Below are 57,671 nucleotides of genomic sequence, written 5' to 3' on the forward strand. Positions count from 1 at the left end.
GGTGCCGACTATCCGAGTTGAACGGATGACCTACTGATTACAAGTCAGTTGCTCTACCAACTGAGCTAAGTCGGCACACTAAATCTGTGTGCTTGACACGATACTGATGTTTAAATAATAAGTTAAACACCAATATATAAATAATGGTGCCCAGAGGCGGAATCGAACCACCGACACGAGGATTTTCAATCCTCTGCTCTACCGACTGAGCTATCTGGGCAATATTAAATTTTTATGCAGAATATCCACAAGGATTTTCAATGCAATTCCCAATTGCTCTATCGACTGGAGCTACTTGGGCAAATTTCAAACGCATTTATGAGCAACAAATTTGGTTGTCGCTGTCTGGGCGTGCGGCGTATTAAACGGGTTTTGCCTTCTCAAGTCAACTTTTTTTTGAGGATTCTAACTGTTTGCACAGTTTTCAATCAAGATTGCTGTTTTCAATAGTTTTTAGCTTATTTAACCAACAACTTTTATGCTTTTAAATTGACTCTCATCATAAAAGAGTTACCTCTGTTAAAAACGTGATGAATTTTTCTTCACAGATGGTAGGATTGTCTAAATATCAAGGAAATGTACCTAGCTGTAAAATTGTTGGATAAGAACCATGCCAAGTAAATCGAATTCACCTGTAAAAGGCTTATTACCGCTTTTTATAATTACGAATCTCGTCATCACCCTGTTAGCGGTCGTTGCTTTTTCGTTTTATCCAACTAATGATGAAGCACCAGTAAAAGAGTTGCAGCCAAATTTAACGGCCATTCAAGTTTCAAATCAATTGCGTGCCCCCCTTGTTAGTGCTTTAACAATGCCTGGGCAAGATAAAGCAAAAGAAGTACTGGATTTAAGCTTACTTCTTAATACTGGCTTTGATTACTATTTATATAGATACGAGTTTAACGGTGATGTTTCTTTAGTTTATGCAAACAACAAAGAGCTTATTCAACCCACTAAAGTCAATCAACAACTAGCTGAAAAAACACTAATACATACTGTTCTTGAATTTAATGACCAGCCTGTTGGCGAGTTAATTGTGAAACAACACCCTATTGAGCAGCCTATTACACAATCTTCTGTGCTTTCAATCGGTCTTGCTGGCTTAACGCTTCTAGCTTTAATTATATTATCTTTTGCGCTGAGTATTTTTATCAATAAGCGTTTTAGTAAAAGTAGTTCATCGTTAAATAAAGAGCTAAAAGCTATTACTGACAATGCGGACTACCAAGGGCAAGTAACTGAAACCCTTGACTTTGGCCTAGACTCTGTCGCAAAGCATGTAAATCAATTACTTAAAAAAGTTGAATCAGCAATTACCGAGAATAAAGCAGCACAAGCTGATTTACAAAAATTACAAAACAGCCTAGAGACAGAGGTACAAAACCGTACTCTCGCTCTTGAGCAAGCAACTCTAAAAGCTGAACAAGCAAACGAAACTAAAACCACTTTCTTGGCTACCATGAGCCATGAGATTCGCACCCCAATGAACGGTGTTATTGGCACAATTGATTTACTTCGCCAAACAGAGCTTGATGGGGCGCAACATAGACTAAGTACAATTATTCGTGATTCTGCATTTTCGTTATTAGGGATATTAGATGACATTCTCGATTTCTCGAAAATCGAAGCGGGTAAATTAAATATCGATAACATTCCTTTTTCAGTATCTGACACGATTGAAGAAGTTGCCCGTGTTTTATCATCGGTTGCCAAAAAGCGTGACCTTGAACTAGAGCTCGCTATTGCGCCCGATATCCCAACAAACCTAATTGGCGACACGGTACGAGTTCGCCAAGTACTTTACAATCTATGTAGTAATGCAATTAAGTTCACCAGCACAGACGACAAGCAAAAAGGTCATGTAAAAATTTCGGTGGAGGTTGCACAAAACACCACTGATCACTACACATTACGCTTTAGTGTATTAGATAACGGTAAAGGGATGACGCAAGCGCAGCTTCGCGAAATATTTAATCCATTTATTCAAGCTGAAGGATCAATAACCCGCGAATACGGTGGCACAGGGTTAGGTTTATCGATTTGTAAAAGCTTAACCGAACTAATGTTGGGTACAATTTCTGTAACCAGTGACTTAGGTATTGGCAGTGAGTTTGTCGTTGAATTACCTTTTAGTACACAAGGTAAAGTTGATTATGCTCACAAACAAGTCATGAAAGATCAAAGAGTTGTTGTGGTCTCTAATCATGACGGTCGAAAAAAACTACTGACACGTTATTTATCATTTATGGGGGCAACACCAGTTATCGCCCAAAACAATGAGCAAATTGAAGTTGAGCAGGACCGAAAAGAGCTGATTTGGATCCTTGATGGGATCGAAACCATGGAAGATATTAACTATATCTTACGTCGCTTACTTTACACTTTAGAAGATAATAATCAGCAAGTTATCGTCTTAAGTAGATTAGATGAAGCTGCCGTAAATCATAAGAATATTTTTTATCTAAATGCAGTACCATTATGTAAGTCAAACTTTATGATGTCACTTCTCGTGGCAGCTGGATTACATAAGCCTAAACAAATTTCTTCTACCAAATCATTTAACGACTACCTAAGTGTTGATAAGGCTCGTGAAGAAAACAAGTTAGTACTTCTTGTTGAAGATAACGTGCTAAATCAGCAAGTGCTGACCGATCAGCTACATCTACTAGGCTATGGTGTTGAAATGGCTGAAAATGGTGAGAAAGGTTTAGAAGCATGGCGTGAAGGTAAGCACTCTATTATCTTAACTGATTTACACATGCCAAAAATGTCTGGTTACGATATGGTAGAAAAAATACGCCATGAAGCATCGCAACTTGAAGATATCAACGCCCAGCCTTATGTAATTGCTATAACAGCTAATGCGCTTAAAGGTGAAAAAGAGCGTTGCTTAAGCATAGGCATGAACGATTACATTACAAAACCTGTTGAGCTAAATGTGCTTGAAGGAACACTTCATAAATGTGCTTATAAAGCAAACCCAGAAGCTGCAAAATTGGAAAGTAAAAAACTTACAACACCAATTGATATGGATGTGCTAGGTAAATATGTCAATGATGAAGCGAAGAAGCTACGTTTCTTTAAGATGTATTTAGAACAGAGTAATCAACTCAGTAAAGAGGTAAACGCTGGGGTTATAGAATATGATTTAGATAAAATTATCACTTCTTGCCATCAGCTAAAGTCAATTTCGAAAACCATAGGAGCAATGAAGGTTGCTGAGCTTGCCGCTGGATTTGAACAAACCTGCAAAGAAGGCGAGCCTACAAGCGACGAATTAATTGCACTTAGAGATAGTTTCGAAATTGAATACTCTAAGGTGGCTCAGTTCTTAAAAGAACAAATTAACAAAGCCGAACAAGAAGCTGAATAATACAGATCAAAAAGGGCCATTACGGCCCTTTTTACTTTTGATTATGCGCTTATTTTTCTGGTGGACGGTAGCCTTCTATTTCTACGTCTTTACCTTCAAATAAGAAACCCACCATTTGCTCTTCTAAAAAAGCACGGTGCTCTGGGTCCATCATGTTCAGGTGTTTTTCGTTGATCAGCATTGTTTGCTTGTGTTGCCATTGGCCCCACGCTTCTTTACTGATGTTGTTGAAAATCTTTTCACCAAGCTCACCTGGGTATAGTTGGAAGCCTAAGCCTTCAGCTTCTTTTTGTAACTTTTGACAAAATACTGTACGTGCCATAATTGCTCTCTACTCTTATTGCGTGATGCTATTGTAATCTATTGCGCTTAAATGTTTAACCAGCTTTTTCGTTGGTGCAGCAAGACCAACCTCAACAGACTCATCAAGCGGATACCAAACCAGTTGTCGTTCATTAATGAGATCTGGAATGCTCGGCAAGGTTAAAACATGTGGATTGATGGTTAGCTCAAAATGTGAAAATACATGGGTAAAGGCTTCAAGTGCCTGCGTATTGCTTGATAGACCATGCTGAGCTAAAAATGATTCGAGCGCAGCTTGCTCGCTAAACTCAAAAAAGCCAAACAATCCACCCCATATCCCTGAGCTTGGGCGCTTTTCCATAAGTACTTTATTGTCGCAGGCTAGAATGAGCTGATGGCATGACTTCTTCGGTACAGCCTTTTTTGGTTTTGAATGCGGGAACTCTTTTACTTTACCTTCTTTAAAAGCAAGGCATTTACTATTTAAAGGACAAGGCTCACAGTCAAACTTACTACGTGAACAAAGGCTTGCACCTAAATCCATCATTGCCTGATTAAACTCAGTAACCGACTCTTTAGGCGTTAATTGCGATGATAATGACCAAAGTTGATTTTCGACCTTTTTCACTCCGTACCAGCCTTCAACCATAAAAAAGCGTGCTAGCACTCGTTTAACATTGCCATCTAAAATTGGATGATGTTGACCAAGCGATAAAGACAAGATAGCCCCTGCCGTTGAACGACCAATACCCGGCAAGTCCATTACTTCTTCAAGCGTAGTTGGAAACTCACCTTGGTAGTTATCACGGACTATTTTTGCCGTTTTATGTAAGTTACGCGCCCGGGCGTAGTAGCCAAGGCCAGTCCAATGGTGTAACACCTGATCTTCATCGGCATTAGCAAGCGCAATAATGTCAGGAAAGCTTTGCATAAACTTTTCAAAGTATGGAATAACAGTCACCACTTGAGTCTGCTGTAGCATGACCTCAGAGATCCATACCTTATAAGGGGTTTTATTTAACTGCCAAGGGAGAGTTTTACGGCCGTGAAGGTGGTACCAGTCAACCACTTGGTTTGCAAACCAAGTTGACTCCTTATTGCTTAAATTCAAAATAACATCTTTACTTGCTGAAGCTCATTGCGGCCAAGTCTATTGCAGTTGGTTAGGCCAAGCAAGTCGAACAGCCCCTACTTTGCCTAAATAGCTAGCATATGGCTGCAATATTAATCTCATAAGATAAACAAGCCCAGACTATTGTACTCAAGGCGCAGGTCAGGGATAATACGCACCCTTTTTCTATCGTCAGTATTTTTATCAGGCCAAAATATATGAGTGACTCAAGTAACCCAAACCTCGAGCAAGCAAAGCAAGAGGGTAAATATATCCGCACGATTCGTAGTTTCGTAAAGCGCGAAGGTCGCCTCACAAAAGGCCAAGCGGCAGCCATCGAGAAGTGTTGGCCAACGATGGGCCTTAAGCATAAAAATGGCATGCTAAACCTAAAAGAAGTGTTTGGTAACGATAACGATGTGGTACTAGAAATCGGTTTTGGTATGGGTAAATCGCTAGTCGAAATGGCTAAAAACGCACCTGAGCTTAACTTCATCGGTATTGAAGTTCACCGCCCAGGTGTAGGTGCCTGTTTAATGGATGCCGACGAAGCAGGTGTAACAAACTTACGCGTATTCGAGCACGATGCAGTTGAAGTTCTAGCTGATTGTATTGCCGATGAAAGCTTATCTAAGCTGCAATTATTCTTCCCTGATCCATGGCATAAAAAACGTCACCATAAGCGTCGTATCGTACAACCAGAGTTTGCACAAAAGTTACGTAGCAAATTAAAAATTGGCGGTGTTTTCCATATGGCGACTGACTGGGAAAATTATGCTGAGCATATGCTTGAAGTAATGCAAGTTGCTGAAGGTTACAAAAACCAGTCAGAAACTAACGATTACGTTCCTCGCCCAGATTCACGTCCACTGACAAAATTTGAGCAGCGCGGCCACCGTTTAGGTCACGGCGTATGGGATCTAATGTTTGAGCGTACTAAGTAACAAAAGGTAAAGCAGCATGAGTAAGTTAACCAACCCAAGTTTATTATTGCTTCGAAATGAAGACGAACTTGTTGGACAATCGATTTTAGTGGTTAACTTTGAGCAAGATGGCTTCTTACGCGAACTTAAAACGCTAAACCCTGACGCAAAAATTACTGCGTTCAGTTATAACCACGCAAATGCCATGTATGCTAGCAAAATTGCCGGTATACATGCTGTGGTTAGCCACACTATTCCAGATAATAACTACGATTTAGTTATCTATTATTACCCAAAAGCTAAGCCCGAAGCACAAATGTGCCTCGATAACATTCGTGCTGTTTGTCATCAAGACGCGCAACTATTTGTGGTAGGTGAAAATAAAAGCGGTGTTAAATCAGCAGAGAAACAACTAAAAGATCACTGTGGTTTTAGTAACAAAATCGATAGTGCCAAGCACTGTATTTTGTATTTATTCTCTGAGCTTACGCTAAACGATAACTTTGCTATCGGTCGTTATCATAAGCAATTTCAAGTGAAAGCCGGCGATATTGAATTTACGGCGATTAGTGTGCCGGGCGTATTTAACCACGGTGCGCTTGATGTAGGTACCGCGGTACTTCTAAATAATGCGCCAAGTATTAGCAAGGGTAAAGTGCTAGACTTTGCATGTGGCGCAGGCATTATTGCAACTTATTTAGGAAAAAAGCAGCCTGAGCTTGAGTTTGTATGTAGCGATGTAAGTGCTCTTGCTACTTACGCCACAGAGCAAACACTTGCATTAAATAACCTTAAAGGCCAAGCAGTATTAAGTGATGGCTTATCTGATATTAATGGTAAATTTGACTTAATCATCAGTAACCCACCTTTCCACACCGGTATTGCCACTGATTACACCATTGCCGAGGCATTTCTTAGCTCTGCAAAGCAACACTTGAGTAAGCAAGGTAAACTGACCATAGTTGCAAACAGCTTCTTAAAATACCCACCTATTTTAGAAGCGCAATTTGGCCAATACAGTACCGATTTCAAAAATACAAAATTTGCAGTTTACTCAGCTAAATAAAAGTTGAGTAAATAGCTTATTCGTAGCAAAAATATTTTTTTAAATATTTTTTTAAATATTTAGTTACTTTTAAATGTCTTTGCTAGACTAAACTCTTACTAATAAAATAAAAATTTAGGCTTTCTATAGCGCATGTCAATTTTATCGGCACAAACAAGTATTCGTAAGGCATTAACTAATGCGGTTATGCTTGTTACTGCGTTGTGCTTGTCTTTGTCTATCTCTATTTCGACCTACCTAGATGTAAAAGAACAAAAAGCCTTAATTGTCGATAAAATAACTATTCTATCTGAAATTATTGCATATAACGCCCAGGTCACAGTGTTATTTGATGATAACGAAACTGAAACAGAGCGCCTAAAATCTTTCGAGACAGTGCCGCTCATTAAAAACATTCACATATACGCAATTGACGAATTATCGAATGAGCCTGTTTTTTTCAGCAGCTTTAACGCCAATAGAACTCCGCCAGTTCCTATCAAAGTAAACAGTATCAGCGAGCTGTCTGAGCCAAAGTTTAAAGATGATGTAATAGAATTAATAAAACCAATCAAATATGAAGGAGAAGTGATTGGCTATGCCTATGTTCGTGGTGGCTTAGATAGGCTCAATCAGTATATTAACCGTAAAATCTTTATTGATATTTTACTAACCCTATTTGTTTTAGTGTTGGTGTATTTTGTTGCTCTGCGTATTCAAAAACGTATTGCGAACCCAATTGATGAACTGAGTAACTTGCTTCAAGATGTGTCAAAAAACCATAACTATGACACTCGCGCACAAAAAACTAATGTCGATGAAATTAATCAGCTTTCTAGCAGCTTAAATATCATGCTTGCCCGAACCCAAAAGCAAATCGAGCGCCACGAAAAAGACAAACAAGAAATAAAACAGCTTAACCAAAGCCTTGAAGAGAAAGTAAATCAACGTACTATTGCCTTGCGTGAGGCTAACCAAGAACTACTCAATACACTTGAGCGTATGCATCAATACCAAAATCAAATAGTAGAAAATGAAAAAATGGCCTCTTTAGGGCAAATGGTTGCAGGTGTAGCCCATGAGGTAAATACACCTATCGGCTTAGGTATTACGGGTTCAACCTTGCTGCGTGACAAGCTGGCAGAAATCAACGCGCAGTTTGAGCAAAAAACACTCACCTCAGCACATTTAAAACGCTTTATAACTGATGGCATTGAAAATCTAGATCTTATCTATCGCAACTTAAACCGAGCCGCAGAGCTAGTCTCAAGCTTTAAGAAAGTGGCAGTTAATCAAGATGTCGAAATAACCACTAACGTAAACTTATATAATTTATTAAATGATGTGATTATGTCGATGCGCTCAGAAATACAATATCGCAATCCTAAAATCACGATTAACTGCAATAATGACTTTAGTATTGAGACTAAATCGGGACCCTTACAGCAGGTGTTACAGCAGTTATTGAGTAACTCTGTGATCCATGGTTTTAGCGACGAGCTTGATAACGAGATCACCTTTAACGTTGAGCGCAATGAAAGCAGCTTTATTATTCACTATTTCGATAATGGCGTTGGTGTTGAAAAGACGATTCGAAAACGTATTTTCGACCCATTTGTGACAACCAAACGAGGCGAAGGTGGAAGTGGACTAGGTATGCATTTAGTTTATAACCTGGTAACCCAAGCCTTAGGCGGTACAATAATTCACGATGAGTTAAATACCGAGGGTGCTCATTTTATTATTACTCTCCCCTTATCTGAAGGTAATGCATGATGAAAATCATATGTTGCCTTTTTGCTTTTGTTATTTACGCCACCCCGAGTTTTGCAAAATCACCAGAACAAGTAAAATCTGCGTTTTTATATCAAATTGCTAAGTTCACTAAGTTTACTGAAAGCATGGATCCTCCACCTATTTCTTTCTGTTTTTATAATGTAGAAACAGGGCCTGGGTCGTTCCTAAAGGACAAAAGTGAACTGCAAATTAACAAAAAACCTATCAACGTTATTTTAGTGAAAAAAACTCAGCAAATTTCTGAACTTTCTCAGATTTGTGATATCACATACATTGATGAAACATTAGAAAATGATATACTTCCACTTTGGACCGATACAATTTCATTAAATACTTTAACGATAGGTGAAAGTATTCGCTTTTTAGAGAAAGGCGGAATAGCCTCTCTGGTTCAAGAAGGAAATAAAATCCGACTGTATATCAATAAGCAGCACGTATTGCAGCATAACTTTAAAGTGCAATCTCGATTGTTAGCTATGGCTAAGTTTTATCCAAATTGATTTTACTTGTTAACAATTGGATCTAATCCTATAATCTCTAGTATTCGGTTTTGCTTGATAATACCGAATTTTTGTAAATAAAATTTCCGAAAAGGTTAATATACAATGCAAACGCCAGTCATTCTGATCGTAGAGGATGAAGACGTAACTCGACTAAACCTCGTTAGTTTATTTGAAGCCGAAGGTTACAAAGTTATTGAAGCCATTGATGGCGATGATATGCATGACAAGCTTACAAATAATGATGATGTGAACCTTGTAGTTATGGATATCAACCTACCAGGTAAAAACGGGCTTATTTTAGCGCGTGAATTACGTCAAAAACGTAATGTTGGTTTAATTTTCTTAACAGGTCGTGACAACGACGTTGATCGCATTTTAGGTCTTGAAATTGGTGCTGATGATTACATCACAAAACCATTCAACCCTCGCGAATTAACTATTCGTGCTCGTAACCTTATTTCGCGCACAGCATTAGGTGGCGAAGAAGCGAATATCGAAACAAATGGTGTTATTACATTTAACGGTTGGGAACTTGATGAAAACAGCCGTTGTTTAACATCTCCAAGTGGCGACGCTAAGCGTTTACCTAAAGGTGAATACCGCGCACTTCGTTTAATGCTCGATTCACCGGGCCGTATTTTCAGCCGTGAGCAATTAATTAAGCACATGACTGGCCGTGAGCTTCGCGCAAATGACCGCACTGTAGACGTAACCATTCGTCGTATCAGAAAACACTTTGAAAGCGATAACAGCACCTCTGAGCTGATCAGCACCATCCATGGTGAAGGCTATCGTTTCATTGGTAAAATCGACAGCTAATTAGAATTAATCTTCTAACTGCTGTAAGAATAATTGGAGGGCGTCACGCCCTTCATTTATTTTAACTGCAAGTTCATCAAGCCACTGTTGTAACTCTTCACTACTTTCTTCAAGCGCGCCGTGTTCCATCTTCTTAGCATGTAACTGCACATCGTTTAAGCCTACAGAGCCAGCTGCACCTTTCAATTTATGCGCCACCGATTTGTATTCTTCTCTATCATCTTCAGCTAACGCATCTGCTAGCTCAGTTTGATACTGAGGGTTTAACTTATTAAATAACTCACAGCTACGATTAAAAATAACCAGCCCCATTGAGCCTACAAAGTCTTCGATGGTTTCTATATCGAGAAGCTCAACACGTATACCCGATAAGTCTTTTTCCGTCATGGCTTTAATTGGCTCAGGCTGACAATTTTGTTGCTGTTTTATATCAAATAGCTCGCCGAGCATTTTATCGAGTTTAGTGGTGTTGATAGGCTTAGCGAGTGCACCTTGAATATTAATACCCGCAAGTTCTTCTTCGGCACTACGCACGTTGGCAGTCAAGGCAACGATTGGCAGCTTATCAAAGTGCTCATCATCACGAATTTGACGAGCAACTTCATCACCATTGATGTCTGGTAATTGCATATCAAGTAAAACGAGGTCTAAGTCATCTTCTGTGTAGACAAACGACAGCGCATCTTCACCAGTTTCAGCCCAAATAACTTCGTGGCCACGCTGCTCAAGTAGGTTGGTAGCAATCTCAGCATTTAGCGGCACATCTTCAACTAAAAGAATATTTAAGCTGCGTACCGCATAACTTTGCTCAGCTGGCGCAATACAAAGCTTAAGGGGAATTTCGACAACAAAAACACTGCCCTCACCTTCAGTACTGCTGACATTGATTTCACCTTTCATCGCAGTAACAAGTGCTTTAGTTACTGCAAGACCAATCCCTGAACCAATTGCATTGGTGCCTTTGATATCAGGTGCCTTATAGTACATGTCAAAAATACGGTGCAGCTGCTCTTGAGGAATGCCTTGACCGGTGTCGCTTACACGCATCACTAACCAAGGCCCATCAGCGCGATTCTCACGGCGACATTCAAGCTCAACATGACCCTGTTGAGTGAACTTAACCGCATTATTGATAAGATTCCAAACAACTTGACGTAAACGAGTCGGATCAAGTGACGCATAAACGTCTAACGTACCTTTGCGTTTAATATTGAACTCAAGTCCCTTTTGCTCAGCAATTAAGCCTGCAAAGTTCACCACATCATTTATAAAGTCGGCCACATTGACTGAGTCAGCAACAATATCAAGCTGCTCACGATCAATTTTATCCAAGTCGATAATATCGTTAAATATATTGCCAAGGGTTTCGGCACTTGAGAATACAGTGTTACACCAACTACGTTGTTGTTTATCAAGTTCTGTATCTAGCAACATGCGGGTTAAACCCACTATACCGTTAAGCGGTGTTCTTAGTTCATGACTTAGAGTCGCAATGAATTTACCTTTATCTTTGTAAGCCGCTTCAAGGGCCTGAGCCGCCTCTTTACGACTGGTGATATCACGGCCAAAGGCAAGTAAACCAATGTACTCACCTTTTTCATTAATAAAGGGTAACTTACGCATCTCAAACCAACGCTTTTCACCATTAACAGGGTATTCAACGTCAAGTGTAAGAGCTTGGTGAGTTTGAGATACTTTTTTGTCGGTGCGAAGTACCTCCGGTAAATAATCACTTGGATAGATTTCTTCGACACTCTTGCCGATTAACTCATCGCTGCTTTTACCAATCACTTGTTCGAACATTTTATTACAGCCAGCAAACACACCATTGTTGTCGCGGTAATAAAACAAATCGGGAGATGAGTCGACAATAGAGCGTAATAACATGCCTTGTTGAGCTAGTTCTTGTTGAGTTTTCTTACGCTCAGCAATTTCGCGTCTTAGTTCTTCTATTGCTCTGTGCTTAGCATGAAACGCCATTTTACGTTCATCAATCTCTTCGTTTAAGCGACTGATATTATCTTTTAGCGTTTGATTGAGCAGTTTTTCTTGTTTGGTTGCGCTATCTAGATAACTATAAGATGCTTCTAACTGGCGAATAGAATTGAGCAGCACTGTTATTAATATCGGCGATACTACTGCGGTAAAAAACAACACAGCTAAAACATCAACTAAAGTTACCGTACCGACTGCTACATAATAAAACATGCACGATAAAATCAGCGACATGACCAGTAATAAGGCATAACAGGCAGCGGCAGTTTTAAACTCACCGTACTTAGAAATAAAGCTTGAGAGTGTGCGAGCCCAGGGACTCAAAGAAGAATCAATCATATATTAAAGCTTAGGCACATAATCGAAAAAAACAGCATAGTTAATTTTATCACTATTCCTTTAGAAATATTCATATTGTGCGATAAACATAGAATTTTTTCATCAACGCCGCTTTTTTATATTTTTTCATGTAAAATACCGCGCTTTAATAATTGCAAAGAATGAGTATTACCATGCAAACCACAATGCCAGATATTGCTGATACGGCTCCCGCCTTACAAACAGGTAAATTAGACTGGGTTGGCATGGGCGAAATTGAACTTCCTTTCATTTTTGAAACTCGCAATATTGCCCCTGTAAACGTAATTGCCAAGGCACGCGCTTTTGTAAACTTGCATAAAGAAGACGCCAAAGGCATTCATATGTCGCGTTTATTTTTAGCCCTTGATACCTTATCAACCGAGCAGCAAGTTAATCCACAAACTCTCAAGCAAGCACTTGATGCCTTTATTAGCAGCCATGATGATTTAAGTGACCAAGCACAAATCGAATTTAAGTTTGAGCTACCACTGCGCCGAAAATCTTTATTAAGTGGCAAAATAGGTTGGAAAAACTACCCGATTCATCTGATCGCTAAGATCAACCAAGGCATTGTAAGCTTTGAGTTAATGGTTGATGTCACTTACTCGTCAACATGCCCATGTTCAGCGGCTCTTGCTCGTCAATTAATTCAAAATGCCTTTAGCGAAAAGTTTGCAGAGCAAAATGTTGATAAGCAAACTGTTTTAGAATGGCTAGGCACAACTGACGGGATTGTAGCTACACCACACTCACAGCGTTCAATCGCCAACGTGAAAGTAAAACTCGACAGCCAAATTGACAGCTTTGATGTGGTTGGCTTAATTGATGCTTTAGAAGCTGAGCTAAAAACGCCAGTACAAGCAGCGGTTAAACGTGAAGATGAGCAAGAGTTTGCCCGCTTAAATGGTCAAAACCTCATGTTCTGCGAAGATGCTGCACGTAAAATTAAAGGCTTACTTGAACAGCATAACTACGCAGATTACTGGCTACAAATAAACCACTACGAATCACTTCATGCCCATGACGCGGTAGCAATCGCTGTTAAAGGGGTTGCTGGCGGATACACGGCTTAAAAATTTCGGGTAGCTCCATACAGTTAGGCACGCTAATTGCTATTAGTTTTCAGTGTCAATTTGTTGTTGTGGAGTTACCGTATGGAATTCGCTTTATTATCAATTTTAGTATTAGTCGTCGTAGCCTCTGTTGTTGCGTCAAAGTTTACCGATGAAGGCGGAAACCCTTACCCTTTCACTCGTAAGCAAACTGTTTTTACGCAAGTTGAGAGTGCTTTTTTACACCTGCTAGAACGTGCGGTAGGCGACCAGTACAAAATCGTCAGCCGTGTTAAACTGATTGATTTAATCGACTGTAAGCAAGGCTTATCTGTCAAAGCTAAACGTGCTGCAATGGCTAAAGCCAAAAACAAACAGTTAGATTACGTGCTTATCGACAAGGACAAACTTAGCATTGTTGCCGCTGTTGATTTAGTAAATAACACCAACCGCGACGGCCATAAAGCACAACGTGACTGGTTTGTCAGTGGCGCGTTAGAAGCGGCAGGCATTCCGCATATTCGTATGAAAGTAAAATCAGGCTATCAACCAAGAGAAGTACGTGACGCTATCATGTTTAAACTTGGTAAACCTGCAGCAGCACCGGCAAGACCTGCACGCAATCGAGTAACTAAACCAGCAGTACTATCACCATCACAAGCAAAAGCACACTCAACGGCGCTTGCAGAAATATAGTCCGTCATAATATTGGCAAAAGCAGACTTTAAGGTCTGCTTTTTTGTTTGTTTTAGACATTTTTAGGTATAATCATCCTATTCAATCTAAGGAATCAAATATTATGCACGTTGGTATTATTGGCGCGATGGAGCCAGAAGTAAAAATCTTACGCGAAGCAATGGTAAACCCAAGCATCATGACTAAAGCTGGTTTTACCTTTTACACCGGTGAATTAGCGGGTAACACTGTTACTTTAGTTCAATCTGGTATTGGTAAAGTAGCTTCTGCAGTAGCAACGACACTACTAATCGACAACTTCAGCCCAGATTGTGTGATCAACACAGGTTCTGCAGGTGGTTTTGAGCCATCGCTAAATGTAGGTGATGTCGTTATTTCTTCAGAAGTTCGTCACCACGATGTAGACGTGACTGCATTCGGTTACGAAATCGGCCAAGTACCACAAATGCCAGCGGGCTTTGCTGCGCACCCTAAATTGATTGAAGCGGCAGAGCAAAGCGTAAGCCAAATCAGCGATGTCAAAACCATGATTGGCCTAATTTGTACTGGTGATTCATTCATGTGTGACCCGGTACGAATTGAAAAAACACGCGCAGAATTTCCAACTATGCTTGCAGTAGAAATGGAAGGTGCAGCAATTGCACAAGCTTGTCACGTGCTAGAAACACCATTTGTTGTTATTCGTTCAATGTCTGACATTGCTGGCAAAGAATCGCCGCAATCATTTGAAGAGTATATCGAAACTGCATCTATCAACTCATCTAAAATGGTTGTTGCTCTTTTAGAGAAGCTAACATCGGTGAGTTTATAAGGTGATTGCAAATATTGTTCAAAACCATTTGGACATTATTGTATTTTTTGTAGCGCTCTTAGCTGAGCGCTTCTTTCCTTTGGTTAGTTGGTATCATCCTAATACCTTTTTAACCGTTATTTTCTCTGCCCTCAGCGATCGTTTATACAACCCAACGAATCCTAAAAGCTATCAATATTTAGCCTCAACTTTGGCTTTTACACTCACCATTTTAGTGATAGTGACATTAGTTGTGCTGTTTTTAGAGTTTGCTTTTTACCCTGAGTTATTAAGTGGCTTAGTTTTATATTTGTTACTCAGTAGCCGCGCGCAAGAGAAGAAATCATTACGTATTGCCAGATTGCTCAAGCTCAACCAAAAAGCGACTGCTAGAGAGCTACTCTCGAGCCTTGTTGCCCGTGATGTATCACGTTTATCGGCTTCTGGAATTTGTAAAGCAACCATGGAGTCACTGGTGTTACAAAGTGCGCGGCATTATTTTGCCGTTATCTTCTTTTACCTACTTGGCGGCGCTATCCTTGCTTTAGTTTATCGTTTACTGACATTAATTCATCAAGCATGGCGAAAAAACCAAAAACCCAACAACCCGTTTTTGGCTCCCATTGCTAAGTTACTATTTGTATTGGAGTGGTTACCCACTCGATTAGTTGCATTAACCATTGCAGCAACCAATGCCAGTAGACAGAGCATTCATTACATTAAGCACTATGGCAGACATTTTTATCAAACCAATACGGGTTGGCTGTTAAGTGTTACATCGGCTGCTTTGCAAGTACAGTTAGGCGGCCCTGCCCTTTACCAAGGTGAGCGCTTTAATAAAATGCGTGTTGGTACTGATCGCTTGCCAGATGCCGATGATATTCCCGCTTTAGTGAATCGTTTAAATCAAGCGAAAGCATTTTGGTTACTACTTATCATCGCCATTGAAGTGGCTACGCTGTTTATTAACTAAAAAAAGGCACAAAAAAACCAGCCGCAGCTGGTTTTTATTCTGTTAGCTTATTTAAGCTAAGGTGATTTTAGCAAACTTACGTTTACCTACTTGGTAAATCTGTGTAGTGCCTTTAGCAACTTCAAGCTTAGTATCCGTTACTTTTTCTTCACCATTAATCTTTACAGCGCCTTGTTTAATCATACGCATTGCTTCTGACGTACTTGCAACAAGGTTCGCTTCTTTTAATAGATTAGTGATAAACACAGTGTCTTCAGCAATTGTTACTGTTACTTCAGGGATCTCATCTGGTAATGCATTCTTTTGGAAACGCTTGATGAAATCTTGATGAGCACCTTCGGCTGCTTCTCCGCTGTGGAAACGTGCAATCATTTCTTTGGCAAGCTCAATCTTAATGTCGCGCGGGTTTGCACCATCTGCAACACGTTGTTTAAGCGCTGCAATCTCTTCGATAGATAACGCACTTAATAAGTCATAGTAACGCCACATTAGCTCATCACTAATAGACATCACTTTACCAAACATGTCGTTAGGCTCATCAGTAATACCAATGTAATTACCTAATGACTTAGACATTTTCTGAACGCCATCAGTACCTTCAAGCAGTGGCATCATAAGTACTGTTTGTGGCTTTTGACCTTCGTCTTTTTGTAATTCACGACCCATTAATAGGTTAAAGCGTTGGTCTGTACCACCAAGTTCAACATCAGCTTCTAATGCAACTGAGTCCCAACCTTGTACCAGTGGATATAAAAATTCGTGGATAGCAATTGATTGACCGCTGGCATAACGCTTTTTAAAGTCATCACGTTCTAGCATACGTGCTACTGTTTGACGCGCAGCCAGTTTAATCATACCTGCTGCACCTAAGTTCTCCATCCAAGTAGAGTTGAATGCAACTGTAGTTTTAGCAGGATCAAGAATCTTAAATACTTGCTCTTTATAGGTTTCAGCATTAGCTAATACATCTTCACGGGTTAACGGTTTACGCGTTACGTTTTTACCCGTCGGATCACCAATCATACCGGTGAAGTCACCGATCAAGAAAATCACTTCATGACCTAGGTCTTGGAAGGTTTTCATTTTGTTGATAAGAACTGTGTGACCTAAATGCAGATCAGGCGCAGTTGGATCGAAACCCGCTTTGATCTTAAGTTTCTTACCAGACTTTAGCTTTTCGACTAATTCGTCTTCAATTAATATCTCTTCTGCACCGCGTTTTATCTCAGCTAGAGCGGTTTGTAAATCCACTGTGTATTACTCCAAAAATTCAGCTACCGGGGCGTGGTGGCCTGTCAGGGTTATAAATATAGAGCTAAAAACTTTAAAATTTAGCTAGTTAGCACCAAAAAGCGACACTAGAAAAAAGCCTAACTTAAATAGTTTAAGAAACAGCCCTGAAGGCAGCGCGCATGATTGTTCTTTATACCGCGTTATTGCAATTTAATGAAGGGACTTTAGTTAACTAATGTAGATTTAGTTTAACCATAGACATCTGCTGCAATTTTAAACAAAAAAGTTTAACGCGCAGGCCAATTCTAGCGTAAAATAGCGCCAGTTTAAATCTACAAAACACTGGTATTTGCTCTATTTTAGGTATATCCTGCGATATTAGTATTTAAATTTCTTGACAGCAGAAAAGGCACGATATGGTTCACGTAGTGCACAAACTTCCCAAAAAACACAAACTGCTTATTCTCGGTTTGGTTTCTGCTATTGTCGGCTTGGCGTTATTGCCTTCTGAAAAAGCCACCGCATCAAAGGACAACAGTGCAAACGCACTTGAAATTGGCAAACGCTACGAATTACAAGTTAAAGTTGATGATAACGAAAAACTAACTGAGCTTAATTCGGAGCAAGCAGCAGCAAAACTTCCAGAATACGAGCTTATCGACCATGAAGTACGTAATGGCGATAATTTAGCACTTATCTTTAAACGTGCGGGTTTCTCAGCGCAAACATTACACAAACTAGTTAATACCAACGCTGAAACTCGTAAGTTAACAAAAATTCACCCAGGCGAAATCTTAAGCTTTGCAACAGCTGAAGATGGTTCTCTAGCTCAGCTGCGTTATGTGATCTCAAAAACAGATACCTTATACGTTACATTAAATGACGAAGGTAACTACGACACCTCTATTGATAGCAAAGAAATCGAAACGCTAAGTAAATCTGCTGGCGGCGAGATCTCAAATAGCTTTTGGACATCAGGCATTGCCGCTGGCTTAAGCGAGCGTCAAATTATGAATTTTGCTGACATCTTTGGTTGGGATGTCGACTTTGCTAATGACATTCGTAAAGGTGACCAATTTGGTCTAATTTATGAAGCTCACTATGTTGATGGTGAGTACATTGGTGATGGTAAAATTATTGCCGCAGAATTTATTAACCAAGGTGAGCGTTATACCGCTATTCGCCATACTGATGGTAACTTCTACACACCTGAAGGCCGTAGCATGAAAAAAGCCTTCTTACGCGCACCTGTTAACTTTAAGTATATTAGCTCGAGCTTTAACCCGCGCCGCTTACACCCTGTGACCAAAACGGTAAAACCACATAATGGTATCGATTACGCAGCACGTACCGGTACGCCAGTTGTATCATCGGGTAATGGTAAAGTGATTAAAGCAGGATACAGTAAATACAACGGTAATTATGTATTTATTAGCCATGGCACTCAGTATGTAACTAAGTACTTACACTTAAACAAAAAGATGGTTAGAACTGGTCAGAAAGTGAAGCAAGGCCAGAAGATTGGTACGGTTGGTGCGACAGGTCGTGTAACGGGCCCACACTTACACTATGAATTCTTAGTAAACGGTGTACACCGTAACCCTAAAACGGTCAAACTACCTAAATCAGAGCCTTTACCGCGCGATGAGTTAGCTAAGTTTAAACCGATTGCTGATAACTTCTTAGCACAATTACAGCGTAACCGTGAGTTACAATTGGCGTTAAATAAGTAGTTAAGTAAACATAAAAAAGCCGCTTCAAATTGAAGCGGCTTTTTTGTGCCAAATAAACCCGGCTAAAACTATTATAGACTTTACTAAAATGAGTACTGATGGCACTGCGGTTTAATACAACTATTACCTTAAAAGAACATAGATAAGTTGAATAATCAGCGAAATCATCACCAGTGGCCAAATGTACTTTGCATACTTTGTCGCGCCATCAAGCCCCATTCTAGACTGATACTTTTCAAGTAGCGGTATCAGGATAACCAAGGCAACAAAAAGGCATAATAAGATAATAAAAACATTCATGGCGGCTTCCTTACACAACTATCATTTAACTACAATTTCTTTAGGGTGACCCTAGTCTATAGGCAAAAAAAAGCGCAGTAAAATTACTGCGCCAGTCGGTTGGAAGTAAATCGACTTAGCCAACAATCGCTAACAAAATACCTGCTGCAACGGCACTTCCTAATACCCCTGCAACGTTTGGTCCCATAGCATGCATTAACAAGAAGTTATGCGGGTTGCTCTCAAGGCCTACCTTATTAACCACCCGTGCTGCCATTGGTACCGCTGACACACCTGCTGCGCCTACTAATGGGTTGATTGGCGATTTAGAGATCTTATTCAGACCTTTTGCCATAAACACCCCTGACGCTGTACCAATTGCAAAGGCCAATGCACCTAACACCAAAATACCGATTGTTTCTACGGTTAAGAACTTATCTGCCGCAAGCTTTGAGCCTACCGCTAAGCCTAAGAAAATGGTGGTAATGTTGATGATTTCGTTTTGTGCACTATTGCTTAAACGATCAACCACGCCCGATTCACGCATCAAGTTACCTAGGCAGAACATACCTACCAGCGGTGTTGCCGCAGGTAAAAACAAGATAGTTAAACTAAGCACCATTAATGGAAAAACAATTTTCTCTTTTTTCGATACTGTACGAAGTTGCGGCATTTGAATTTCGCGCTCTTCTTGCGTTGTTAATGCACGCATAATTGGCGGCTGAATAATTGGCACTAGCGCCATATAAGAATAAGCCGCTACAGCAATCGCCCCCAGTAAATCAGGTGCTAGCTTAGATGCTAAGAAAATAGCTGTTGGACCATCTGCTCCACCAATAATGGCAATGGCCGATGCATCTTGAAGTGTAAACTCAAAACCAGGAATAAAGTTAAGTAGAATTGCACCAAATAAAGTAGCAAAAATACCAAACTGCGCAGCCGCGCCTAACAGCAACATACGCGGATTTGCTATCAAGGCACTAAAGTCTGTAAGCGCCCCCACGCCCATAAAGATCAAAAGTGGGAACACCCCAGAATCAATCCCGATATCGTACACGTAATAAAGCAAACCACCCGGTTCAGATAACCCGGCTACAGGAATATTAGTTAAAATAGCCCCAAAGCCGATAGGTAATAACAATAATGGCTCAAATTTACGGGCGATTGCGAGATATAATAACCCGCAACCTACCGCAATCATTATTAATGCAGGAAAGGTAAAATTAGCAATACCTGTCGCATGCCAGAGGTTTAAAACACCATCCATCCTCTGTCTCCTATGCTAGCGCGATTAGCGCATCGCCAGTGGCAACAGAGTCGCCCTCTGCTACTAATACTTCAGCTATTGTACCTGAGTGTGCGGCGCGAACTTCTGTTTCCATTTTCATTGCTTCCATTATGATAACCACATCACCTTCATTTACTGTTTGGCCAGCTTTTACTTTCACTTTGAAAATATTGCCTGCTAACGGCGCGTTTAAGGTTTCGCTAACAGACGCTGAGGCAGATTGAGGAATTAACTCACTGTCTTTTAGAGTTACTTCTTTTAGTTCACCACCTTGCGCTACAACGACATCGTAAACTTTACCGTCAACTTTAACGCTGTATTGCTCTGCTTTTGCAGGACTTGAAGCGGCTGGTTTACTTTCAGACTTAGCAACTTCACCCGTTGGAATTGCTTCAAACGCATCAGGGTTGTTACGGTTTTTAATAAACTTAAGGCCAATTTGAGGGAATAATGCGTAAGTAAGTACATCATCAATCACGTCATCAGCAAGCTCTAAACCTTGCTCTTTAGCTTCACTTAATAACTCTGCTTCAAGCTTCTCAAGTTCAGGCTCAAGCTTATCAGCAGGACGGCAAGTGATTGCTTCAGCGCCATCTAGTACACGTTCTTGCAGCTCTTTATTCATTGGCGCTGGTGTTGCACCATACTCGCCTTTAAGCACACCCGCAGTTTCTTTCGTGATGGTTTTATATCGCTCGCCAGTCAACACATTAAGTACCGCTTGAGTACCAACAATTTGCGAGGTTGGTGTAACGAGTGGAATGTAACCTAAGTCTTCGCGAACACGCGGGATCTCGAGTAATACTTGATCAAGTTTGTCAGCAGCACCTTGCTCTTTAAGCTGATTTTCCATATTAGTTAACATGCCGCCCGGCACTTGCGCTAATAAGATACGTCCATCAACGCCTTTAAGGCTGCCTTCAAATGCAGCATATTTCTTGCGTACGTCACGGAAGTAAGCAGCAATTTCTTCTAATTGGTTTAAATCAAGGCCTGTGTCTCGCTCAGTGCCTTCTACAATTGAAACGATGGTTTCTGTGGCGCTATGACCATAGGTCATACTCATTGACGAAATAGCCGTATCAAGCATATCGATACCTGCATCGATCGCTTTTTGGTAAGTTGCAGTGCTTAAACCTGTGGTTGCGTGGCATTGCATCGCAATAGGAATAGACACAGTTTCTTTTAAACCTTTGATCAACTGTTCACAATCATAAGGCTTTAATAAACCTGCCATATCTTTGATACAAATTGAATGACAACCAAGATCTTCTAGTTGTTTTGCAAGCTCAAGCCACATATCAAGCGTATGGACTGGGCTTACTGTGTACGAAATAGTACCTTGGGCATGAGCACCTACTTTAACAGCAGCTTTAATGGCAGTTTCAAGGTTACGCACATCGTTCATCGCATCGAAAATGCGGAAAACATCAACACCGTTTTTGTGGGCACGCTCAACAAACTTTTCGACTACATCATCAGCATAATGACGGTAGCCTAAAAGATTTTGTCCACGCAGTAGCATTTGCTGCTTAGTGTTTGGCATTGCCGCTTTTAGCTCGCGAATACGTTGCCAAGGATCTTCACCTAAATAACGGATACACGAGTCAAACGTCGCACCCCCCCATGATTCAATTGACCAATAACCCGCATTATCGAGTTTTTCTGCCATGGGTAGCATGTCGTCTAAGCGCATACGCGTTGCCAAAAGAGACTGGTGTGCGTCGCGCAATACTAGTTCGGTTAGTTTTAATTTAGCCATGTTTAAGCTGCCCCGTTATTTTTGTTTATTTCGAAATTGAGCAATTGCAGCGCTGATTGCTGCAATATGTGCCTGTGGCACACCCTGTTGAGGTTGAATTTTTGCTGTACGCGTAGGTTCTGCAGTTGCAGGATCATCAAATCGACCCACCAGCTTTGACATTAAAGTGACTGCTGAAATCAAAATAGTCAGAAAAACAAACACGCCTACCATGCCTGTCACCATCAAACTGGCCGCAGTGGTGAGTAATCCACCTATATCCATACGACTCCCCTCGCTTACTTAAAATAAAAAGTTATTTTTGTTAAATAATTATGCACCAATAATAACAAACGAAATTCATTTGTATAGCACCATTGTAAATTGGTAAAACCAATTAAATTTAAAATAACATGACGTACATATAATTAACACCCCACTATTTATGCATTTAAAGCCCCGCTATAGATGATATAAATAATCAATATAGCCAGTCGTTATATGCTGAACTATTAATTAATAGCAACAAAATGGCTAAAAACCACGCACAACAAGGTGTTAGAGCTATCCACTCAAAATAAAGTTAAATTGGTCTTACCAATAATAACGGCAATTCTCTTTTTCCTCATTCATCTCAATATGAAAAAATATCACTATGAATAAGTTACATGCTTACTCGTAAAAGTTACCAAATGATGAGCTATCTAAAGAACAACAAAAACACACAAGCCATTGAAATATATAAATTAAAACTTCTGGCATAGAACTCGCTTCAGTTACATCGAACTTAAGAAAATTTAAATAGCCAAGGAGACCACTATGTTACGCTGGACAATTACTTTTCTAGTTATCGCGTTAATCGCAGCAGTGTTAGGTTTTGGCGGTATCGCAGGAGCCGCTGCAGGCATCGCTAAGATTATCTTTTTTATATTTTTAGTATTACTTGTTATTTCGCTGGTATCAGGAGCACTTAGAGGCAGCGTCCCTAAGTAGTTAAAAGCAGATAACCACTTACTTTATTTTTAAATTTACAAGGAATTTCATTATGAAAAATTCAACTTTAAAAGCCGCAACTATCGCCCTATTTTCAGGTCTTTTCATCATGGGTTGTGAAGACAACTCTGCTGAAGACGCAGGTGAGCGTATTGACGAAGCAATTACTGATACACAAAATGCAGTTGAAGATGCATGTGAAGAAGTAAAAGAAGGTGTTAACGCAGAAGAAACTAACTGCTAATCACTCACCTTACTTAAGAAAAGCGGCCAAGTGCCGCTTTTTTGTTTTTTAAATGATGCATGAGATCTGAGATAATCGTAGGAATGGTTTTAACCGTGAACTTTTGGCTATAGCGTGAGTTTTTCGGCGTTAAAACGCCTCCTACAAGTCTTAACTTGGGTTTAAAGTCTGATGACTTTATAAACCACCGCGCGAAATAAATTTCACGCCTACGTGAGCCTCAAACTCGATAACTTGTTGGGTTCAGCTCCGCTCTAACCTACGTCACGTAGGTCGTCATTTATGGCGACACATGTTTTATCACTCATACTTGACGGGCTAAAGCCCGACCTACAGCCGCTTTAATTGAGAAAATCGCGCGAAATAAATTTCACGCCTACGTGAGCCTCAAACTCGCTAACTTGTTGGGTTTTAATCTGATAGCTGACGGCTGAAAGCTGATGGCTCTGAGTGCGTCTCCGTTCTACCCAACGTTATCACTCACAAACCTTAGTGAGGGGCTCGTTTGTCGTTACACTCGCTATATGCCACTGACCATCAATAAAAGTCACCTTAGCTACATCGCTAGCGGCAAAATCTCCGGGGACATTTAAACGCGTTAAGTTACTCGCTAACGGCTGCTGACAATATGGGCCGGTATCACCATGCATTACAAGTACAGGCTTATTGGTGTGCTTTGCGAAGTCGCTGATGGCATCTCGGTATAGTTTAAATGCATCACAATTAGAGCGCTGTGATTCACTACAGGCGGGTTTACTGCTTGGGTGGTAAATATCAGCCTGAAAGCCAAACACATAGGCCTTAGCATCTTGTTGAACAAGTGCTTGTTTTAACCAAATTAAGTTGTACTTATCACGTTTGTCAGCGGCATCAAGTGCTGCGTTTTTGTCACTTTTTAAAATTTGCGAGCGGCCATTAAAAGTGCCCGGTATATGCAAAGTACGAAACTCAATACCATCAAACTGCCAACGGGCATTCTCTAGCATTTCAGCTTGTGTGGCATAACCCTGTAATTGCTTCGCTTTTTGTGTATAAGCCTCGTCGAACATCAAGCCTTTAACAAAGCTTAGCCGTTCAAGTTCATCAAAACGCACCGATAGCTTTTCTCGGTCGCAATCGGTCCATTCATTATCACCGGGGGTATAAATAAAAGGCTGTTTGGTCGACGACGTCAATAACGCTTTATTTGTTTGCAAAAGCTTGTTCGTGCAAGCAAGCGCCCCGGATTTCATATCACCAAGATGTATTAAAAAGCCATGAGGTGTTGCTTCGATTGCCTTGGTAATTTTTCCGCCTTTGGCGAGATTAATTTCATCAATCGGGGTGTATGGCATATCGCCCATAACTAAAAAAGTATTTGTGGTCATTGCAAGTGCTAATGACATTGAACTAACAAACATACAACTTACACCTTTAAAATACACATACCTTAAGCTCTCACAATGACAACTAAATGAAAACCAACTACGGCAGATTTTTTCTATCAATGTTAAACTGCTGTCAGCAAATTAAGTGAGCCCACGAATGACATTAAGTACAACTTACACATTAGATAAACCGTATTATTACGAATGCTTTGATGAGTCTTTGCCTTATTCATCTCAAGCCAAGCCTAAATACCCGCTGTTGATATTGTTAATAACCTTAGGCTTATTGGCGTTTTATCAATTAGAGAATCATTACCTTGGTAGCTTTATGATTATGCTTGCCGTCGTTGAGTGCTTATCGTTTTATTACAAGCGCCCATGGTGGGTCGCAAGACAAATGATGAGCCGTGCATCAGGCAGCGAAGTGACTATCGTATTTGATGATGATGGGGTGAAAGCCGAAAACCCGCATAAAAGCTACCAATTAAGCTGGCAACAGATTAGTGAGATTATTGAAACTGAGCGAGGTTATATTTTAAAGGCACAGCGCGGTATGCAATATATTTCTAAACAAGCGCTAAATGATGAAATGACAGCCGAACTAAATAAAAGAGCCACTCAGTGAGTGGCTCTTAAAATATCTGTCGCTGATTAAACGTTGCCCGGATTTGGGTTAGATTTCTCTGCTTGAATTCGCATGTAGATTTCTTCACGATGTACAGATACATCTTTCGGTGCGTTTACACCAATGCGAACTTGATTTCCTTTAACACCAAGAACAGTAACTGTTACTTCGTCACCGATCATTAGGGTTTCACCTACTCTACGAGTTAGTATTAGCATTCTCTTGCTCCCATGTTCCAAAAAATTAAAAGATTCCGCGTCAAAAACATTCTAATGAAATCTAGACTTAAAAGTAAGTAAAAACTCTAGATCTTATTCATTTTCGGTTAAAAAAACTTTGTGTAGCGCACGTACAGCCAGTTCTAAATACTTTTCGTCAATTAAAACTGATATCTTTATTTCTGATGTCGATACAAGCATCACTTTGATGTTTTCATCGGCAAGGGCATTAAAAAATAAACTTGCCACACCAGAGTGAGATTTCATCCCTACACCTACTGCAGACACCTTGGCAACATTGCTGATCCCTTTAATAGATTCTGCGCTGATACCATCTTGGTTACTGGTCAAAATTTCAAGGGCTTGCTCAAAATCATTCGTGTGCACAGTAAAAGCATAGTCTATTTTTTCAAAGTTATGATTAACTTGGTTAATCATATCTATTTCGATGCCAAATTCTGCAAAAAGTTTCAAAATTTTTGCAAGGTTTTCCGTTCCTTGGTGTACGCCATTGACGTAAATCAAGCTTTCGTCACGATTAAAGGCGATACCCGACACAATGTTTGCTTGCACATCCGGCTCCTCAAAACTGATCAAGGTCCCTTGATCCGGGTTAAAACTCGATAACACTCTGAGCGGTATATTATATTTTCCTGCGGCTTCGACACTACGAATATGCAGTACCTTAGCCCCAAGACTAGCCATTTCGAGCATTTCTTCGAAGGTGACATGGCTCATACGTCGCGCATTAGGCTCAATACGTGGGTCGGTGGTGTATACCCCATCAACATCGGTGTAAATTTGACATTCATCGGCATTGATAGCGCCTGCAATCTCAACCGCAGAGGTATCAGTACCACCGCGACCAAGCGTGGTGATATTGCCTTCAATATCGCGGCCCTGAAAGCCCGCTATTATAGCAATCCGGTTATGTTCAAGTTCATGCTTTAGACGAGTCGCCGCAATCTCTTCAATCCGCGCTTTACCAAACATGTTATCGGTGCGAATGTTGACCTGATCAGCAAGTAAGCTTACCGCTGAGTGACCACGTTTAATAATAGCCATAGCGAGTAAAGAGACCGACACTTGCTCACCGGTGGTTAGCAATACATCAAGCTCACGAGCACTGGGTCGAGAATCGATTTGTTTAGCGAGTTCAATCAGACGGTTAGTTTCTCCCGACATCGCCGAGAGCACCACCACAACTTGATGGCCTTGTTGTTTGGTTTTTACAACAAGGTCGGCGACGGCCTCAATTCGCTCTATTGAGCCAACTGAGGTGCCACCGAATTTTTGGACGATAAGTGCCACTAGTGATTAAGAACGCTCAGTTAACCAAGCTGTTACACTTTCTAAGGCTGCAGCTAGGTTCTCTGGCTGAGTACCACCTGCTTGCGCCATATCAGGACGACCACCGCCCTTACCGCCTACTTGTGCAGCCATGTGATTTACAAGCTCACCGGCTTTCACTTTACCTGTTAGGTCTTTAGTTACACCGGCAATTAGGCTTACTTTGTCGCCATTAGCAACACCAAGGGCAATAACACCTGAGCCAATCTTCGTTTTCAGGTCATCAACCATGCCGCGTAGTGCTTTAGACTCAGTACCTGCAACATCAGCAACCAGTAGCTTAATACCGTTCACTTCAACAACAGAGTCAAGTAACGATGCACCTGCCGCACTTGCTAGCTTGTCGTTAAGCTGTGCAATTTGCTTCTCAAGGCCTTTTGATTTCTCAAGTAACGCAGTTACTTTTTCAAGTACTGTGCTGCTATCACCTTTAACTAGTGCTGCAACATCGTTTAGTTGTTGCTCTTGCTCACTTACATAAGCAACCGCTTCAGCACCTGTTACCGCTTCAATACGGCGGATACCGGCCGCGATACCGCTTTCTGATACGATTTTAAATAAACCGATATCACCTGCACGCTTAACGTGAGTACCACCACATAGCTCGATTGAGTAATCACCAATGGTTACTACGCGCACTTCGTCATCGTATTTTTCACCGAATAATGCCATCGCACCTTTTGCTTTAGCATCTTCGATAGCCATTAGCTCAGTTTCAAGCGCAAAGTTACGACGGATTTCATCGTTTACTGCGCGCTCGATTTGGCGTAATTCGTCTTTTGTTACCGCTTCAAAGTGAGAGAAGTCAAAACGTAAACGCTCTGGGTCAACAAGTGAACCTTTTTGATTTACGTGCTCACCTAAAATTTGGCGTAACGTTTCATGTAAGATATGCGTTGCAGTGTGGTTTTTCTTGATGCTATCGCGACGTGCCGCATCAATTGTTGCCTCTGCTTTATCGTTTGTACCAATACGACCTTGTACACGACCATGGTGTGCAAATGCATTACCAAGTTTTGTGGTGTTAGTCACTACAAACTCACCACCAGCAACTTTTAACACACCCGTGTCACCAACCTGACCACCTGATTCAGCGTAGAACGGTGTACGGTCTAAGATTGCGATACCTTCTTGACCATCTTCAAGTACAGAAACCGATTGACCTTCAGAGAAAAGTTCAACCACAGTACCGGTGTAATGTTCTGCATCGTAACCTTTAAAGTCTGTGTGTTTTTCAGACTTAAGTTGTTGGTTGTAATCAGCACCAAACTTACCCGCTTGCTGTGCTTGCTTACGCTGAACAGCCATACACTCTTGGAAGCCGTGCTCATCAATCGTCATGAAACGCTCACGCGCCACGTCTGCCGTTAAGTCAGCTGGGAAACCGTAAGTATCGTAAAGTTTGAATACTAAGTCACCTGGGATCACATCGCCTTCGATGTCAGTTAGGCTTTCTTCTAAAATAGCCAGACCACGCTCAAGTGTTTTACCAAACTGCTCTTCTTCAATACGCAGTACTTTTTCAATAATTTCCTGTTGCTTAGCAAGCTCTGGGTACGCTTGACCCATTTGCTCAATTAGCGCAGCAACTAGCTTGTAGAAGAAAGCACCTTTTGCGCCTAGCTTGTTACCGTGACGAACAGCACGACGAATGATACGACGTAATACATAACCACGGCCTTCGTTTGATGGCATAACGCCGTCAGACACTAAAAACGCACACGAACGAATGTGGTCTGCCACAACGCGTAACGATTTATCATCTAAATCTTGTGCGTTTGTTACTTTAGCCGCAGCAGCAATAAGAGCTTGGAATAAATCGATTTCGTAGTTTGAGTGCACGCCTTGTAAAATTGCAGAGATACGCTCAAGACCCATACCTGTATCAACAGACTGCTTAGGAAGCGGCTCCATTGTACCGTCGGCATGGCGGTTATACTGCATAAATACTAGGTTCCAGATCTCGATGAAACGGTCACCGTCTTCTTCAGGTGAACCTGGAGGACCACCCCAAATTTCTTCACCGTGATCGTAAAAGATTTCAGAACATGGACCACAAGGACCTGTATCACCCATTGACCAGAAGTTATCGCTGGTTGCAATGCGAATAATACGATCTTCACTTAGACCCACTTCTTTATGCCAAATGTTGAAGGCTTCTTCATCATCATGATAAATAGTAACAAGGAGCTTTTCTTGCGGTAGTTTTACAACATCAGTTAAAAACTCCCACGCAAACTTGATTGCGTCTTGCTTGAAGTAATCACCAAAGCTAAAGTTACCTAGCATTTCAAAGAATGTATGGTGACGTGCAGTGTAGCCTACGTTTTCAAGGTCGTTATGTTTACCACCTGCGCGTACACAACGTTGAGAGCTGGTTGCACGTGAATAAGGGCGGCTTTCCGCACCTAAAAATACATCTTTAAATTGCACCATACCGGCGTTATTGAATAATAACGTGGCATCGTTACCCGGGATCAGCGAGCTTGAAGGAACAATTTGGTGTTGTTTAGAGGCAAAAAAGTCTAAGAACTGTTGCCTGATCTGTGCGGTAGTCATATGCTGCATGTGAAAATCTCACCCGTTTATTGCTGTGCTTGCATTGCAAAATCAATTTGTTCGTAATTAAAGCCTCGATACATCAAGTAGCGTACACGTTTCGCTCTTTCTTTCTGGTCGAGTTCTTTACCTGAATTTGAAAACTTCTTTAAATATGCGTCCTTTGCGAGTTCAAACCAATCGATTTCGAACTCCTCGAGCGTCTTGTCTAGTAGTGCTCGATCTATCCCTTTTGCCATTGCTTCGCTCTGAATGCGTTTTACACCATGATACTTAGCTAAATGGCGGCGTACAAACCCTTCGCAATAGCGCTGTTCGTTAATAAAGTTGTGTGATTCACACCAATCTAACAAGCGCTCTGTAAACTCAGGTGTCGCCTCTTTTTGCTGTAACTTTCGCGTTAAATCCCGACGCGAATAATCTTGTCGGGACAATAACCAAAGTACGTAATTCTTTAACTTTTGTTCTTTATCATCCATTACGCGTCAAAGCGTCCTGATTGTGACTGTGCTTCAGGTGCTTTTGTTTGGTCATCACCTTTTGGCACAACTGGCATAAAAATGGCCTGAAAAGACACGAAGAAGCTAATGTAACAAATTGGCATTAAAACCAATAGTGGAATAAACGATAAAGGAATACAGATCACCATTAAAACAGCGCAAATTAGGCCATAAACACCAAGTGGGGCCATATTATGGTAAAACACCATGAATGAGGTTTTTAAAACCTGAAACATATTGCTTTGCTTTTGAAAATAAACCAAAGGCACTGCATAGGCAAAAGCAGTTAAATACACACAGATCGCCAATAGAAATACCGCAACTTGCCCCATTGAAATGGTTGCTAATAAATCGGCAATATGTGTTTGGTTTTGTGGGTCGAAAGTTTGACTCGAAATAACTGCGTAGGCATCTGCAAAAATGAAATTAGACAATAAGGCTAATAAAATACCTGCCGCCATCTGATACACGGCAACGCGCACTAAACCTATACGGTTTCCTTTATTACTAAATGGCTTAAAAATATCAGCTTGGCTGATAGTCCCGCCTTGCTGCTTTGTTAGCACAGCTTGATAAAAACCTGCCATCAAAAATGGCGTCACAAATGCACCAACAACTTGCAGTAAAGGTAGCAGCAATGCCAAAAAGCTAATTATCACGATTAGCAGATGCATTAAAATAAAAGTCAAAGGTTGCAGCTTAAAGATTTCCCACCCAGCTTTAAACCATTTAACGCCCGCATCAGCTTTAAAAATACGTACTTCGATCGACATAGTTTCTCATTCAATAACGACAAAACGCACCGAGTATAACTGGGTGCGCCGCTTGTTTATAGTCACCTGTTGTGAAATTTACTCAGGCTTTTTAATTTTTTTAATATCAAGCATGTGCGAGCCATGTTTGATTTTCGTTTCAAGGTAAGCTCGGTTACCTACCACACCCGCTTTAATGTGCGCATGAGTGCCAACCACTGAATCAACTTCAATACCCGCATCACGCAGTGCTTTGAGCTTATTTGGGTTGTTAGTCATTAACTTAACATGCTTTTGATTCAATGCTTCGAGCATTAATACAGCGTCTGAAAAATCACGTAAATCATCAGCAAAACCCAAATGGTTATTTGCTTCGTACGTATTCATACCTTGCGACTGTAATACGTAAGCATCAATCTTATTGTATAAGCCAATACCACGGCCTTCTTGGCGTAAATACAGTAAAATACCACCTTGCTGGTGCATCATCTCGATACACTCATTTAATTGCTCACCACAATCACAACGTGAAGAGTGAAATACATCGCCCGTTAAACACTCTGAATGCATTCGAATTAAAGGAACATCTTGCTCTGTGTCGGCTTGATTAAACACTAAAGCGACATGTTCTTGGCCATCATTTAAGCCACTAAAAGATACGATTTCTGCAGGGATATCACTGTTTTTGCCAACATTCAGCTGGACTCTTGCTCTTACTTGCGCCACGACAAATCCAAATTAAAAAATAAATGCGATACTGCAAATGTGATTACAACAGCTTGAGGTTGTAAGGATGCAACATACGACGAGTGATAACTAATATTGAGGCAGTTACCAGCAATTCAAGTATTATACACTCAAACCACCCCAAGATACGAGCTTTGCGCCTCGCTTTAGTGGCGCTCATCAAACACTTGAAAACTCGCCGTCATACAGCTACCTAATTGAATTGTAATGCGTTTTAAAAAATCACATTCAAAATATTCGAAAAAATAGATTAGTTTAATCTCGATAAACAGTCAGACCTTGTTCAAATTGTTAATAAAAACATACTATGTATCTTAATATTCAACAGTGACACAGCGAGTGTAACTTGCTACCTTGCACCTAATGATGATAATGATTATCATCAACTAGTATTAATTCCCTTCTCTATCTCAGGGCAATATAATAAGGAATATTATGAAAAAGAGCTCGCTTGCCTTATGCATGGCACTTTTATTTAGCCAGCAAAGCATGGCTAATGAAACGACCACACAAGAGTTTAACGACACCTACCGCGCTTATGTCGCCGCTGTAAAAAATCAGCAAGACAGTAGTGAGCTTGCAAAAAAAGCGTTTGAACTAGGCAAAAAAGTTTATGGCGAAAGCGCCGACAACACTGCGAACCTTGCTATTAACTATGCAAACAGCCTAGATAAAAGCGAGCAAGAGCAACGCTTTGAGTTATATCGTACAGCCTACGAAATACTAGAACAAAATCACGGTAAACTCAGTGCACAAGTGTATGACTCATTAATCGGCATGGCAGAATCAACACCTTCAGCTAAGCGTGCAGATACGTATTTAGATGATGTCATTGCCATTGCTGAAAAACAAAACTCCGCCAAGCTTGTTGCAGATGCAAAAATGACCGCCGCTCGTATCCTTGCATATAAAGGCACTGGTGAGCGCTATTACACAGCAAAGAAATATCTTGAAGAAGCCGATGATTACTATCAAGAGAATTTACCCAATAACGCTGTCGATCGTATTAGCGCTGACTTTTTAGTTGCCGCATTTGCAGAAAATCAACGTAAATACAGCACCGCCATTGAGCGTTTAAATCACGTGGTAAGCGTATTTGATCAAGAGCTAGACTTTGATCATCAAACCGAATTAAACGCCCATTCAAAGCTAGTTCACTTATACGAAAAAACAGGTAAAAGCGACGAAGCAACTAAACATTGTTTAGCGATTGCGAAAATGGTGCCGTGGAAAGAAAGCCAAGAACAAGAGCCGTTATACCGCGTACATCCTAAATATCCAAAATCAAAAGTTCAACGTATGGAAGATGGCAGTGTCGTAATGGAGTTTGAAGTAACCCCGTCAGGCTTTGTAGACAACATAACTGTGGTTGGCTCTGAGGGTGGCTCTGCATTTGAAAGAGAAGCTGTTAAAGCAGTAAAACAGTGGCGTTATGCCCCTAAGTTTGAAAATGGTCAAGCTATTGCTGCGACTTCTCGGGTGCAATTAGATTTTAAAATCAACAACTAAATAACAGGGTCGCAGTGCGACCCTATCATATCTTGTTAAGTAGTTTATCTGCTGCGTTCTCAATTAAATCGAGTACTTTTTCGAAGCCTTGATCGCCACCATAGTAGGGATCAGGGATCTCGCTTTCCCCTGCGTCACCATGACTTAAAAATAGCGACAGCTTATATTGTAAGTGCTCTGGACACTGGGCTTTTAAATCAGCAAGATTTTGCTTGTCCGCTGCGAGGATTAAATCAAACTCATAAAAATCAGCTTGAGTCACAGGTCGCGAATAAATTCCTTTAAAACTATAGCCGCGCTTTTCGGCTGCTGCTTTTGAGCGAGGATCTGGTGGATTACCTTGGTGATAACCAATGGTGCCAGCAGAATCAACTTTGACATTCATACCTAATGACTTTGCTCGACTACGAAGCACCGCTTCAGCTGTGGGTGAGCGGCAAATATTGCCTAAGCAAACAATCAAAATCTTCTTCATTAAATGAACCACCTTTATTATTTGCTTCAAAAAATTGCTTAAAACTCATAACTCAAGTTGATACCACCATCAACACGTTTATTATCATCGCTTGAGGCTTCACCGTACCCTAATTCAAACCTCAATCGCCAACCGTCTTGGTTTAAGCCACTGAAATTATAGCTGTAACTAAGCCCAATACCATTAGTGGTTTCTTCATCAAACGCTTCAGCGAGTGCACAACCAATTGCGTTGGCAAATGCTGCTGTAAGTTCATCGCTATTTTGAGATTCATCGCACTGAGTATCTACTTCTCTGTTTCCTAATGCGCCAACCAGCAAGCCGATTGCATGTTTATTATTATCACTTATAGCTTGCTCAAAACCCGCAGCAAAACCATCATCAAGGCCTATCTTATAATTGCCATACCAACGCTGGCTTAAGTCAGCACTAGCAACAGATACTTCAGGTATTACAAAGTACGGATAGCCACCACCAATCGAAAAACTAATATCATTAGCGCTAGCAAAAGTGGGGCCTAGTAGCAGCAACGAGACAACTGTATGTGTTATTTTTTTCATTGTTCACAATCTTTAAAATTTTGACGCAACAAAAAATAAAGCAAAATAGGTACAAAGACAACTATTTAGTATTGATTTAGTATCTTTTCGTCATACTTATCAACATCTAAAGTTAAATTGTACTGCTGCGCAACACTATCAAGCTCAGCCTGCTTAATTGCCAACTCATCCATGGTAATAGTGTTGTCATCAAGCTGCCATAACAAACGTGACCCCGCATAACTGTATTGAATTGCTAATAAAGCATCGGCATTGCCCTCACGCCCTGCTGCTTTTAACTTTGGCATTTTACGGGTGATTTTATTCAGCGCTTTTTTAAGCTCCCACACATAGACAATTTCAGTCATGTAATCATGATTGCGGTACTTATTAAGCACAAAGCCCACCAGCAAACTACACACAACAACACCTAATAGGTTCCAATGAAAATGGCTACCGCTTGGATCAGGAAATAACACAATTAATGTTTGTGAAATGGCTAAACTGCCAACGGCTAAAGCAATTACACAAGCAATAATTACTTGGTTTAAATGTTTACGGTAACGGGCTTTATCTATTTGAATAAGTTTCATAACAACCTAAAAAACTTGTGAAAAATAAAAAGTGAAAAAAATTTCACCCCTTTTTTATTTGCCAGCCGTTTTAGCTATGAAAGCAATTATCCAAAGAGGAACGGCTATGCATACTTTACCACTAAACTCAGCAAGCTTGAATAACAGCAATGCTGCTTTAAAGACAACCGCAGCAATTATTGGTGGTGGTGTCATGACCTTTGCAGCATTTGCATTTATGCAGTACTTAATTTCTACTGAGCAAAGAGCCGATGTAAAAACAGGCCCAGACATCACGGTTGAAATTTATGAAGTACCGGAAGACTCAAAAGTGCAAGTAAAGCAAACACTGCCGCCACCGCCAGTTGCTAAAATGCCACCAAAAATACCACCGCGCCCAACGATTGATACGACCGATACAGTTGTGGTAGCTGATTTAACACCAACAATGACATTCGATAACATTGGCGACACACTGAGCAAAACTATTAATCAACCAACAGGAGATGCAACGCCAATTGTGCGTATTAACCCTAAGTACCCTCCGGTAGCAGCTCGCGATGGCATTGAAGGTTGGGTGCAAATTAGCTTTAGTATTTCACCGACTGGTGAAGTGATTGATCCTGTTATTATTGATGCTGAGCCTAAACGGGTATTTGACCGTGAAGCAATTCGCGCCATTAAACGTTGGAAATATCGCCCTAAAGTTGTTGAAGGTGTGGCACAATTGCAAACAAACCAAAGCGTTCAACTTGATTTTAAAATAGATGGATAACTGCCTATGCTAATGAGCATCAAGACATGGTTATTTGACAAGCCAAACACAGATTGTTTGGCGCAGTATGCCAAAACGGGCGACAACCGTTACCTTAACCAACTCGTTGCTCAATACGGGAACGATCTTTATCACTATCTAGTTACACAAAGTGATAAAGATCTTGCCCTTGATATATGCCAGCAAACCTGGTTAAAAGTTATTGATAAACGCAACTTTTACAATGATCAAAACAACCCAAAAGCGTGGCTTTTTCGCTTAGCTCGTAATTTATTAATTGATGAATTTCGTAAGCAGCAAAAGTTCGTTGAATTAGAAGACAACCAGCTATTTACCGAATCTCAGAATGAGAGTTATCACTACAACTACGAAGCCTTTGATAAAGCACTAATGGCGCTTAGCTTTGTACAACGTGAAGCGCTGACCTTACAACATGAAGGCTTTAGTCTAGATGATATTGTAGCTATCACACAAAGTAACCCAGAGACCATTAAAACTCGGCTGCGATATGCCCGTCAAAACCTGAAACAACAACTAGGAGGCCTCCATGAAGCGTAACGACGAGCAATTCGATACTGATTTAAAAGCACATTTTCAAAAACGTAAGGCAGAACACAGCTTAAGCAGCGATGAGCTTTCACACATGCAAAAACCACTCTCAGCAACGCCAAGACCACAGCGCTTTTTAGGACTGCAAATGACCGGAGTTTTTGCTGCTTTAGCGATTCTTGGTTTTGTCATGCTGCAATACAACAACCGTGAATTAACCGATGTTTACGCCGTGGATTTATCAGATTATCAATGGCTTGAAGTACACGAACTCGACGCCAAAGGCAGCTATGTGAGTAATCTTAAACAACAAAAACAAAACCTAGATGCTAACTACCAACAAGCATTAGCCAATCACCAAGCCCGCACCAGCTTCACCGGCCGTCTAGTCAGTGTTGATAACGACTGGTATATCGCCGACTGCGAGCAAAATGTCATAGTACAAATTAAACAATCACTCCTTGAAGAGCTACAAAAACACGGCACCCTAGATACTCATATTCACCAAGGTGACCTACTCGCCCTAGACCAGAACAAACAAGGCCAAATCATCGCACTCAAACAGTTAACCCATGAGGCGGAAAATTGTAAAGCTTGAAAACAGCTGTCAGCTATCAGATTTAAAACAAGTTAGCGAGTTACAAGGGGAAAGAGTAAAGGAGTTCGTAGGTTGGCTAGAGCGTAGCGAAACCCAACACACTCAGAGCTGTCAGGTTTAAAAAAGCTGGCGAGTTACAAGAAGAGAGTAAAGGAGTACCGTAGGCGTGAAATTTATTTCGCGCGATGGCCGCAATCCATACTCTTGTAGGTCGGGCTTTAGCCCGTTAATGAAAAGATAATTTGTCGCCATAAATGACGACCTACCTGACGTTGGTTAGAACGGAGCGAAACCCAACACACTCAGAGCAGTCAGATTTAAAAAAATTAGCGAGCTACAAGGGGAAAGAGTAAAGGAGTACTGTAGGCGTGAAATTTATTTCGCGCGATTCTCTCAATTTATGCGGCTATAAGTCGGGCTTTAGCCCGCCACGTATGAGTGATAAAACATGTTTCGCCATAAATGACGACCTACGTGACGTTGGTTAGAACGGAGTGAAAACCAACACACTCAGAGCTTTCAGCTATCAGATTTAAAACAACCTAGCGAGTTACAAGAGTAAAGTCGCAAGCTTTTAAGTAGCAGCTGGTTTACCCCGCGTAGTTAGTCTTCAGATGTCAGATCATTCTTCTGATATCTGATACCTAACATCAATTTCACTCCCCTACCTTCGGCAACATGCTTTTACTAATCACTTCAAATGTATCTAAGTCTACCAGCATAGAGTAAACTTCATCGTTGTTGATAAATACAACGAATAAATTGCCCTCAGCGTTGAGGTTAGACTCTACAATGCGGTTGTAACCTGAAATAACTTCGCTGTAGTTTGAGCCATCAATCTTGCTTAGCGCGAAGGTGCGCTTATCTTTGCCATCGAGCAGTTTGTCGTTGTTGGTATCGTTTTTGATAACTTCGTAAGAAACGGCCTTAGGAGCATTGGCTTTTTGCTCATTGTAAACTCGAGTATCAAACTCTTCGTAATGGCTTAAAGCACCAAACTCTATGATCAACTGATCCGTTGTTTTAAATAGCCACTTGGCGTGATTGGTTTTGTCATTAAGAAACAAGATGTTCTTTGAGCGCGTAGGTCTGTATTTATAACCACCGCTAAAATTATTGTAAACTGTTACATCAGCTTTAACCTCGATATCCAGTTTTTCTGATTCCAACGGGATAAAGTAAAAATCACTCCCCTCGACCTTACGGGGGTAACCCAGTTTCCACTTTTCTTGCTGCTTTTCATCTTCAGCTAAGTTTAGTGTTTGTTGCTGAACATGGTTATCGGACTTTAGTAAGTAAGCAACAAAATTATACCCTATTGCTGCAGCTCCAATGATTAAGCCCATAAGTAAAATTAGGCCGTTAACATTCCACACCCATTTAAAAAACTTTTCTGACTTCATACGACTTGTTAAATCCTTTTAAGAATAAGAACTTGCTAAGCTAGCAGATTTAAAACAAGTTAGCGAGTTACAAGGGGAAAGAGTAAAGGAGTACCGTAGGCGTGAAATTTATTTCGCGCGATGGTTCAACGAGCCATCAGCTTTCAAACTGACGGCTGACGGCTGACGGCTGACGGCTGACGGCTGACGGCTGACGGCTGACGGCTGACGGCTGACGGCTAATACTCCGCTCTTTACCTCGCTTTTCCTACCAATAATCGCACATTGCTCTAATGTTAATAACAATTTAATGCTGAACCAGCTAGGCTAGAAACATCGTGTTTAAATATTATGGAGTTACCATGAAAAGGTCTTTGTTTAACAGTTTAATCATTGCCTCAATTAGTTTGTCGAGCTTGCAAGCTTGTGCTCAGCCGGAGCAAAAGATCCCTCTGGATGCCAGCGCTAATGACTACAAACTAGAATTAGTAAGTGAAGGAATTCAAATTCCGTGGGGCATGGCTTGGCTTAACGAGCGTGACTTACTCGTTACCGACAGACGTGGCGAGCTTAGATTAATTCGTGATGGCAAACTCGTTGAGCAAATAGTTAAAGGCACACCTAAAGTACATGATGAAGGTCAAGGGGGCTTATTAGACATAGAGCTTGATCCGAACTTTGCCGACAATGGCTGGATTTACTTTTCGTACTCGGGCTATGAAGGCGATGGTGAGGGTTATAACACCTCGATTATGCGCGCCCGCTTTAAAGATATGGCTCTTATCGATCAGCAATTATTGTTTGATGGCGAGCCAAATATTGAAACAACAAAACACTATGGTTCGCGTATTGAGTTCGACAAACAAGGTTACTTGTACTTCTCTATCGGCGACCGTGGCAAAAGAGACGTTCACCCACAAAGCTTAGACTATGATGCAGGCAAAATTCACCGTATCAATAGCGATGGCTCTATCCCTAAATCAAACCCGTTTTATAACCATAAAACAACCCACAAAAGCATCTATTCGTATGGACACCGTAACCCACAAGGTATGGCGATGCATCCTGAAACGGGAGTTATATGGAGCCATGAACACGGCCCGCGGGGCGGCGATGAAATCAACATAGTTAAAGCAGGTGCTAACTATGGTTGGCCTGAGATCACTTATGGGATCAACTACATTGGTACAAAAATTACTGACGAAACCAGTCGCAAGGGAATGGAACAACCTGATTGCTATTGGGTGCCTTCCATTGCCCCTTCTGGAATGGAATTTATCACCAGCGATAAATACCCTCAGTGGCAAGGTCAAATTGCCGTAGGTTCGATGAAGTTTGGTCACCTTGTGTTAGTGAAACTTGATGGTGACAAAGTAACAGGCCACAGTAAGGTATTTGAAGGTGTAGGTCGCGTGCGCAGCCTAGCCACCCACCCTAATGGTGATTTATATCTTGGTGTTGATGGTGTCGGTGTTTATAAGGTTGTACCTAAATCGTAGGTTGGATAGAGCGAAGCGAAACCCAACACACTCAGAGCTATCAGCTTTCAGCCGTCAGCTATCAGATTTAATACAAGGTAGCGAGTTACAAGGGGAAAGAGCAAAGGAATACCGTAGGCGTGAAATTTATTTCGCGCGATGGCCTCAATCCACACTATTGTAGGTCGGACTTTAGTCCGTCACTTTATAAGTGATTCGACATGTGTCGCCATAAATGACGACTTACGTTACAAGCAATAAAAAACCACAGACTCCTCTGTGGTTTTTTACTTATAACTTAAGGCTTAAAGCTATTACTTATAAAACAATTATGCTTGTCACTAGGTAAGCAATAAAAGTTAGCGCACCGCCGAATAAGGCATATGGCATTTGAGTTTTTACGTGCGTTAATAAATCACACCCTGATGCAATGGCCGATACTGCGCTGGTATCTGAAATTGGCGAGCAGTGATCGCCAAACACACCACCACCTAGAATAGCTGCAATGACCAATGAAGGTGGTAAACCTAATGCTTGAATGAGCGGTACACCGATTGGAATAAGTATTGCGAAAGTGCCCCACGAGGTACCTGTGGTAAATGAAATTACTGCACCCGTTAAAAACAGCACTGGCACAACCAAGTAAATAGGTAAGAAATCACCGACTAGTCCGGCTACAAACACACCCGTACCTAGGTCTTTTAAGCTTGCACCTAAAGTGAGTGAAAGTAATACAATAGACACTAATGGCAGTAACTCACCCATTCCTTTAAAGCCAATATCAACCAGCTTATGATGCGTAAATTCACGCGAGCTAATCATTAAAAAGTAAGCCACAACACAAGCTAAAATAGTTGCATACAGCACTGATTTAGAACCACTACCGCTGGCAATATCGCCATCGCCAGTCCAGAACATAAAACCAACCATGCTACCAATTAAAGTGATAAGTGGCACAAGCATGTAACGCGCTTTTGAGCCTTTGACTTCTTCTGTTAGTTCGGTTTCTTGTTGTTCAAAATTTTCTTCTGCTTGCTTTAATGGGCCATGTACCTTGTCGAAAGTAATCGTATAAAACACGATAAGTAGCGCGATAATGGCATAGAAGTTATAACCAATACTGCCCCATAATACCGATACAGCTGACTCTTCCATTTCGTAGTTGCCAAGCAAGCCCAACACATAAGCGCCCCAGCCATTTAGCAAGATTAAGATACACACAGGTGCACTAGTACTATCGATAATATAAGCAAGGCGTGCTCGGCTCATTTTAAATTTATCAAACAAACCACGCGATAAAATCCCCGAGGTTAATACACTTAAGTTCGATTCAATGAACACCGCAATACCTGAGAACATGGTTAAGTAACCCACTTGGCGCTTACTTTTTGCAACCCCTTTGTTCATCAGTAAATTAACCGTCGCAGCCACACCGCCAGATTCACGAATGTAGGCAAGTAAAGCACCGATTAGAACACTAAAAATAAGGATACGGCTATTACCAGGGGAGCTGGCAACTTCAATGACTCGCTCTATGGTATTGATAAAGGTGAAAAACAAGGTATTACCTTCACCATTCAGAGCAAGTAAAAACTCAGACGACGCAACAGCGACTAATAACGCCATGATCACTTCTTTGCGCCAAAACACAATTAAGATAGCAATCAAGGGTGGTAAAATTGAATACCAAGACATAAAAACCCTTTTAAATTAAGAACAACATTTTATTTTTATTATGCGAAAACTTGCTAAGCTTAATGGCTTTGCCACCAAACTCAACTTAATTCGACTAGTGATTTAATATACTCTCATAAATCAGTGAGATAATAGAGCCATACTTACCTGTTTCAAAACGCTTGCCGACAAACTGGTAATTTTTTTGCGAGCCTTCAATAGGGGTATGACGCGCGTTGGTTAGTAGTACAATAGCAAGGTCGTATTCGGGGTCAATAACGGTTACAGTGCCTGTCCAGCCCGTATGACCATAAGCCCGCGGGCTAGCATAAGGGCCAAAATGCCATTTGCGCGCTTGATGCCCCGCTCTACGCCAACCTAAACCATAGGTCTCATCACTTGCTTGTGAGTTTGTGAATTGCTCAAGTACTTGTGGCGTAAAAATTTGTTTGTTGTCGTAACCGCCACCATTGAGTAACACCTGCATAAGTACGGACAAGTCACCAGCGGTACTAAATAGCCCCGCATGCCCCGCTACACCACCTAAAGCATAAAAGGCTTTTTCATCATGTACTTCACCTTGCAGTACATCGGTTCGAATGTTTTCAAACTCAATGCGACCACCTCGGGTGTTGCCGTTAATCTCAGTGGCAGCAATTTGCGAAGCTAAAAAGCCTTTTTGCAATGGATTATAAACCGTATGTGTTAAACCAAGCGGTTGATAAATTTGGCTCTCAACATAAGTATCAAGAGCCATACCACTAATACGCTCTACCAGTACACCAAGCAACATATAATCGATATCAGAATATAGGTGTTTTACGTTACGACCAGCCACAAAAGGCACGCCAGTTAATAACAGGTTTTTAGTACGCAGACTGTTTTGAGAAAAAAAGCGCTCACCAAATTTATTGTCTTTACGATGAAAATCAACCACTGCTGGGTAACCCGCACTGTGGGTGAGTAAATCTTTTACTAAACGCTGTTCACGACCGCTGCCTCTAAATTCTGGTAGGTAATAGAACAGCGGTTTTTCTACGTCGAGTTTCCCTTCACTGGCAAGCTTCATCAGCGCAAAGTTAGTGGCAAACATTTTTGAATTTGAAGCTATATCAAACAAGGTATCGTTTTGCATGGCTTGTGGGCTTTTGAGCTCACTGCCATCAGCATGGTACTTTTTAGCCGCGCCATAATGGCTTAGTTTGATCAACTTGCCATCTTTAATAACGGCAAGTACTGCGCCCGGAAAGCCCTCTTTAATCTCATGATTAATTAACTCATCAACGGCACTAAAACGCTTTTGACTGTTGTTTGTATCAAGCGTTGGGTAAGGAAAACGTAAGGTTAAGCTTGCCCCTTCAGGCAACACATTCTCTACTTTATACGTGTTAATGCCATCGCGGGTGCGCTTAGCTAAACTGTATTGATATATTTTTTCGGCTGTTAATGGTGAGGCAATATTAATTTTTTCACCATTAATGAAAATATCAGCACTGGTTGCATCTTGATTTTCTATGATGATTTCACCGCGACCTTTATAGGCTATAAAAGTGCCTCTGTCGTTCACTAGCGCGCGGCTACTCGGATCAAGCGCCGGAATACGCGCTACAACTTGTGCATTGGCCAGTGTTTTTGGCGCAGACTCAACCGCTTGCTGTTGCTGCTGATATTCTTTAAATAACCGCTCAAGCTTTTTAGGAAAGTACTTATCTAGTAATGCAAATAGCACTGCGGCACTTCTTGCATCACTATTGCCACTGACATGCCAAGGCAAAAAGTGCATTTGAAAAGCACTTAGGGCATCGAGCGTTTGCGAATCAAGTTGACCCGTTGCAATCACCTCATAGCCGTAGCTACGCAATGCTTTTTGCATTAATTCAACAGAGGGTTTTGATGCACTAAATAATTGCCAATATTTATCAACGGTGTTGCTGTCATACCACGCACCGATACCTGCTTTATACAGTTGATACCAAGGAAAACGCGGACCTGGGTCGTTCTTACGGCTTGGAGCAATATCAGAATGGCCAATAACTTGAGTTGGGCCGATATCTGGGTTACGAGCAAGAATATCTTTGCTTAGCTTGATTAGTAGCTCTATTTGTTTAGCATCATAGTCTGGAAAAATACATAACTTGCTGGCGTCATTTTCCATCGCAAGCTTAGTTTGCTCCGGAATATGGCAGCTTGGTACATTCACTATTTCAATACCAATTGAATGATCATTTAAATCTTCTCGGCCCTGCCAAAAGCTACGTCCGGCGTGCCATGCTCTATCTTTTTCATCAACCAGCTGAATAATTTCTAAATCGTCTTTTGGGTAACTAGGATCGCCAGACTCAGGTAATAAATAATGTGAACTTAAGCCCCCTTCATCCACGAGCGCACGCATTGATTTTTCGTAATCAATAGCGGTGTAATGCATCACTAAAAACTTAACACGATGGCTGTAATTAGCTGATTGTGTGTAGGTATATGAATTACTGGCACAGCTAAGTAAAAAGAGGGAAAAAACGAATAACAATACAGATTTATAAAAATAAATAGTTTTCATGGTAGATTTTAATTATCCATCTAAGAAGAAGCACAATGTCGTTGAATAAAATCACTATGAGCAGTTAAAGAAGACGCTGTGTGATTAATCATCTGCTTGATTTTTATTAAGTACTGCTCAAGTTGTTCATTTTCAAGCGTATCTACTAATGGGTGATATGCTTGCGGGTTTAAACCTTGCCCATTTAATACTGAAAACCAACTTAACTCATTAAACAGCTCATTATTTTCTCGGAATATTCGACCATTACTTCTAAATAACTCAATACGCTCAGACAAACTGTCTGGTATTTCCATAGCACTGCAATAACGCCAAAACTCACTATCGTTTCGTTGCGTCACTTTATAATGAGCAATGATGAAGTCACGAATTGAAATAATTTCTTGTTCTGTGTAGCGGTTATAAATATCAATATCAACCTGTGAAAAATCCTTGCTAGGGAACAAACTGATCAATCTCATAATAGCTGACTGTACTAGCTGCAACCCAGTTGATTCTAATGGCTCTAAGAATCCCGCAGACAAGCCAATAGCAACACAGTTTTTGTGCCATGCTTTTAAGCGGCGACCATTTTGCCAATGAAGCTGGTTTGGCTCACTTATTGATGTTGATGGCAAGCTGTTTAAAAGTTTATCCATTTGGCATGCTGAATCGGTAAATTCACTTGCAAATACACGCCCATTACCCACTCTATGCTGCAATGGAATTTGCCATTGCCAGCCGTTTTTATGTGCCTTTGCTTGAGTATATGGTTTTAACTCATCAGTAGACGCCGTCGCAATGGCAATAGCGCTATCACACGGCAACCAATGGCGCCAAGATTCAAACCCAACGTGTAAAGCACCCGAGATAAGCTTTCCTTTGAACCCTGTGCAATCAATAAATAGCTCACCGTCTATTTGCGTATCATCATTTAATGCAAGTGACTCTATGAAGCCGGTATCATGATTGAGTATAACTTTAGAAATAGTACCTTGAATGTGCTTAACACCTAAATCTACTGCGTATTTTTGTAAATACTGAGCATATTTTTTAGCATCAAAATGAAAAGCATAATTGATTGGCGTTGGGCCTTTTGTGGTTTGCCCTGCACTACGATTAAATTTATTTTGCTTGGCAAGACAACCCTCTAAACAGTAATCGAGTATGGCACAGTCACTACCCTGCTGTTTTCTTTTTAGCCAATAATGATGAAATTGCACACCATTTAAATTTACACCATAAGGACCAAATGGGTGCATATAGGAACTTTTTAGCTTGCCCCAGTCTAAAAACTCAATGCCTAATTTAAATGTGCCTGCTGTAGCTGCGAGGAATGCATTTTCATCAATACCTAACAGTTGATTAAATTGACGAATTTGCGGAATTGTTGCTTCGCCAACGGCTACGCTGCCAATTCTTGGTGATTCAATTAATGAAATAGTAAGTTTAGTACCAAAAACCTTTTTTAATGCAGCTGCTGTCATCCAACCAGCCGATCCTCCTCCAGCTATAACTACATGTTTAATCGCTTGCATAACTTCCTTCCTACATAAAAGAGCTAACCTACATATTAGGTAAGTTAGCTCTTATATCTTATGTGCCCACTATACTTTAAAAGCGATATTCGGCATTTAATGTATAAGCTCTTCCTCGTGGATCAGCTACACGGGGATCAAATGCAGCACCCGGCGAGTAATCGTTTTGATGAGCTGTGAACGGTGGATCACGGTCGAAAAGGTTTTTAATACCAAAGGTTAAACCTATATCCTTAAAACCTGTATACGAAACACTGTAATTATAAATTAAGTAACTCGAAACCGTTGGGCTATAATCTTCCACCTCATTGATGCTTATTGCACCCGACTGTATACCTGCTGGCACTTCATCTTCATAACTATCACGGAAGATTTGCGTCACATTATGTCGCCAATCGCCATGTGCATAGTTAAACGCAAGTGAGTGCTTCCAACGAAGTGGAATATTACCACGAGAGTGAGTACCCACTAAGTTATCGCCAAATGGTACATTATCAAGCAGTTTCTTACGATCCTCAATTAAGTAACTGCCATTGAAATGGATATCCCACAGGCCTTCTCCTAACTCACCATTAATTTGCATACCTAACTCAACACCACTGGTATTTCTTTCACCGGCATTGATATAGCGCATGTCGATCGCTCGCAAAGCACCAGACTCATCACGAATAAAGTTACTGGCAAACAGATCTGGGTTATCTAATAAGTCTTGACGTACAGGTGTCTGAATAGTGCCCTCGGTGATTATTTCCCACCAATCAAGATTTAAACTAAAGGCACTGCTAGGCGCCCAAACAAAACCAAAGCTCGATTGCTTAGACTCTTCGGGCCCTAAGTCTTCCTTACCACCATAAATGAGTACTGGTGAGATAGGTTGACAGTTAGGATCAGAAGCATCAACAACACCACCTTGACACACCGCAGGATCGGCTAAATCCGTACCAGTATATGGCTGTTCTGAAACACCATTAAACAACTGATTAAATGATGGTGCTCTAAAACCTGTGCTATAAGCACCTCTAAAAAGTAGCTCATCGAATGGCTTGTACTTAACGCCGATCTTTGGATTAGTTGTACCACCGAACCCTGAATAATGGTCGTAACGGGCTGCTAAGTTAACTTCTAACTGCTCTGTAACTGGCACTAATGCCTCCACAAATACAGCTTTAATGTCGCGGTGAACATCATCAAGTTCATTACCATTATCAAATGGTGCGCCATAAATTGTCGGACGTTCTTCAGCAGCACGGCGATCACCATTAAACTCATAGGCTTCACGGCGCAAATCGACACCTGCTGCAACCATGATGGTATCGCCACCTAAACCTAATTCAAACCCAGTATCACCAGAGATAGAAGCATCGATTTGTGTTAAAGTTGTTTTACCACCATAAAGCACAACACCTTTTGCAGACGCTGCCTCAATGGCATCCATCCCCGCCTGTGTTTGTGTCTCACCTGGCAGTAAGAAAGGGTTTACAGCACCACTACCAATTGCTTGGGCAAGTAATTCTGTATAGTGATAACCGCCGCCCAACTCAGACTCAGCTTCATTTGTTGAACGTGATATGCCTGCTTTATAGTCCCAATCGCCAAATGTACCTTCCATTCCAAGCTGTAATTTGTAAGCAGTCGTGGTCGTTTCGATTTCTCGGCTACCACAATCCATACAACGCCAGCGATACGCAATTGGTGCACCTATATTAAGCTGATCAGCACCATAATAATCCGACAGCGCATCAACAATGTAATCATATGACTCACCTGTACTTGGGTAGTACCCCTCAGCACCAATTGACCAAGGTGTTATTTGGTTTGGCTCAAATACTTTCTTTGAGGTAACTTCAGAGCCGATAAGTTCTGCAAATAGTTCTGTATCATTTTCAAGCATAAAAGTAGCGCGAGATACAAAGTCAATGCTATCAACTGGCTGTTGAAGTACTGACGCTCGAGGGTAATCCCATGAACAGCTGCGTGTTTCATTGCCACGGTTCCAAAGTGCACCAGTGTCTACACCCATATTTTCAATAGCATCACAACCTGGCTGACCTGGTAGCGCTAAAACATTTAATACGTTATTTGCTTCACCTGTTTCTGGATTAACTAAGCCTGTGCCAATTAAATTATAATTAGGGTGCGTTGGATCATCGCCGCCACCACGGTTATTTATTGATGCATATGGGGCACCACGAGTATCGGGTGAAAGACCCCTGTTTGGCTGAAAAGTATTAGTAAAGTCACGTTCATCACCATGGAGAATATCGACCTTTTTATATGATAAGGTCGCCATAATGTTATAGCCATCATTATTCAAGTCACCTGTACCACCCAAAATACTGAAACGGCTGATGTTACCGCCGCCTGCTTCGGTGATATCTGTAAACCCATTTAGCTGTACACCTTGGTAGTCTTTTTTCAGAATAAAGTTAATAACTCCACCAATAGCATCAGTACCATAAACTGCAGACGCACCATCACGTAATACTTCTACACGCTCTATCGCAGCAAATGGAATCGAATTTAAATCAACCGATGCCCCTTTTAAACCGTGACTTGCAACTCGTCGCCCATTTAATAGCACCAATGTAGAACCAGCTCCTTGTTGACGAAGGTTAGCACTTGATGCACCGTTATTACCTCGCTCTTCACCACCCACAATACCTGCATTACTGCCCAGGCCATCGTTGGAATTTGAAGCAATATTTAGTTGCAGCATTAATTGCTCTGCCGAGCTAATACCTGCAGCATCGATCTCATCTTTGCTGATCACTGTAATAGGTAAATCACCCTCGAGCGAAGTTCGCTTAATACTCGAACCAGTTACCTCAATACGCTCTACTTCTTCTGATTTATTCTGTTCCTGTTGCGCCGCAAACGCGCTAAAGCTGCCTGTTGCTAATGTGATACACAAAGTCAGTTTACTTAGTTTCATCGTCTATTCCCCGAGTAAAAACTTTTTATATTTTTATTAGTAGCCCAGCTTGTATACCCAATACGGAAAACTTGGATAACCTAACGAGCCCCAATTAACACTAGCACAACATTTGCACAATATAAATAAAATATTTACAACAAAACGCAACATCTAAAATACATTATACCCAAACAAAAAAAGCTAAACATCAATAAAAATAAAGCTTTTAAGGTTGCAAAAAACTGAAAAAACAAAATAAAAGAATATTTTATTGATAGTTTCACACGTTAAACTATAGTGAAATGTGTTTACCTTTAGGATCATTAGTTACTTAACATACTTGATTAAGGTACAATGAAAAAAATTAGAACAAGAAGTGAGCCCTATGTCGACTTTTGTAAAAATTAAAGCCTTACGTCAATCGTTATCTAGCAGTGAAGCGAAACTTGCTGATTTTACCTTAAATTCGGCCAATGCTATTCGTAATTTATCATCTGTTGAACTCGCAAAAGTGGTTGGCGTAAGTCAATCAAGTGTGGTGAAATTTTCGCAAAAGTTAGGTTATAAAGGCTTTCCTGCTTTTAAGCTTGCCGTGATCGATGCTCTAAATGATGAAACGAGCGAACCTAAGCTACATGGCAAAATCACTCTAAATGACTCGCTAGAGCAAATCGCCGAAAAGCTATTGAGCAGTAAACTAGCGGTATTAACCGAAACCAAAAACCTCAACGAAGCACCTGCCGTCGAAAAAGCAGTGGAGCTATTAAAATCTGCAAAACGTATTTTAATTTGCGGTTTAGGTGGCTCAGCGCTGGTGGCAAAAGATTTTTCTTATAAATTACAAAAACTCGGTATGCCCGCAATTGCAGAGCCTGATGGGCACGCACAGCTTGCGTATGTTGCGACATTTTCGAAAGGTGATTTGGTCATCGCGATAAGTGAATCAGGTATGACACGCGAAATTGCCGAAGTTGTAAAGCACGCCAAAAGAAATGCGAGCTCGGTGATTTCAGTGACAAAATTTGGTAGCAGCCTTGTCGCCGACGCAGCAGACGTAAAACTTTACTCGGTTGCTGAGGGCGAATCTGTGCGTTTATCGTCAATCTTAGCGCGTACAGCACAAGACTTTGTCATTGACATTTTATTCATTGCCTTAACACAGTCGAGCCGACAAGGACGCAAATTACTTGAACACTCTAACGAGGTTGTTGGCGAATTTAAGAGAAATTAATTTCTCTTTTTATACGCTATCAACACGAATCAGCAGCGCAGTCTGCTTCTTTTTGTACAATTTAAAGAACTTGATGTTTAAATTGTACAAAATGCTTTTGCAGCATCTATATTAGCCGCCTCTTTCATGAAGTAGTCTAGCTGCACCGTTCGGGTTATCGCTCGCGACTCGCTGTTACTTTTACTTGCCTGCCACAGCCAATGTTTAAGTGACTCTCGCGACACATCTACAAACAGCCCTTCAGGGAAGCTCTCTACAAAACGAATATCAGTGGTATTACCTTGGTTATCAATAGTAATTACAAAGCGTGTACAGCCCGTCTGTTTGGCAATTAAATGAACTTTCATGCTATATCCTTACAAATCAAGTTCATGAATATAACATAGCTTTTTATAAGCATAAAAAACGAGGCAAGCGCCTCGTTCTTATTTATCTAGTTAGCTAGTTATTATTGATACAGCAAATACGGCGTTCGCTTGCGTTTAAAAGCGTTCAAATCCGCTTGCCAGCTTTGCTTGATTTGTTGCTCAGTTTGGCCAGCTTCAATCGCTAAACGCAATTTATCAGTTCCTGCAAGTTTATCCATAAAATCAGCGCGTTCAAAAAACGTTTGCTCATTCGCGGCGAGCTTTTGATAAGCCGAAATAAACAAGCTTAAATCTAGGCCTTGAATATCAGCATCTCGTAAGTCTTGACCAAATACTTCAACCCCTTTGAATTTAGGGTGCATTGAAGCGCCTTTAATCGCCCTAGGCGTAAAACTAAATTCGCCGAGTTTAACTGGCGAGTAACCGACAACTTGAAACGGAAAATCAGTGCCACGGCCAATAGTCACAGGCGTTGCTTCAAAGAAACACAAAGATGGATAAAGCGCAATTGATTGGGCATTTGGTAAGTTAGGGCTTGGCTTTATTGGTAGCTCATAAGCCATAGCACGGTCGTAGTTTGTAACAGGCACGACACTTAGCTCAAGCTTATCAGCGTCACTTATCCAGCCTTCGCCTTTGATCATTTGAGCAAGTTCAGCCACTGTCATACCGTGTAAAACAGGAATTTCGTGCATGCCAACAAATGAGCGAAATTGTGGGTCAAGAATAGGCCCATCAACATAGGCAATATTCGGATTAGGTCTATCGAGTACCACAACCTGTTTACCATTTTCAGCGGCAGCTTCCATTACGTAATGCATTGAGCTGATGTAAGTATAAAAACGCACACCAACATCTTGAATATCAAAAATAATGACATCTAGATCTGCAAGCATCTCAGGGCTTGGCTTTTTATTACTGCCATAAATCGACACAACATCAATGCCGGTTTTAGCATCTACTGTGCTTTTAACGTGAGCACCGGCGTCATGATCGCCGCGAAAACCATGCTCTGGGGCAAATATTTTGCCGATCACTACGCCATTATCAAGTAATGCATCAACCAAATGTTGACCATTCACCACTGACGTTTGATTAACTACCAAGCCAACACGTTTACCTTTTAATGCAGGAACATAAGCTTGAAAATTGGCTGCGCCCACCTGTAAAGGCTGTGCATTTTTAGGCGCTGGTGCAGGTGTTTCTTGGCAACCTAAAAGCGCAAAACAACTAAGAACTAAAATAACTAATAAACGCATTATTCTTCAACCGCCTTACGTAAAAAGCCACCCGCTTTTGACAATAACTGTTTTGCTTCAGGGGCTGGTTTTCCGGTCAACACAATTAAAATAGCCAGTTTTGCGCTTTGCTCTGCTTGCTTTAATGCATCCACAGCTTGCTGCTGTGTACACTCTGTTGCTTGCATCACAATACGAATAGCACGAGCGTGCAGCTTTTCGTTACTGGCATTCACATCAACCATCAAGTTTTTATACACCTTACCTGTGCGGATCATGCTGGCTGTACTTAGCATATTCAACACCAGTTTCTGTGCAGTGCCCGATTTCATACGTGTAGAACCAGTCACAGCTTCTGCACCAACTACAGGGCAAATACCAATTTTTGGTAAACGCATCACTGCTGAATCTGGGTTACAAGTAACACCCACAGTGACACAACCTAACGATTTAGCGTATTCAATTGCCGAGCAAACATAGGGGGTACGGCCACTGGCAGCTATGCCAACCACGACATCTTTGCTGGTTAAATTCACATTTTTTAAATCTTCAACAGCAAGTGTTGTACTATCCTCAGCGCCTTCTACGGCTTTTTTAACCGCGGTGTCACCACCTGCAATAATACCGAGCACTTGCTGATCGCTAACGCTATAGGTAGGCGCACATTCAACTGCATCCAAAATACCTAAGCGACCACTGGTGCCAGCGCCAATGTAGATTAACCTGCCACCTTGTTGGAATGCGTCAACCACATGATCGACAGCTTCACTAATTTGTGGGATCACTTGTTTCACGGCACCCGCTACTTTGTGATCTTCATTATTGATCTTAGTGAGGATCTCAGTGGAGCTGAGCAGATCGATATCCAAAGTGTCTGGGTTTTGCCCTTCGGAGACAATACCGTTTAACTCTTCGAGTAACTCACGTTGTTGCTTAAAGACGTGCTCAGGGCTCATTGGGTTGTCCTTTTTCAATAATGTCATGGTAATGCTTTGCCGCTAAAATGGCGGCACCAGTTAATGAATCTCCTTTACAAGGAGATAATTCGTTTTGTAAGGCACGTGGCAATAATGGTTGGCTGACTTTCGCTAAACCACCAATTAAAATCACCGGTAACGGCGAGTTACCTCGGCTTTTATTTATTAACCTAACCACCGATTGGGTATGCTCTGTTAATACCGTTTTTGCCGCCTCACAGTCGTTTTGTAAGCTAAACACTAATGGGCTAAATGCTGCATAATCCGCAGGTTTTGCTTGTTTAAGCCAACTACTAATTGTTTGACGAGTGCATCCTAGCTGCTCACTCAAACGAACCGTTAATCGACTTTTTGGTAAATCATAAATATCTATATCGTTTAATAATTGCTGCACTGCCATCAGGCCGATGCGGGCACCACCGCCAAAATCATCAACGGAAAAGCCCCAGCCGCTCACCAACTTTGTTTGCTTTTGGGCGTTTAATCGTGCCCCGACAGCACCGGTGCCAAGGGCAATAACCACACATGGGTCACCAAGATTAGCACCATATAATGACGTAATTGCATCGCTGGTAATTTGCAAACTGGCAAATTCTATTTCGTACACCAGCTTGAGCATCACTGTTAATTGCTCAGCAAGACTCTGCGATGAGCCACCAGCAACACCCATAACGGTGACAATTTCACTCGGCTTTGCACCACTTTGCTGGCATACATCGCGGGTCACTTTAACAATGTTTTCTAACGCTAAATCAAGATCATTCGAAATTGATGCCGAACCCGCTTGGGCACGGAAAGTCGCACCACTTGCCTGCTCTTTTAGCTCAGCTAACACTTTGGTGCCGCCGCCATCGATGGCTAAAATATAGCGTAAGGCCATTTATGCGCTCTTCTCGTGTGCCGCTTTACCTAGGCAACATACAATAGTTGCGAGCAATGTACCTATGCATAGCTGCCAAGTAAATCCTAAGTAAAAGCGCATTGACTCAGGTAGTAGCCAGTCAATCATGTAGGGCTGCATTAATAAGGTCACCATAAAGCCCGCTATTAGCGCCGCTAACACTGAACCTTCACTACCTCGTTTGGTGAACAAGGTAGTAAAATACACACCTAACAAACCGCTGTACGAAAACACCATGACACTGAGCGCAAATTTTAATAATGGCATATCACTGTATTGCTGCCAGAAATAGCAAAGAATAGCCATAAGCGCTAAGGCAAGGCTTACTAGAGCCATACCTACACGACCCGCTTTTACAAAGTGCTGGTCATTTACTTGTTTATTGTGTTTTTCCAAGTAAGGGCGATAGATATCTTGTACGATGACTGAAGACATCGAACTAAGCCCAGAGTTCAAAGTAGAAATAGCGGCAGCAATAATACCCACGCTGACTAAACCTTTAACCCCGGCTGGTACTTCGTTTAATACGTAGTACATAAAGATAGTAATTTTTTCGCCATTAAATTCTTGTACAACCGTTTGCCCAGCTTCGTTATTCATTAGTGCAGGTTGCTGATAAACAATATAAAGCAGCAAACCAATAAAGATAAAAATAGCCATAACCGGGATCACCATCACCACCGATAGTAATAACGCTTTACTGCCTTCTTTTGGACTTTTACAGGTTAATAAACGCTGCGTCATATCTTGGTCTAAACCAAATGCGGCGATGTTTAATAGCACAAACCCCGTTAACACAGAGGCCATGTTAAATACCCCTGACGGGCCAAAGTCTAAATCAAATTTAAACAGCGCAAGTTTTGAATCTGCACCAGGACTTGGTTCATTCAGCGTTGCAATAATGGTTGAAAAGTCAGCCGGAATAACATTCAACAAGCTCCAAATAACCGCAATAGCCGCACTGACATAAACGATACTTTGCAGTACATCAGAATAAATAACGCTGCGAATGCCACCCAAAAAGGTATAAAGCAGACCCGCAAGCGCCAGCACTAAAGTTGCGATAACCACACTGTCGGCATCGATATTGCCATATAGAATCATCGCCACAGCAATCGCTGCCATATACAAACGGGCGCCACTGGCAAACACACGGCCAAATAAATACATCAAGCCACTACGGCGCTTAGCTTTTGGTCCGATACGTTTTTCAAGCAGTTCATATACAGTGAACACTTTTTGCTGGTAGAACTTCGGAATTAAAAATGCCGATACTATGAAGGCCGCAATAAAGGCACCGATATTAGTCGCAATATAAGAAAAATCACCTTGATAGCCTTGATCAGGCCCACCAATAAACGTTGCCGCTGATTGCGAAGTAGCTAAAACAGAAATAGCCACCATCCACGTTGGCATGCTATTTCCGCCTAAAAAAAAGTCTTGGCTTGAGTTAGCGCGTTTGCGATTAAACCACCAGCCACTTAGCAATAAAATTGCACCGTAACTTGCGAATACGAGCCAATCGAGAAAAGCGTAATTTGCACTCATTTATTATCCTAACCCAAACCTTGATGGAATATATTATTCCATCATTATGACAAAATTTAAATACTTTTATTTCATTATTTTTATTTAGCTAAGTTAGGTAATTGCCACTGACTTTGCTTTTGTTGATATTGCGCTTTGGTTAAGCTGACTAATAGCGGCTTTTTACGCTCATCTAACCACGCAAGTAACGCATCCATATTGCTTTCTGTCATTGCTGTGCAACCTGCTGTAGGCTTACTTGGCGCCCGCCATAAATGCATAAAGATACAACTGCCCGCGCCATTGATATTGCTTGGGTTATGCTTAACAACAATGCCTTTTTTATAAAGGTTATCTTGGCTGTAAATATCACGACGCATCCATTCTGAAGAGTCTTTTACGGCATCTTCACCTACTTGTGCTTTATCAACCAATTGGTTGTAAAACGGTGAGCCTTTCACATCGATACAATAATCATTTGCTGTCATTGCTTGATAACTAAGGTTCGTTTGTAATGAATCTAAATAGCCAAAAGCAGTACCAAGCTCAAAAATACCTGCCGGCGCTTTACCATCACCTTCTTGTTTTTGCTGACCCGGCTGTGCAGGATGCAGCCCCACTCCCCACGCAAGGCCAGTACGACCCAGTACCACCGCGTGTTGCTGGCCTTGTTGTTGCCAACTACCAGCGGTTTTTTCAAAGCGATACAAGGTAGCATCAATGGCATCACTGTCATTGGCTACCACCACCACGAGCTGTTGATGACTGTTATCAATAACAGGTTTAGGTAACTCTTTACTGGCACAAGCCGATAAACTCATAACTGCAATAAGACTGACTAGTTTTTTCATGCTGGCCATACTCCGTTTGTAATTAGTTCAAGCCCCGTTATTGATTCAATACCAAGACCTGGGGATTCCGATAAGCGTATTTGTGGGCCGCTAAATTCAACGCCCCCTTGCACAGGGTCATATTGACCAAGGGCTGGACCATCTAAATCGATTTTACTGATTTGCTGCGCTTTGGCAGAGGCTAAATGTGCAGCACCTGCAACGGCAATACTGCCCTCTAGCATACAACCTATCATGCACTCTGCTTGGTATTGCGCTGTGATATTAGCAATCTCTATTGCTCGGCTTAAACCGCCCGTTTTCATTAATTTAATATTGATGATATCAACTGCGCCAAGTTCTAAAAGTTGTATTACTTGCTTCGGTGAAAAGGCGCTTTCATCGGCCATAATCGGGGTGTTCACTCGCTCAGTAATATATTTTAGACCTTGAATATCACTGCTTTTTACTGGCTGCTCAACCAACTCTAATACCACGCCGGCTTGCTCAAGTTGCTGCAGTGCAAACACAGTTTGTTTGGCATTCCAACCTTGGTTTACATCTAAACGCAGCTGAGCCTTATCGGCAAAGCCGGCATGAATTGCTTTTACACGTTCAATATCTTGATTAAGGTTATTGCCGATTTTTATTTTTAATACATCAAAGCCTTGCTCAATCGCTCGCTGACAGTCACTGAGCATTTTATCTATATTATCGACACTAATGGTGATATCGGTTTTTAGCGCTGACTTACCACCACCAAGTAGCTTATACAAAGGCGCTTGATAGAACTTGCCCCACAAGTCGTAAACTGCTAACTCTAAAGCCGCTTTTGCACTACTGTTACCAACCACCGTTGATTGAATAATGTGGGTAAGCTGATTGATGTTTTCGATTTCTTGCCCGACTAGTTTAGGGGCAATGAACTGCTGAATCACCGCTATCATGCCTTGATGGGTATCGCCTGTAATAACCGGAGTTGAGGCCGCAGAGCCATAACCGATTTGGCCACATTCGGTGTCTATTAAAACCACTAAATCCTCGATAAAACTCACTTCTCTCAGTGCGGTTTTAAATGGGGTAACTAATGGCACTTTGAGCTTTGCAAAGCGAACATCTTTAATTTTCATACTGGCCTCTAACGAATACGCTTAATGTTATAAACACGATCTAAGTAGCTGGTTTCTTGCGATAATCTAAGTGGCAATAATGGCGTGACCGACACCCCATTCAAGGCACTACTATAAAAGCTACCATCGCCTTTGTTATAACCTAAGCCTTTAACGTCATGAATAACATAAGGCTCACCGTGATGCTCTCCTAAGTACATCATTACATGACCCGGAATATAAATTAGATCGCCAATCGCCATGTTCTTAACCGTCGGCAACTTATCATCCGCCACGGTATTTTTATCGAAACGACTATTTTGCCCGTATTCACTACTGCCTTGCTGGCCTGAATTACGCGGCATTAGTAGGCCAAAGCTCTTATAAATTTCACCAACAAACCCAGTGCAGTCGCGACCATTGTAATCATGGCCCCAACCATAACGCTCGCCTAAAAACTTAAAGCCTTGTTTAATCAGATTCTGTTCGTTGTAGTCTAGGTAGCCTAAGTTTACATCGGCAGTTTTACTGATCATCGCCGGTTTAATTACAAGTTTGCCTTGCTCATCGCGGGTTGGTAACTGTACAACATGGCTAGCATAGCTGTTTTGGCCGTTGAGCAAATACGGTACTTGCTCACTATCAACTAATGGTAAACGCACTCCCATATCGAGCTGAACTTCTGAGAGGTCTTCATCATTTGGCACATAAGCAGTATTTACTTTTGCACCGGTTACCACCAAAAAGTTATCTTGTTCGCGATAGGCTTTAATTTTATCTGCATCAGCAAAGGCAAGATCTTCGGCAGGCGTCCACGCAAGATAGTTGTAAGCACGTACTAACAACCATTTTTTATCTGCGCTTTGATGCAATACAGCAACCGCTTCGCCCGGGAACATTCCGCTTTCTTGAAAGCGATCTAAGTCTTGATCAAGGCCGCTATTTAATACCCGATCCCAGGTTGGAAAAGTGCGTAATGCCGTGCGCTTAACGACCACAGCAAAGCGTACCTCATTGTTATCTCCGACTTTGTTAAGGTTTAAGTTTTCCTGATATTTAGCAAAATCTTTCGCTGTGAGTTGGCGGCCATCAGTAAAAAAGCGCGGGCTTTTTGGAATTGAACTTGCTGAATGAATGGCGCTTGTTAGCTCGTCTTTAGTGAGCGATTTTTGAAATGAAAGAGGATCAACAATGTATTTATTATCTTTTACTAGTTTCTCGTTGAAGGCCGCAATTTGCGCCTCTGTCATGATCACTTTTGCCGATGCACCTTGTGCTAGCCAGTAGCTGGGCGAAAGCTGTGACTGCGTGACCCCGATAACATCTGATTGCCACCCCTCAGCATGTATAGGTGCACTAAAAGCAACACCTAAAGTAATTGATAAAGCGATAATTGAACGACGCATAGCTGTACCTTAATTCTTATTGAACGCGTGAATCTAATAATTTTGTAAAAGCATGCTGCAATTTTTGCTGCATTTGCTTACCAACTTTTGGCAAATTGGCTTCGTCGGCTCCCATAGTTGACTGCTGCACACTAAATGTAAACTCACGGCCACCTTGATAATTGCCTAAACATACATGT

At 41.3% G+C, this 57,671-nt stretch carries 51 protein-coding genes and 2 tRNA genes (1 of these 53 running past the window's edge); 20 read left to right on the forward strand and 33 right to left on the reverse strand.

Annotated elements, in window-relative coordinates; all coding sequences use genetic code 11:
• Positions 1–2 precede the first annotated feature (2 nt).
• Both ISP07_RS18660 and ISP07_RS18665 read right to left on the reverse strand, forming a co-directional pair.
• A tRNA-Thr gene (locus tag ISP07_RS18660) sits at positions 3–75 on the reverse strand.
• A gap of 69 nt (positions 76–144) precedes the next feature.
• A tRNA-Phe gene (locus tag ISP07_RS18665) sits at positions 145–220 on the reverse strand.
• 390 nt (positions 221–610) lie between these two features.
• Here ISP07_RS18665 and ISP07_RS18670 point away from each other — a divergent pair.
• Positions 611–3,373, forward strand: coding sequence for an ATP-binding protein (locus ISP07_RS18670; protein WP_209328532.1), 2,763 nt, complete (start codon positions 611–613; stop codon positions 3,371–3,373).
• A gap of 49 nt (positions 3,374–3,422) precedes the next feature.
• Here the strand turns inward: ISP07_RS18670 and ISP07_RS18675 are convergent, their stop codons facing one another.
• Complete coding sequence (locus ISP07_RS18675; protein ID WP_036970432.1) at positions 3,423–3,695, reverse strand: oxidative damage protection protein; 273 nt, start codon at positions 3,693–3,695, stop codon at positions 3,423–3,425.
• A 15-nt stretch (positions 3,696–3,710) separates the two neighbouring features.
• Positions 3,711–4,787, reverse strand: a complete 1,077-nt coding sequence (mutY, locus tag ISP07_RS18680) for an A/G-specific adenine glycosylase (protein ID WP_228290683.1) — start codon at positions 4,785–4,787, stop codon at positions 3,711–3,713.
• Positions 4,788–5,005: 218 nt separating this feature from the next.
• Between mutY and trmB the strand changes: the two genes are divergently transcribed.
• The 5 genes from trmB (at position 5,006) to arcA (ending at position 9,874) form a co-directional block, all read left to right on the forward strand.
• Positions 5,006–5,731 carry a tRNA (guanosine(46)-N7)-methyltransferase TrmB gene (gene trmB, locus ISP07_RS18685; RefSeq protein WP_209328533.1) on the forward strand — a complete coding sequence of 242 codons (726 nt, stop codon included), beginning with the start codon at positions 5,006–5,008 and terminating at the stop codon, positions 5,729–5,731.
• 16 nt (positions 5,732–5,747) lie between these two features.
• On the forward strand, positions 5,748–6,776 hold the full coding sequence (gene rsmC, locus ISP07_RS18690; protein ID WP_209328534.1) for a 16S rRNA (guanine(1207)-N(2))-methyltransferase RsmC: 1,029 nt from the start codon (positions 5,748–5,750) through the stop codon (positions 6,774–6,776).
• Between the two features lie 132 nt (positions 6,777–6,908).
• Positions 6,909–8,531, forward strand: a complete 1,623-nt coding sequence (locus ISP07_RS18695) for an ATP-binding protein (RefSeq protein WP_054551297.1) — start codon at positions 6,909–6,911, stop codon at positions 8,529–8,531.
• Complete coding sequence (locus ISP07_RS18700) at positions 8,528–9,052, forward strand: YfiR family protein (RefSeq protein ID WP_228290684.1); 525 nt, start codon at positions 8,528–8,530, stop codon at positions 9,050–9,052. Before ISP07_RS18695 ends, ISP07_RS18700 begins: the two co-directional genes overlap by 4 nt.
• 105 nt (positions 9,053–9,157) lie before the next feature.
• The gene (gene arcA / locus ISP07_RS18705; protein ID WP_054551295.1) at positions 9,158–9,874 is read left to right on the forward strand and encodes a two-component system response regulator ArcA; all 717 of its coding nucleotides are present in this window, start codon (positions 9,158–9,160) and stop codon (positions 9,872–9,874) included.
• A gap of 6 nt (positions 9,875–9,880) precedes the next feature.
• Here arcA and arcB read toward each other — a convergent pair whose 3' ends face one another.
• On the reverse strand, positions 9,881–12,208 hold the full coding sequence (arcB, locus tag ISP07_RS18710) for an aerobic respiration two-component sensor histidine kinase ArcB (RefSeq protein WP_209328535.1): 2,328 nt from the start codon (positions 12,206–12,208) through the stop codon (positions 9,881–9,883).
• 173 nt (positions 12,209–12,381) lie between these two features.
• On the opposite strand from arcB, the gene folE2 reads away from it, so the two are divergent.
• The 4 genes from folE2 to ISP07_RS18730 all read left to right on the forward strand — a co-directional run bounded on the left by folE2 (position 12,382) and on the right by ISP07_RS18730 (position 15,740).
• The gene (gene folE2, locus ISP07_RS18715) at positions 12,382–13,302 is read left to right on the forward strand and encodes a GTP cyclohydrolase FolE2 (protein ID WP_209328536.1); all 921 of its coding nucleotides are present in this window, start codon (positions 12,382–12,384) and stop codon (positions 13,300–13,302) included.
• A gap of 81 nt (positions 13,303–13,383) precedes the next feature.
• The gene (locus tag ISP07_RS18720; RefSeq protein ID WP_054551292.1) at positions 13,384–13,977 is read left to right on the forward strand and encodes a DUF2726 domain-containing protein; all 594 of its coding nucleotides are present in this window, start codon (positions 13,384–13,386) and stop codon (positions 13,975–13,977) included.
• Between the two features lie 103 nt (positions 13,978–14,080).
• Complete coding sequence (mtnN, locus tag ISP07_RS18725) at positions 14,081–14,788, forward strand: 5'-methylthioadenosine/S-adenosylhomocysteine nucleosidase (protein WP_054551291.1); 708 nt, start codon at positions 14,081–14,083, stop codon at positions 14,786–14,788.
• A gap of 1 nt (position 14,789) precedes the next feature.
• Positions 14,790–15,740, forward strand: coding sequence for a cobalamin biosynthesis protein CobD/CbiB (locus ISP07_RS18730; RefSeq protein ID WP_209328537.1), 951 nt, complete (start codon positions 14,790–14,792; stop codon positions 15,738–15,740).
• Between the two features lie 51 nt (positions 15,741–15,791).
• Here ISP07_RS18730 and tyrS read toward each other — a convergent pair whose 3' ends face one another.
• Positions 15,792–16,991: a tyrosine--tRNA ligase gene (tyrS, locus tag ISP07_RS18735; protein ID WP_209328538.1), complete on the reverse strand. Its 1,200-nt coding sequence runs from the start codon at positions 16,989–16,991 to the stop codon at positions 15,792–15,794.
• Between the two features lie 398 nt (positions 16,992–17,389).
• Between tyrS and ISP07_RS18740 the strand changes: the two genes are divergently transcribed.
• Entirely contained in the window at positions 17,390–18,706 is a 1,317-nt protein-coding gene (locus ISP07_RS18740) for a peptidoglycan DD-metalloendopeptidase family protein (protein ID WP_166339834.1), read from the forward strand.
• 415 nt (positions 18,707–19,121) lie between these two features.
• Here ISP07_RS18740 and ISP07_RS18745 read toward each other — a convergent pair whose 3' ends face one another.
• The 3 genes from ISP07_RS18745 to ISP07_RS18755 are packed head-to-tail and all read right to left on the reverse strand — an operon-like array spanning position 19,122 to position 22,299.
• Positions 19,122–20,252: a sodium ion-translocating decarboxylase subunit beta gene (locus ISP07_RS18745; protein ID WP_054551287.1), complete on the reverse strand. Its 1,131-nt coding sequence runs from the start codon at positions 20,250–20,252 to the stop codon at positions 19,122–19,124.
• Positions 20,253–20,262: 10 nt separating this feature from the next.
• Complete coding sequence (gene oadA, locus ISP07_RS18750) at positions 20,263–22,035, reverse strand: sodium-extruding oxaloacetate decarboxylase subunit alpha (protein WP_054551286.1); 1,773 nt, start codon at positions 22,033–22,035, stop codon at positions 20,263–20,265.
• A 15-nt stretch (positions 22,036–22,050) separates the two neighbouring features.
• Positions 22,051–22,299 carry an OadG family protein gene (locus ISP07_RS18755; RefSeq protein ID WP_209328539.1) on the reverse strand — a complete coding sequence of 83 codons (249 nt, stop codon included), beginning with the start codon at positions 22,297–22,299 and terminating at the stop codon, positions 22,051–22,053.
• A gap of 534 nt (positions 22,300–22,833) precedes the next feature.
• Here ISP07_RS18755 and ISP07_RS18760 point away from each other — a divergent pair.
• Together ISP07_RS18760 and ISP07_RS18765 are read left to right on the forward strand one after the other, a co-directional pair.
• Positions 22,834–23,007, forward strand: coding sequence for a DUF1328 domain-containing protein (locus tag ISP07_RS18760; RefSeq protein ID WP_064971747.1), 174 nt, complete (start codon positions 22,834–22,836; stop codon positions 23,005–23,007).
• A gap of 52 nt (positions 23,008–23,059) precedes the next feature.
• Complete coding sequence (locus ISP07_RS18765; protein ID WP_054551284.1) at positions 23,060–23,251, forward strand: hypothetical protein; 192 nt, start codon at positions 23,060–23,062, stop codon at positions 23,249–23,251.
• 476 nt (positions 23,252–23,727) lie between these two features.
• Here ISP07_RS18765 and ISP07_RS18770 read toward each other — a convergent pair whose 3' ends face one another.
• Complete coding sequence (locus ISP07_RS18770) at positions 23,728–24,651, reverse strand: hypothetical protein (protein ID WP_209328540.1); 924 nt, start codon at positions 24,649–24,651, stop codon at positions 23,728–23,730.
• 124 nt (positions 24,652–24,775) lie between these two features.
• On the opposite strand from ISP07_RS18770, the gene ISP07_RS18775 reads away from it, so the two are divergent.
• Entirely contained in the window at positions 24,776–25,243 is a 468-nt protein-coding gene (locus tag ISP07_RS18775; protein WP_054551282.1) for a YcxB family protein, read from the forward strand.
• Positions 25,244–25,269: 26 nt separating this feature from the next.
• On the opposite strand, the gene csrA is transcribed toward ISP07_RS18775, so the two are convergent.
• The 6 genes from csrA to ISP07_RS18805 all read right to left on the reverse strand — a co-directional run bounded on the left by csrA (position 25,270) and on the right by ISP07_RS18805 (position 31,348).
• Positions 25,270–25,461, reverse strand: a complete 192-nt coding sequence (csrA, locus tag ISP07_RS18780; protein WP_036970495.1) for a carbon storage regulator CsrA — start codon at positions 25,459–25,461, stop codon at positions 25,270–25,272.
• A 93-nt stretch (positions 25,462–25,554) separates the two neighbouring features.
• Positions 25,555–26,772 carry an aspartate kinase gene (locus tag ISP07_RS18785; protein ID WP_054551281.1) on the reverse strand — a complete coding sequence of 406 codons (1,218 nt, stop codon included), beginning with the start codon at positions 26,770–26,772 and terminating at the stop codon, positions 25,555–25,557.
• Positions 26,773–26,778: 6 nt separating this feature from the next.
• The gene (alaS, locus tag ISP07_RS18790) at positions 26,779–29,379 is read right to left on the reverse strand and encodes an alanine--tRNA ligase (protein ID WP_209328541.1); all 2,601 of its coding nucleotides are present in this window, start codon (positions 29,377–29,379) and stop codon (positions 26,779–26,781) included.
• A gap of 17 nt (positions 29,380–29,396) precedes the next feature.
• Positions 29,397–29,849, reverse strand: a complete 453-nt coding sequence (locus ISP07_RS18795; protein ID WP_138601891.1) for a regulatory protein RecX — start codon at positions 29,847–29,849, stop codon at positions 29,397–29,399.
• Positions 29,849–30,643, reverse strand: coding sequence for a BPSS1780 family membrane protein (locus ISP07_RS18800; protein ID WP_166339830.1), 795 nt, complete (start codon positions 30,641–30,643; stop codon positions 29,849–29,851). The genes ISP07_RS18795 and ISP07_RS18800 overlap by 1 nt, the downstream gene beginning before the upstream one ends.
• Positions 30,644–30,721: 78 nt before the next feature.
• Positions 30,722–31,348, reverse strand: coding sequence for a GTP cyclohydrolase II (locus ISP07_RS18805; protein WP_054551277.1), 627 nt, complete (start codon positions 31,346–31,348; stop codon positions 30,722–30,724).
• Between the two features lie 456 nt (positions 31,349–31,804).
• Here ISP07_RS18805 and ISP07_RS18810 point away from each other — a divergent pair, with 456 nt between their 5' ends.
• Positions 31,805–32,878 carry an energy transducer TonB gene (locus tag ISP07_RS18810; protein ID WP_054551276.1) on the forward strand — a complete coding sequence of 358 codons (1,074 nt, stop codon included), beginning with the start codon at positions 31,805–31,807 and terminating at the stop codon, positions 32,876–32,878.
• A 25-nt stretch (positions 32,879–32,903) separates the two neighbouring features.
• On the opposite strand, the gene ISP07_RS18815 is transcribed toward ISP07_RS18810, so the two are convergent.
• From ISP07_RS18815 to ISP07_RS18825, 3 genes are all read right to left on the reverse strand, one after another.
• Entirely contained in the window at positions 32,904–33,353 is a 450-nt protein-coding gene (locus ISP07_RS18815) for a low molecular weight protein-tyrosine-phosphatase (protein WP_209328542.1), read from the reverse strand.
• Between the two features lie 38 nt (positions 33,354–33,391).
• Complete coding sequence (locus tag ISP07_RS18820; RefSeq protein ID WP_209328543.1) at positions 33,392–33,913, reverse strand: hypothetical protein; 522 nt, start codon at positions 33,911–33,913, stop codon at positions 33,392–33,394.
• A gap of 65 nt (positions 33,914–33,978) precedes the next feature.
• Entirely contained in the window at positions 33,979–34,485 is a 507-nt protein-coding gene (locus tag ISP07_RS18825; RefSeq protein WP_209328544.1) for a DUF3087 domain-containing protein, read from the reverse strand.
• A 106-nt stretch (positions 34,486–34,591) separates the two neighbouring features.
• Here ISP07_RS18825 and ISP07_RS18830 point away from each other — a divergent pair, with 106 nt between their 5' ends.
• Genes ISP07_RS18830 through ISP07_RS18840 form a run of 3 tightly spaced genes read left to right on the forward strand, consistent with a single transcriptional unit; the run spans position 34,592 to position 36,386 of the window.
• Positions 34,592–35,239 (forward strand): energy transducer TonB, encoded by a 648-nt coding sequence (locus ISP07_RS18830; RefSeq protein ID WP_209328545.1) that lies wholly within the window; start codon positions 34,592–34,594, stop codon positions 35,237–35,239.
• 6 nt (positions 35,240–35,245) lie between these two features.
• Complete coding sequence (locus ISP07_RS18835) at positions 35,246–35,797, forward strand: RNA polymerase sigma factor (protein WP_209328546.1); 552 nt, start codon at positions 35,246–35,248, stop codon at positions 35,795–35,797.
• A complete protein-coding gene (locus tag ISP07_RS18840) occupies positions 35,787–36,386 on the forward strand; it encodes a hypothetical protein (RefSeq protein ID WP_209328547.1) in 600 nt (199 codons plus the stop codon). Before ISP07_RS18835 ends, ISP07_RS18840 begins: the two co-directional genes overlap by 11 nt.
• A 656-nt stretch (positions 36,387–37,042) precedes the next feature.
• Here ISP07_RS18840 and ISP07_RS18845 read toward each other — a convergent pair.
• Positions 37,043–37,789 carry a hypothetical protein gene (locus tag ISP07_RS18845; RefSeq protein WP_138601875.1) on the reverse strand — a complete coding sequence of 249 codons (747 nt, stop codon included), beginning with the start codon at positions 37,787–37,789 and terminating at the stop codon, positions 37,043–37,045.
• Positions 37,790–38,130: 341 nt separating this feature from the next.
• Here ISP07_RS18845 and ISP07_RS18850 point away from each other — a divergent pair, with 341 nt between their 5' ends.
• Positions 38,131–39,267, forward strand: a complete 1,137-nt coding sequence (locus ISP07_RS18850; RefSeq protein ID WP_209328548.1) for a PQQ-dependent sugar dehydrogenase — start codon at positions 38,131–38,133, stop codon at positions 39,265–39,267.
• A 297-nt stretch (positions 39,268–39,564) separates the two neighbouring features.
• Here ISP07_RS18850 and ISP07_RS18855 read toward each other — a convergent pair whose 3' ends face one another.
• The 4 genes from ISP07_RS18855 to ISP07_RS18870 all read right to left on the reverse strand — a co-directional run bounded on the left by ISP07_RS18855 (position 39,565) and on the right by ISP07_RS18870 (position 47,923).
• Positions 39,565–40,941: a Na+/H+ antiporter NhaC family protein gene (locus ISP07_RS18855; protein WP_054551265.1), complete on the reverse strand. Its 1,377-nt coding sequence runs from the start codon at positions 40,939–40,941 to the stop codon at positions 39,565–39,567.
• 94 nt (positions 40,942–41,035) lie between these two features.
• On the reverse strand, positions 41,036–43,474 hold the full coding sequence (gene pbp4b, locus ISP07_RS18860) for a penicillin binding protein PBP4B (protein ID WP_209328549.1): 2,439 nt from the start codon (positions 43,472–43,474) through the stop codon (positions 41,036–41,038).
• A 20-nt stretch (positions 43,475–43,494) separates the two neighbouring features.
• Positions 43,495–44,991 (reverse strand): tryptophan halogenase family protein, encoded by a 1,497-nt coding sequence (locus tag ISP07_RS18865; protein WP_209328550.1) that lies wholly within the window; start codon positions 44,989–44,991, stop codon positions 43,495–43,497.
• Between the two features lie 76 nt (positions 44,992–45,067).
• Positions 45,068–47,923 carry a TonB-dependent receptor domain-containing protein gene (locus ISP07_RS18870; RefSeq protein ID WP_209328551.1) on the reverse strand — a complete coding sequence of 952 codons (2,856 nt, stop codon included), beginning with the start codon at positions 47,921–47,923 and terminating at the stop codon, positions 45,068–45,070.
• Positions 47,924–48,290: 367 nt separating this feature from the next.
• On the opposite strand from ISP07_RS18870, the gene ISP07_RS18875 reads away from it, so the two are divergent.
• Complete coding sequence (locus tag ISP07_RS18875; protein WP_209328552.1) at positions 48,291–49,136, forward strand: MurR/RpiR family transcriptional regulator; 846 nt, start codon at positions 48,291–48,293, stop codon at positions 49,134–49,136.
• A gap of 77 nt (positions 49,137–49,213) precedes the next feature.
• Here ISP07_RS18875 and ISP07_RS18880 read toward each other — a convergent pair whose 3' ends face one another.
• The 9 genes from ISP07_RS18880 to ISP07_RS18920 all read right to left on the reverse strand — a co-directional run.
• On the reverse strand, positions 49,214–49,483 hold the full coding sequence (locus ISP07_RS18880) for an energy transducer TonB (protein ID WP_209328553.1): 270 nt from the start codon (positions 49,481–49,483) through the stop codon (positions 49,214–49,216).
• A gap of 101 nt (positions 49,484–49,584) precedes the next feature.
• Positions 49,585–50,763, reverse strand: coding sequence for an exo-beta-N-acetylmuramidase NamZ domain-containing protein (locus ISP07_RS18885; RefSeq protein WP_209328554.1), 1,179 nt, complete (start codon positions 50,761–50,763; stop codon positions 49,585–49,587).
• On the reverse strand, positions 50,763–51,725 hold the full coding sequence (murQ, locus tag ISP07_RS18890; protein ID WP_420706878.1) for an N-acetylmuramic acid 6-phosphate etherase: 963 nt from the start codon (positions 51,723–51,725) through the stop codon (positions 50,763–50,765). The genes ISP07_RS18885 and murQ overlap by 1 nt, the downstream gene beginning before the upstream one ends.
• The gene (locus ISP07_RS18895; RefSeq protein ID WP_138601984.1) at positions 51,688–52,599 is read right to left on the reverse strand and encodes a BadF/BadG/BcrA/BcrD ATPase family protein; all 912 of its coding nucleotides are present in this window, start codon (positions 52,597–52,599) and stop codon (positions 51,688–51,690) included. The genes murQ and ISP07_RS18895 overlap by 38 nt, the downstream gene beginning before the upstream one ends.
• Positions 52,600–54,168 carry a sodium:solute symporter gene (locus tag ISP07_RS18900; RefSeq protein ID WP_209328555.1) on the reverse strand — a complete coding sequence of 523 codons (1,569 nt, stop codon included), beginning with the start codon at positions 54,166–54,168 and terminating at the stop codon, positions 52,600–52,602.
• A gap of 80 nt (positions 54,169–54,248) precedes the next feature.
• On the reverse strand, positions 54,249–54,998 hold the full coding sequence (locus tag ISP07_RS18905; RefSeq protein WP_082389162.1) for a L,D-transpeptidase family protein: 750 nt from the start codon (positions 54,996–54,998) through the stop codon (positions 54,249–54,251).
• The gene (locus ISP07_RS18910; RefSeq protein WP_209328556.1) at positions 54,995–56,107 is read right to left on the reverse strand and encodes a dipeptide epimerase; all 1,113 of its coding nucleotides are present in this window, start codon (positions 56,105–56,107) and stop codon (positions 54,995–54,997) included. The genes ISP07_RS18905 and ISP07_RS18910 overlap by 4 nt, the downstream gene beginning before the upstream one ends.
• 8 nt (positions 56,108–56,115) lie before the next feature.
• Positions 56,116–57,492 (reverse strand): SH3 domain-containing protein, encoded by a 1,377-nt coding sequence (locus tag ISP07_RS18915; protein ID WP_209328557.1) that lies wholly within the window; start codon positions 57,490–57,492, stop codon positions 56,116–56,118.
• 16 nt (positions 57,493–57,508) lie between these two features.
• A protein-coding gene (locus tag ISP07_RS18920; RefSeq protein ID WP_209328558.1) for a hypothetical protein crosses the window boundary here: on the reverse strand, positions 57,509–57,671 show its final stretch. The gene runs 1,097 nt beyond the window's last position; 163 of the gene's 1,260 nt are visible here — the last part of the coding sequence; its start codon lies off the right edge, out of view; the stop codon is at positions 57,509–57,511.

It is taken from the genome of Pseudoalteromonas sp. PA2MD11, assembly GCF_017808125.1.
In the GTDB taxonomy this organism is placed as follows: Bacteria; Pseudomonadota; Gammaproteobacteria; order Enterobacterales; family Alteromonadaceae; genus Pseudoalteromonas; species Pseudoalteromonas simplex.

What these genes read in the sequence shown, in the direction of transcription:
- ISP07_RS18740 (WP_166339834.1), top strand. Translation starts at nt 17,390, where the DNA reads ATGGTTCACGTAGTGCACAAACTTCCCAAAAAACACAAACTGCTTATT.
- ISP07_RS18845 (WP_138601875.1), bottom strand. Translation starts at nt 37,789, where the DNA reads ATGAAGTCAGAAAAGTTTTTTAAATGGGTGTGGAATGTTAACGGCCTA.
- rsmC (WP_209328534.1), top strand. Translation starts at nt 5,748, where the DNA reads ATGAGTAAGTTAACCAACCCAAGTTTATTATTGCTTCGAAATGAAGAC.
- pbp4b (WP_209328549.1), bottom strand. Translation starts at nt 43,474, where the DNA reads ATGAAAACTATTTATTTTTATAAATCTGTATTGTTATTCGTTTTTTCC.
- ISP07_RS18905 (WP_082389162.1), bottom strand. Translation starts at nt 54,998, where the DNA reads ATGAAAAAACTAGTCAGTCTTATTGCAGTTATGAGTTTATCGGCTTGT.
- oadA (WP_054551286.1), bottom strand. Translation starts at nt 22,035, where the DNA reads ATGGCTAAATTAAAACTAACCGAACTAGTATTGCGCGACGCACACCAG.
- ISP07_RS18885 (WP_209328554.1), bottom strand. Translation starts at nt 50,763, where the DNA reads ATGCGTTTATTAGTTATTTTAGTTCTTAGTTGTTTTGCGCTTTTAGGT.
- ISP07_RS18870 (WP_209328551.1), bottom strand. Translation starts at nt 47,923, where the DNA reads ATGAAACTAAGTAAACTGACTTTGTGTATCACATTAGCAACAGGCAGC.
- ISP07_RS18880 (WP_209328553.1), bottom strand. Translation starts at nt 49,483, where the DNA reads ATGAAAGTTCATTTAATTGCCAAACAGACGGGCTGTACACGCTTTGTA.
- trmB (WP_209328533.1), top strand. Translation starts at nt 5,006, where the DNA reads ATGAGTGACTCAAGTAACCCAAACCTCGAGCAAGCAAAGCAAGAGGGT.
- arcB (WP_209328535.1), bottom strand. Translation starts at nt 12,208, where the DNA reads ATGATTGATTCTTCTTTGAGTCCCTGGGCTCGCACACTCTCAAGCTTT.
- ISP07_RS18700 (WP_228290684.1), top strand. Translation starts at nt 8,528, where the DNA reads ATGATGAAAATCATATGTTGCCTTTTTGCTTTTGTTATTTACGCCACC.
- ISP07_RS18895 (WP_138601984.1), bottom strand. Translation starts at nt 52,599, where the DNA reads ATGGCCTTACGCTATATTTTAGCCATCGATGGCGGCGGCACCAAAGTG.
- ISP07_RS18910 (WP_209328556.1), bottom strand. Translation starts at nt 56,107, where the DNA reads ATGAAAATTAAAGATGTTCGCTTTGCAAAGCTCAAAGTGCCATTAGTT.
- ISP07_RS18840 (WP_209328547.1), top strand. Translation starts at nt 35,787, where the DNA reads ATGAAGCGTAACGACGAGCAATTCGATACTGATTTAAAAGCACATTTT.
- ISP07_RS18800 (WP_166339830.1), bottom strand. Translation starts at nt 30,643, where the DNA reads ATGTCGATCGAAGTACGTATTTTTAAAGCTGATGCGGGCGTTAAATGG.
- ISP07_RS18815 (WP_209328542.1), bottom strand. Translation starts at nt 33,353, where the DNA reads ATGAAGAAGATTTTGATTGTTTGCTTAGGCAATATTTGCCGCTCACCC.
- ISP07_RS18875 (WP_209328552.1), top strand. Translation starts at nt 48,291, where the DNA reads ATGTCGACTTTTGTAAAAATTAAAGCCTTACGTCAATCGTTATCTAGC.
- ISP07_RS18820 (WP_209328543.1), bottom strand. Translation starts at nt 33,913, where the DNA reads ATGAAAAAAATAACACATACAGTTGTCTCGTTGCTGCTACTAGGCCCC.
- ISP07_RS18720 (WP_054551292.1), top strand. Translation starts at nt 13,384, where the DNA reads ATGGAATTCGCTTTATTATCAATTTTAGTATTAGTCGTCGTAGCCTCT.
- alaS (WP_209328541.1), bottom strand. Translation starts at nt 29,379, where the DNA reads ATGCAGCATATGACTACCGCACAGATCAGGCAACAGTTCTTAGACTTT.
- ISP07_RS18900 (WP_209328555.1), bottom strand. Translation starts at nt 54,168, where the DNA reads ATGAGTGCAAATTACGCTTTTCTCGATTGGCTCGTATTCGCAAGTTAC.
- folE2 (WP_209328536.1), top strand. Translation starts at nt 12,382, where the DNA reads ATGCAAACCACAATGCCAGATATTGCTGATACGGCTCCCGCCTTACAA.
- ISP07_RS18770 (WP_209328540.1), bottom strand. Translation starts at nt 24,651, where the DNA reads ATGTTTGTTAGTTCAATGTCATTAGCACTTGCAATGACCACAAATACT.
- ISP07_RS18915 (WP_209328557.1), bottom strand. Translation starts at nt 57,492, where the DNA reads ATGCGTCGTTCAATTATCGCTTTATCAATTACTTTAGGTGTTGCTTTT.
- ISP07_RS18695 (WP_054551297.1), top strand. Translation starts at nt 6,909, where the DNA reads ATGTCAATTTTATCGGCACAAACAAGTATTCGTAAGGCATTAACTAAT.
- ISP07_RS18775 (WP_054551282.1), top strand. Translation starts at nt 24,776, where the DNA reads ATGACATTAAGTACAACTTACACATTAGATAAACCGTATTATTACGAA.
- murQ (WP_420706878.1), bottom strand. Translation starts at nt 51,725, where the DNA reads ATGACATTATTGAAAAAGGACAACCCAATGAGCCCTGAGCACGTCTTT.
- ISP07_RS18850 (WP_209328548.1), top strand. Translation starts at nt 38,131, where the DNA reads ATGAAAAGGTCTTTGTTTAACAGTTTAATCATTGCCTCAATTAGTTTG.
- ISP07_RS18825 (WP_209328544.1), bottom strand. Translation starts at nt 34,485, where the DNA reads ATGAAACTTATTCAAATAGATAAAGCCCGTTACCGTAAACATTTAAAC.
- ISP07_RS18830 (WP_209328545.1), top strand. Translation starts at nt 34,592, where the DNA reads ATGCATACTTTACCACTAAACTCAGCAAGCTTGAATAACAGCAATGCT.
- ISP07_RS18835 (WP_209328546.1), top strand. Translation starts at nt 35,246, where the DNA reads ATGCTAATGAGCATCAAGACATGGTTATTTGACAAGCCAAACACAGAT.
- ISP07_RS18675 (WP_036970432.1), bottom strand. Translation starts at nt 3,695, where the DNA reads ATGGCACGTACAGTATTTTGTCAAAAGTTACAAAAAGAAGCTGAAGGC.
- ISP07_RS18810 (WP_054551276.1), top strand. Translation starts at nt 31,805, where the DNA reads ATGAAAAAGAGCTCGCTTGCCTTATGCATGGCACTTTTATTTAGCCAG.
- ISP07_RS18855 (WP_054551265.1), bottom strand. Translation starts at nt 40,941, where the DNA reads ATGTCTTGGTATTCAATTTTACCACCCTTGATTGCTATCTTAATTGTG.
- ISP07_RS18865 (WP_209328550.1), bottom strand. Translation starts at nt 44,991, where the DNA reads ATGCAAGCGATTAAACATGTAGTTATAGCTGGAGGAGGATCGGCTGGT.
- ISP07_RS18670 (WP_209328532.1), top strand. Translation starts at nt 611, where the DNA reads ATGCCAAGTAAATCGAATTCACCTGTAAAAGGCTTATTACCGCTTTTT.
- ISP07_RS18745 (WP_054551287.1), bottom strand. Translation starts at nt 20,252, where the DNA reads ATGGATGGTGTTTTAAACCTCTGGCATGCGACAGGTATTGCTAATTTT.
- ISP07_RS18755 (WP_209328539.1), bottom strand. Translation starts at nt 22,299, where the DNA reads ATGGATATAGGTGGATTACTCACCACTGCGGCCAGTTTGATGGTGACA.
- csrA (WP_036970495.1), bottom strand. Translation starts at nt 25,461, where the DNA reads ATGCTAATACTAACTCGTAGAGTAGGTGAAACCCTAATGATCGGTGAC.
- mtnN (WP_054551291.1), top strand. Translation starts at nt 14,081, where the DNA reads ATGCACGTTGGTATTATTGGCGCGATGGAGCCAGAAGTAAAAATCTTA.
- arcA (WP_054551295.1), top strand. Translation starts at nt 9,158, where the DNA reads ATGCAAACGCCAGTCATTCTGATCGTAGAGGATGAAGACGTAACTCGA.
- ISP07_RS18760 (WP_064971747.1), top strand. Translation starts at nt 22,834, where the DNA reads ATGTTACGCTGGACAATTACTTTTCTAGTTATCGCGTTAATCGCAGCA.
- ISP07_RS18765 (WP_054551284.1), top strand. Translation starts at nt 23,060, where the DNA reads ATGAAAAATTCAACTTTAAAAGCCGCAACTATCGCCCTATTTTCAGGT.
- ISP07_RS18795 (WP_138601891.1), bottom strand. Translation starts at nt 29,849, where the DNA reads ATGGATGATAAAGAACAAAAGTTAAAGAATTACGTACTTTGGTTATTG.